We start from the raw sequence: 45,947 nt of genomic DNA, 5'->3' as shown, positions 1-45,947 counted from the left end.
GCGTTAGCTTCTATGTTTTACAACTTCGAATTTCCTTTAGCTCTATTATTTAAGGATTGACCTAATTTGTATTCGGCTTTTATTTCTTTCGTCTTATATTATAATTTCAAATGAACTTCTCATTAATATGCAAACAGCTTTCGTTGTTTGCGGTTGCAAAGGTAATTGCTTATTTTTAAACTACAAAATAAAATCTTAAAAAGTTTTTACTCCCGTTTAAATCGCTATTACTTCACTATTTTTTCAATTTACAATACTACTCGTCTTTCGTATTGAGAGTGCAAATATAGGGCAACATAATTCGTTTTTCCAAATGGTTTTGGGAATTATTTTCACTTTCACCCCTAACTCACTGAACTTCGGTGAAATATTTTTTGAAATAATTCTTGACGTAATAGTTTTAGGAAATATGGGCGGTTCTTTTAGGCTTGAAATGGGAAATTTTTATTATATATAGTAAAGATATATTCATCGAAATGTTCGTTACAAGATATATATTAATAGAAAGATGACTATTATTATATATAAAGAATCAAATTACTTGAAATAATTCCGGATTAATATGCTCTGATTATTACAAAAGGTCTGCTCATATGAGCAGACCTTTTGTAATACTTTGAATAATGATTCCAGACAACTTCATACAACGTATGAAGTTTTAAACCTCATCATGAATACAAATAAAAAAAGGAGAGCTAATGCTCTCCTTCATATCGAATGCTCAAAGTTATTTCTTTTCAGCTTGATCTAAATTAATTGTTGGGTTTACAAATCCATCTAAACAGTTTTTAAGATTAACTCGGATGTATTGTGGACCTCCGAATTCTTGACCATTTTGAATGGTTTGAACTTTCATCAATAAAATTTGATCTGGTTGTAAATCGTAAATACGGTTAATTTCATAATGAGCTTCAGAATCACTCTCGAAAATTCTAGTTAATAAACTTTCTGGTAAAATTTCATCTTCTAACTCATCATAGCTATCTACGACAGTAGATGTTCCATCAGAATTTAAAATTGTTGTTTGCACCACTTTTCCTAAAGCAAAACTTACTTTATATTCTGTACAAGCACTTGGTTTTTGAATTTTTATAAAATCAGCAGCACAAATTTCTAAAGTATCTGTAACATTAACTCCATCAAAAATTGATTGAGGAACTACTGATACATCATGTAAGTAAATTTGATTCCCTAAGTTGGCTTGAACAATACTTGTGTATTTGAAAACAACTCTATTGAATGGTTGATTAATTCCACCAATTCTGAATCGAGGTACTGGAGTTTTGAATAATAATAAATTTAAATTTAAAACTTTGAATTCATTACTTGCTACTTCAGGACCTACTTTTTGGTCATCTAAATAACGTTGTACTGTAAAATCAGCTCCCAAATCTAACGATAATACGTTAGTTCCTTCATTTGTCATGATGACTTCTAACTCATCTCCAGGTCTTGCTTCTCTTCTTAAACGAACATCTAATGTTTGTGCATTTAATGCTCCTACCGTTTTATTAAAGATTGCATAAGTATATGGATCGTCGTCTACTGCTAAATACGGATAGACAACAGATGCTAATGAAGTTGCAACTCCTAAACCTATATCTTGATTACCCCATGAAATATCACTTACGTAATCGTTTAATTTTAATTTTCTCGAAATAATATTATTTCCTGCATCAACTTCTATATTTTCTGGTTTAACCACAACAATATCCTCCGGAGATGTAGGAATAATGTATTTTAGTTTATTTGGTTGTGTGTTAGAAACCGGAATTTTAGCACCACTAATATATATTGGTTGTACAGCAGTAGGTTCTCCATCTTGAATCACACGGTCTTTTTCGTAATAAGCTCCATAAAGAACTGCATTATTACCAATCGCCAATAATGATCCTAAAATAACACGCACCCCTTTGTAAGGTTTAGCTACTCCGTTACCATCAGCAGGAACAAATACATATTCGAATACATTATCACCTGTTAATAAATCTAATAATGCACCTTCACCTACTGATTTGATAGGTCCAATTGCTTTATCATTAGCATCTAATGCAACTATTGTTAGACCTCCACCAACTTGAGCACCACTATATTCTTGTCCTAATTTTACATGTAATGGTGTACCAGCTTCTACTACTTCATCAAAATATATATTTTGCCAAGTTGTACCTAAACCTAATAAACCTACCATTACAGAAATTGTAGAGTGCGTTGATAAATCGTTATCGTAAGCATTCTCTTTATTAGCCACTAGACCAGCTAATGTTGTTCCCCATCCACTTCCTGAAGGAGCTGCAGTTGCAATTACTTTTTCTGTAACAACTTTACATTTATTTAAATCATATACCGTTAATGTTAACGACGCATAAGAAACACATCCGGCTGTAACACCATCAGCAGCAACAGTTGTCACTTTTACTGTAAATGTATAAGTTCCTTCTGCTGTATATTGAAAATAATCACCAACATTATAAGATCGTCCATTTTGATCAATTACCTCAACAGTACTATTAACATCAGATGTAATTACAGGAATCTTATATTTGTTTAATTCTTGGTTTAATCGACCTTCATCAGCATTCAAGAAATATAATGGTTGAGAATGGAAATTACCTCCAGTGATTTCAATGTTATTTTTTTGAACATTTAATTTCAGAATGTTTGAATACGAATAACGATTAGGACGAGTACCTTCTGGTCGCTCCTGCGCTTTTCTTCTAATCCAAACTTTACTTTTTACATTTTGTAATATAATTTCTTTACGACCATTTGAAGTTTCTCCTTCTTGATTACCGTCAGAGTCAGAGAATTCATTCCAAGTAATTCCATCATCGTAGCTTACTTCCCAAGAATACTTTACACCATAACGTGCTCCGTTTGTTGTAACATAAGTACCTTGCGCATCTTGTTTATTGAAAATCTTAATCGGATTTTCTCCAACAATCTGACCATTTTCATCAATGATGTCATTTGTAGGACAAATATTCAGTTCCTCTAAAGTCGAATCTGAAGCTAAAGAAATTTCACCAGGCTTAGGTAATTCAATGGCAGTTTTAGAAAGTGTAATAAAACCTTTTTCACTCTCACATCCTGATGCAGATAATCTTGAATATGAATATTCCAATTCACCCGTAAAATTCATATTAATAGGGGTATTATATGGAATTTCTATACCAGCAGCATCATAAAACTTAAAGTTAACAGCTGCATCTCTTAATCCTGACGCTTGATAAATAGTAAAAGCTCCCGTTTCATTTAAAACTCTGGTAATATTATTTGGTTTCTCTGGAATTCTTGAAATATTATTCGAAACGTTCAATGTGACATCAGGATTATTCATAGGACCAGATGCAGAAGCATTACCGTATCTTAATTCTAAACCACCTACAATTTCGTCTGATAAATTTGAATAAGTATAGTTCATTTCAAAAACAACCACTTCATCCTTCGCAAATGTTTTAGCTTTTGCGTAACCAATGGTTCCTGTCAATTCTAAATTTCCAGAAATAACCGTTAAAGAATTTACATCGATATTACTTCCGTTGAATTTTAATTTCTTTCCAGCAGTAGAAATTCTACTTTCACCAATAATTTCTATTGGTCCGTTCGAAACATTTTTTAAAGTATATCTTACTTTCTTATTATTAGAATTACCTGTAAAACATGTTTCTAATATTTCTGATTGCAGATTGAATATTGGACTTGTAGCAGTAGATATTGACCCATTTGTAAAAGTAATATTTGCTATACTACATACTCCTAATAGATTACATAATCTATATTGCAAAGGTCCAGTAATTCTTCCAGATCCTTCAGCAATTTTTAATTCTCCCGTTTCAGTATCAATAGTATACCCTAATGGCCAATTACCTACTTGAGAAATTGTTGCATTACGATTATCACCTTTTAATTTGATACCTCCAACAATTCCTTCAATAGAATCATCAGAAATTATAGATGACGATTTCGTATTATAATTAATAACATTATCATTCGCCTTAATTACTTCATCGATAGTTGAATTTGAACATTCAATTGGAGCAATATTTTGATCTTCTATTTTTTCTAAAGTAATATCATCTACGTAGAAATCATTTCCTCCATCCGATTCTATGTCATTTCTCAACGAGATAGCTATATCTGAACAATTTATATTATTAGGAATTTTAAAAACCCATGAAATTTCAATCCATTTATCTTTTTCAGTAGTACTAATACCTTCTGAGTTACCTAATACCTGTTCAGTAGAAATGTTTTGAGCTTCAAATTTTATCTTTACATTGTTTTGACCATTCGCATATACATAAGCATTTACTCTATAAGTTTTTCCTGCTTCTAAAGAAACTGCACGTCTATAAAATTGGTTTAAAATTTTACCTCCATTTACAACTAATACAGCACCATCATCAGATGAATCTGTATAATTTGGAACATCTTTCCACCATGTTGCCCAACTAGGTTTATCTGCAGGCAAATTCGAATAGATATATTTTGGAGAAATTACCGCATAATATCCATTATCTATAACGTTTATTTTCTCATTTTCTCCAGAATAATTAGGAGCTATTTCCGCTAACTTATAAAATTTAGATCCATGCGAAAATTGTGTAGCAATTAATGTTGCATCTTTACCCACTTGAGGTACAAAGACTGAAGGTAATCGTGTTTTCGATTTTCCAAAATCTTCTTTAAATACCACCTGTGCTGAAGCTATCTGAAAAAATCCAAAAAGCAAAAGCCATGTATATATTAATTTATTTATTTTCATTTTGTATTAATTTAAATTAAACAATCTTTTCGTTTATACTACGGATAAACGATTATTTAACTTTTAATACAACGTTCATAAAAGATCCTGTACGAATAACTTTTGTTGGATCTACTTTATAAAAAAGCTCACCGTTAGTCGTAACAATTACATCAGAAAATAAAGTTTGGTCAATAAATGTTACATAGTACTCGTATTTATCCTTTGATAATACAAAACCACATAACCCTTTTGTTGGATTTGCTGTACAGTCTAAATCTGCAATTTCTGTATCTGTTAAAGCTGAAGAAGCTACAGGTTTTTCAAATTGTTTTTTGAAAATATTATATAAATCAACTTTATAAATATTATTAGCTGTATTTAATGAAAAACTCGTATCGTTTAAAACATCACCAGCAATTAAACGAGGGTCCACTGCAGTAGTTGGCAATGCTACAGAGGGCATATAAAAGAATTTAGACGATGAATCCATACGTTCCCAAATTCCTTCAATATTATCTCCTTCTGGGTGAGAATAATAAAAATATCCTGGAGAAGTAACTTTAACAGTTTTTCCAGCAGGAGCAGAATCCGCTTCAGTAACATATACAATTGCACCATTTTGAGCAGTTGTATATAAGTCATTTTTTGCTCTTAATTGATTTCCAGTAATACGAGGCGCAATAACCCCATCAATAACATTGTTATCATCACCTTTTCCAATAATATCTAATGTAGCTTTAGGCTCAGCAGTTCCTATTCCTACCTGAGCAAATAAACTCACACTTGACATAGCAAATGCTATCCCTAGTAAATACTTTTTCATAAATTTTTAATTAATTAAACCATCACAAAGTTAAGTTAATTTATTAAATACAACTATGTATTGATAAATTTTAAAAATGTAATTAGTACATAATTAAATGTATTATAAATATTTATTTCGTTTTATCTCTAAGAAACATAGATATTACAATAATAATAAACAGATTAAATAATTACTGTGATATTTACCTATTGTTTTAACGAAGTTTTAAGTAAACTATCGAAATAAAGAATAGCCGTTAAATTTATATAACTTCAGCAACAACAAAGGTTGATCCGCCTATATAAATAAAATCATTTTCAGTAGCGGCTTCTTTAGCTGCTTTTAAGGCTTTATCTACCGAATCAAAATAATGAATATCTTTTAACTCTTTCGGAACCATATTTCTTAATTCATCTATTGGTAATTTGCGCGGAACATTAGGTTCACAAAAATAATAAGTAGCCATTTTCGGAAAAAATGAAAGACTTTCTTTCACATCTTTGTCATTTACAAATCCTAAAACTAAATGCAAATTTTTGTACGGTTGCTCATTAATTTGCTTAGCGATTTCTAATAAACCATGGGGATTATGCGCTGTATCAGCTACAATTAATGGATGCTGACCTAAAACATCCCAACGTCCTCTTAGATTTGTATTTTTTACAACATTTAAAAGTCCATTAGATATATTTTCTTCACTAATTGTCCAGTGTTGATTTTGAAGCTGTTCAATTGCAGTTAAAACTGTTCGTCTATTTTTTACTTGATAAGAACCAATAAGATCTGAAGGTAAATCCTGATAAAATTTTTCTTCTGCAAAAATAATTTCCGAATTTCTTTCTAAAGCTAAATCAGCAAAAACCTTTTTTGTTTCTTGAGTCGTTTCTCCAATGACTATAGGTGTATTTGGCTTAATAATGCCTCCTTTTTCAAAAGCAATTTTCTCTAACGTATCTCCTAAAAATTGTGTGTGTTCTAAAGCTATATTAGTAATAATTGAAAGTTCAGGTAAAATGATATTCGTTGAATCTAATCGACCTCCTAATCCAGTTTCTATTACTGCAATATCTACTTGTTGTTGGGCAAAATATTCAAAAGCCATCGCAATTGCAATCTCGAAGAAGGAAGCACCTTGTGCAATGATCTTTTCTTCGTGTTGGTGAACAAATTTTACTACAAATTCTTCTTCACACATCGCTCCGTTAATACGAATACGTTCTCTAAAATCTTTTAAATGAGGTGAAGTTGTTAACCCAACTTTATAACCAGCTTCGTGTAGAATAGAAGCTAACATATGAGATGTACTTCCTTTACCATTTGTTCCGGCGATATGAATTGTTTTAAATTTAGTTTGAGGATTTCCAAGATATTCACATAACTCAGTAATATTCGTTAAATCTGCCTTCATTGCAGATGCGCCTATACGCTGAAACATTGGTAAATTAGAAAATAACCAATCAATAGTTTCTTGATACGTTCTCATTTGTTCAAAATATTTATACGAAGATACGCAGGTATAAAATAAAAGTCGATTTCTTCCAAAGAAAAAATCGACTTAAGTATAGGATTTATTTTTATTAAATTAATCTGAGAAATCCTGACGCTTTGTTAATGTAGTTTTTAAATAAAAGAACCCTAATAAAGCTGCAGTTACAGAAGCTACCAAAATCATTAATTTTGCTTCGTTGATATAATCAGGGTCATTAAAGGCTAACATCGAAACAAATATCGACATTGTAAAACCAATTCCACCAAGCATTCCAACTCCAAAAACGCGTTTAAAGTTTACTGCCGTTGGCAATTCACATAAACCAAGTTTTACTGCAATCCATGTAAAAAATGTAATACCTACTGGTTTTCCTATTACTAATCCTAAAAAGATTCCGGCAGCCAATGGAAAACTAAAATGAGAAAATCCACCACCTTCTATCGTAATTGCAGTATTAGCTAATGCGAATAAAGGTAAAATTAGAAATGCAACTGGGATATGTAATGCTTCTTGTGTTTTATACGATAATGATTTTGAATCATCTTTATCAAAAGGAATTGTAAATGCTACTAAAACCCCTGCAATTGTTGCATGAATTCCTGAATGTAACATAAACCACCATACTGCTATTCCTCCAATAATATAAGGAATAATAGATTTTACTTTCATCTTATTCAAAGCAAAAAGACCTAATAATATTGCAATCGCAATTCCGAATTGTGTAAAATCTAAAGGTAATTCTGGATTAGGATAGAACAATGCAATTACGACAATTGCTCCTAAATCATCAATAACAGCCAATGCAGTTAAAAATACTTTTAAAGATAATGGCACCCTACTTCCTAGCATCGTAATAATAGCTACTGCAAAGGCAATATCCGTTGCCATTGGTATTCCAAAACCATGTAAAGTATCGGTATTAAAATTTAATATCGCAAATATCCCAGCCGGGATTAACATTCCTCCCAATGCAGCAAAAATGGGTAAAATTGCTTTTTTTATATTAGATAATTCACCAACAAAAATTTCTCGTTTTAATTCTAATCCAATTAAGAAAAAGAAAATAGCCATTAATCCATCATTGATCCAATGTGCAAAAGAATGCCCAAACATATCTAGATGCCATAAGCTTTGATATGAATCAGAAAATAAAGAATTTGCTACGACTAACGAGAAAATTGTACAGAAAATTAAGGTAATTCCACCAGAAGTTTGGCTATGAAAAAATTTTTGAAATAGTTTAGAAACCATCTTTAAGTATTTGTAATTTTCGTAAATGTAATGAACTTAAAATTTCTTTCCCAAAACTTTAAGGTTTAACTCTACGAAATTGACAATCTGAAAATTATTTTACAGCTTCATAGATTATTCCTGAACAATGGTCTTTGATAGCACCAGTTACAGATGACAAACAATTTACTTGATTTGTAAATTTCCTGTATCCTAAGAACGCAAATATCAAAGCTTCTTTAAAATCAATTAAATCATCCTTTGGAATGATTATTTCAGTTGAGGATTTCTGTTTTAATAAATTGATTAATAATAGATTTCGAGTTCCTCCTCCAGTTATTAACACCTTGTTGATATCGTGTTTTTCGAATATCGTATTGATCTGATAAACCATATGCTCTATACAGCTAATTAGCTTATCTTCAATGGATAAATCATAGTTTTCAACAATTGTTAAAAACTCCTTTTCTATCCATTCAAAGCCTAAAGATTTTGGATAAGATTGTTGATAGAAATCCAATTGATTTAATTCATCCACTAATTCTTGATAAACTTTTCCTCTGGATGCATTTTCTCCATTTTTATCATAATCCAATCCCAATTGATTGGCATAATTATTTAAGACAATATTAATCGGGCAAATATCAAAAGCTATACGCTTTCCATTTCGATTCATTGAAATATTCGAGAATCCACCCAAATTCAAACAAGCATCGTATTGATTAAATAATAATTCGTCACCAATAGGAACCAAAGGTGCACCTTGTCCTCCTAGAATCACATCTTGTGTCCGGAAATCACAAATCACACGTTGTTGACATTTGGAAGAAATTGCTGCTCCATTCCCAATTTGTAATGTAAAATTTTTATTAGGTTGATGAAATATTGTTTGTCCGTGCGATGCTATAAAATCTAAACGTTTGATTTTATATTTTTCCACAAATAGTTTCACTTGTTCACCTAAATAATAACCAAATTGTACATCTAGTTCACACAATTGCATAGCCGACATTTGATATGCATTTTTCAATTGATTTTTCATCTCAGAAGAATAATTGATTCCTTCGGTTTGTAGAATTTCAAACGATGTGTCCGAGTCAAATCGAACATAACAAATATCTAATCCGTCTAATGATGTTCCGGACATTAAACCAATGCAGTAAATGGGATTTTTCATAGGGCTAAATTAAGGAATTTGATGATTTAATAATTCGTTCATTCTATGTTTTAAAAAGTTTAAATTAGAAGAATAATTATAGAATGATATTCTCCATTTGTCTTGTTGAACTTGTTTCAACATCACATCATTATTGGATGAGATCCTAAAACGAGTTCGGAATGACTTAGAAATTAGACGTGTGATTGATTCCTTCTTACTTCTCGATACAAATTTTCTGCATTACATTTCGAAAATTCACTCGAAATGACGAAACTTAGAACTTAGAACTTAGAACTTAGAACTTAGAACTTAGAACTTAGAACTTAGAACTTAGAACTTAGAACTTAGAACTTAGAACTTAGAACTTAGAACTTAGAACTTAGAACTTAGAACTTAGAACTTAGAACAAAATTAAAAAACACAGCCGAAGAGAACACCCAAAAAATAATAATCCGCATATTTTTTTGAATTTAAAATAAAGGATAAAAATCTTATCTTTGGTTGCATAATTTACAAACAAACAGAAAATGGCACATGACATTATCTTCGATTTGATCGAAGACGAAAAAGAAAGACAATTAAACGGGATTGAATTAATCGCATCTGAAAACTTTGTTTCTGAAGACGTAATGCGTGCAATGGGTTCTGTTTTAACAAATAAATATGCTGAGGGTTACCCAGGAAAAAGATATTACGGAGGTTGTGAAGTAGTTGATCAAATCGAAACAATTGCTATAGAACGAATCAAGACATTATTTAATGCAGAATATGCAAACGTACAACCACACTCAGGTTCACAAGCAAATGCTGCAGTTTACTTAGCGTGTTTAAAACCTGGTGATAAAATCTTAGGATTTGATTTATCTCACGGTGGTCACTTAACGCATGGTTCTCCAGTTAACTTTTCTGGTATGACGTACAAAACTTCTTTCTACGGTGTAGATAAAGAAACTGGTCGTATCGATTACGAAGCAATGGCTGAAACAGCTCGTGCTGAAAAACCACAATTAATTATTTGTGGAGCTTCTGCTTACTCTCGTGATATTGACTATGCAAAATTCCGTAAAGTAGCGGACGAAGTTGGTGCATTATTATTAGCTGACGTTTCTCACCCAGCAGGGTTAATCGCTCGTGGAATATTAAATGATCCAATGCCTCATTGTCACATTGTAACGACAACTACGCATAAAACATTACGTGGACCTCGTGGTGGAGTGATTATGATGGGGAAAGATTTTGAAAATCCTTGGGGTTACAAAACGTCTAAAGGAGAAGTAAAAATGATGTCTCAATTATTAAACGCTGCAGTTTTCCCAGGAACGCAAGGTGGACCATTAGAGCACGTGATCGGAGCAAAAGCAGTTGCTTTCGAAGAAGCTTTATCTGATGGTTATATGGAGTACATTTTACAAGTGGTTAAAAATGCAAAAGCATTAGCAGATGCTTTAGTGGCTAAAGGATACGATATAGTTTCTGGAGGAACAGACAACCACTGTATGTTAATTGACTTACGTAATAAAGGAATTTCTGGTAAACAAGCTGAAAATGCTCTAGTAGAAGCAGAAATTACGTGTAATAAAAACATGGTCCCATTCGATGATAAATCACCATTTGTTACTTCGGGTATCCGTTTAGGAACTGCTGCTGTAACTACTCGTGGTTTAGTTGAAACAGATATGCAAACAGTTGCTGATTTTATTGACGAAGTTTTAATGAACATCGGAAATGAGGAAGTAATGGATTCAGTGGCTGATCGTGTAAATGAATTTATGGCTGATCGTCCATTATTTCAGATGAACTAATTAGATACTATCAAATAGTACATAAATATAAGAAAGTCCTGAACGCTGTTCAGGACTTTTTATTTTCACAAGTATTTACTAATTCCACATTGAATTCTTTGACCACTTGATTTCCCCAGTCCATCAAAATATTAAGAACTGGAATAAAACTTTTACCCATTTCTGTTAAGCCATAAATCACTTTTAATGGTGGTTTATTTCCATAGACTTCACGGTAGACTAAACCATCAGCTTCTAATTGTTTTAACTGAATGCTTAGAGTTCTTTCAGTAACATCAGGTAATTCTTTTCTTAATTCATTGTATCGCTTTGCTTCATCAATTAAATGTGCTAAAATTACGGTCTTCCATTTTCCACCTATCATATCCATTGCTAAACTAATGGCACATGGATACGTCTTCCCTATAATTCGAGATGTTGTATCTAACATTATTTATTTGACTATCCAATTGGATAGTTCTTGCGAAGGTAAACTTACGGTACTAAATTTGCAACTATAAAAAGTATAGTTTAATGCTGAAAATTAATTTAATCCTGACTATGTTTTTGACATGTATTACAGGATTTGGACAAACAATAAATAATAAAAATATGAACGAGAAGATTTTATTTGTGATTACAAGTCACGAGGAAAAAGGAAATACAGGGGAAAAAACTGGATATTTTTTAGGTGAAGTAGCTCATCCTTGGAAAGTATTAGTTAACGCAGGTTATGAAATTGATTTTGTAAGTCCAAAAGGTGGAGAATCTCCAATTGATGGTTTCGATTTAGATGATCCAATTAACAAAGAGTTTTATGAAAATGAATATTACCAAAATAAAATCAAAAACTCAATGACTCCAGATGAAGTAAAAGTAGAAGAATATAAATCTATTTATTATGCAGGTGGTCATGGAGCAGTTTGGGATTTTCCACAAAACGAAGAAATCGCTGCAATTGCTACAAAGATTTATGAAAATAATGGTATTGTAGCTGCTGTTTGTCATGGACCAGCTGGATTATTGAATATCAAATTATCTAATGGAAAATACTTAATTGATGGTAAGAAAGTAAATGGATTTACAAACGTTGAAGAGGAAGCGGTAGGATTGACTGACGTTGTTCCTTTCTTATTAGAAGATGAAATGAAAAAGCGTGGAGGAATATTTGAAGCTGTTGAGCCATGGCAACCATACGTTGTAGTAGATCAACGTGTAATTACAGGTCAAAACCCACAATCAGCTACTAAAGTTGGTGAAGCAATTGTAGAAGCTTTAAAATAATTTTTATAAATACTTATAATAAAAAAGCCCCAAAGTATGTTGGGGCTTTTTTTATTATAATATTATGAAATAATACATTTTAGATTTCAAACTAGTTTACCATTTTTTTAACTACTGCATGTTACTGCATAAAAAAAGCAACCTCTTTTAGAGATTGCTTGATTGTATGTTGAATATAATATTCTAATCTTATGCATTTAATGCCTCTGCACCACCTACGATCTCTAAGATTTCGTTTGTAATAGCAGCTTGACGAGCTTTATTGTATTGAATTTTCAATGCTTTTTGTAACTCGCTTGCATTATCAGTTGCTTTATGCATTGCAGTCATACGTGCACCGTGCTCAGAAGCATTAGCATCTAAAACAGCTTTGTATAATTGCGTTTTTAAAGTTTGAGGAATTAAATCATTTAAAATTTCTTCTTTCGAAGGAGTAAAAATGTAATCTAATTCAGCTGCATTTTCTTCATTCCCTTGTTCTAAAACAACAGGTAAGAATTGCTCGTCTTGAACGATTTGAACTGCTGCATTTCTAAATTGGTTGTATACGATACGAATTTGATCATATTTCCCTTCTTTGAATTCAGCAACTAAACCTTCAGCGATTTTAGCAACATCTGCAAAATTTAAGTTATCCCATAAAGCAGATTCATTAGCAGCAATAGTTTGAGTATTTTTGTACGCTTCGTAAGCTTTCTTACCAATTGTAACTAACTCTACATTTTTACCAGCTAATTCACCAGCTAATAAAGTATTAACTTTTTTAATAATACTAGAATTATATCCTCCACATAAACCACGGTTAGAGTTAATGGCTACAATAAGCACATTATTCACCTCACGTTGTTCTGTTAAAGCTCCTCCTACACCAGCATCTAAAGTAGAACTTACATTTTGTAATAAGTCACGTAATTTATTTGCATATGGACGTAGTTGAACAATAGATTCTTGTGCACGATTCAATTTTGCAGCCGATACCATTTTCATAGCACTCGTAATTTGCATTGTTGAACCTACAGAAGTAATTCTACTACGGATTTCTTTTAAATTTGCCATATAACTTTATAAGTTGAAGGATTATATAGTATAAACTGGGAACCGAGATTCCCAATTTATATTAGATATTATTAATATTTAGCTGTTGTATCTGCTACCACTTGGTTTAATGTAGCGATGATTGTATCATCCCATTTACCTTTACGGATAGTTTCTAAAGTATCAGCATATTTGTTTCTCAATAACTCTACGAAGTCAACTTGCCATTCTTTAACTTTGTTTGTAGGAACATTTTTCAATAATCCATTTGTACCTGCAAAGATAACAGCAACTTGCTCTTCTACTGGCATTGGAGAGTTAACTCCTTGCTTTAAAAGTTCTACGTTACGAATACCTTTTCCGATAACCGCCATTGTAGCAGCATCTAAATCAGAAGAGAATTTCGCGAACGCTTCTAACTCACGGTATTGAGCTTGGTCTAATTTTAAAGTACCAGAAACCTTTTTCATTGGTTTAGTTTGCGCAGAACCACCAACACGAGATACAGAAATACCTACGTTGATCGCTGGACGAACCCCTGAGTTGAATAAATCTGACTCTAAGAAGATCTGACCATCCGTAATCGAAATTACGTTAGTTGGGATATAAGCAGAAACGTCACCAGCTTGAGTTTCGATAATTGGTAATGCAGTTAATGAACCACCACCTTTTACGATACCTTTCATTGATTCTGGTAAATCATTCATTTGAGATGCAATTGTATTATCAGAGATAATTTTTGCAGCACGCTCTAATAAACGAGAATGTAAGTAGAAAACGTCACCAGGGTAAGCCTCACGTCCTGGAGGACGACGTAATAATAATGACACCTCACGGTAAGCTACCGCTTGTTTAGATAAATCATCATATACGATTAAAGCTGGACGACCTGAATCACGGAAATACTCACCAATAGCAGCACCTGACATAGGAGCATAAACTTGCATTGGAGCTGGATCTGATGCATTAGCAGCAACTACTACTGTATATTTATCAGCACCATGATCTTGTAATGTTTTCATAATTCCTGCAACTGTAGAACCTTTTTGTCCAACAGCAACATAAATACAGTAAACTGGTTCTCCTCTGTCATAGAATTCTTTTTGATTCAAAATAGCATCTAATGCAACAGAAGTTTTACCTGTTTGACGGTCACCAATGATTAACTCACGTTGACCACGACCAACTGGAATCATCGCATCAATAGAAACGATACCTGTTTGTAACGGCTCGCTTACTGGTTGACGATAGATAACCCCTGGAGCTTTACGCTCGATTGGCATTTCATATAATTGACCTTCGATTGGACCTTTACCATCGATAGGGTTTCCTAACATATCTACTACACGTCCTAACATTCCTTCACCAACATTGATCGAAGCAATTTTGTTAGTACGTTTTACAGTATCACCTTCTTTGATTCCTGTAGACGTTCCGAAAAGTACAATACCTACGTTATCTTCTTCTAAGTTTTGTACCATTCCCTCTAATCCATTAGAGAACTCTACTAACTCACCATATTGAGCATTATCTAACCCATAAACGCGAGCAATACCATCCCCAACACTTAGAACGGTTCCTACTTCTGCTAATTCAACTGCTGAATCGAAGCTAGAAAGTTGTTGTTTTAAAATAGCTGAAACTTCAGCTGGATTTATTTCTGGCATCTTTGAAATATTTAATATTTAGGAATGTAATCTTTGTTTAAAAATTGTTTTTTAAGTGAAGCTAATTTAGTTTTAATAGAAGAATCAATTTGAGTGTTTCCTACTTTTAAAACGAAACCTCCGATTAAAGAAGTATCAATTTTATTAATTACTTTCACTTGTGCATTTGCATCTAAACCTTCTTTAGCTTTAGCTACAATTTTATCGATTGTTGGTTGATCCAACTCTACTGCAGAAGAAATTTCTGCTGTAACGATATTATTCATGATATCATAAATTGTGATAAATTGCTCAGCAATTTTTGATAACATATTTTCTCTACCTTGTTTTACAACTAATGAAATGAATGTTTGAGAAGTTTTAGAAAAGCTTGCAAAAATTTGCATTAATGTAGCTTCTTTAATTTTAGCGTCTAAAATTGGAGAGTTTAAGAAAATTCTTAAATCATCACTATTTTTAATAACGTTTTTAACTTCATTCATCTCAGCATAGACAAGGTCAGTTTGATTTGCCTCTAAAGCAAATAACATCAAACCTTTTGCATATCTATTTGCTGCTCTGAATCCTGCCATTGTTAGTTGAATTTAACTTGATCAATAACTTGATTTACTAAAGTTTCTTGAGCCGATTTATCAGCTAATTCTTTAGTTAATATTTTCTCAGCAATTTCAATTGATAATTGACCTACTTGATTTTTGATATCAGCCATAGCAGACGCTTTCTCATTAGAGATAGCAATCTTAGCAGACTCAATTATACGATCAGCTTCAACTTGCGCAGAACCTTTTGCATCAGAAACGATTTTATCTTTCATCTCACGTGCTTCTTTTAAGATTGCATCACGCTCAATTTTAGCTTCTTTGATTAATCTTTCATTTTCAGCATTTAATGCTACTAATTTTTCTTCTGCTTTCTTTGCTGCATTTAGCGCATCTTCTATAGACTTCTCTCTTTCTTGTACTGCAGATAAGATTGGTTTCCATGCTACAGATCTTAAGATGACTAATAAGATGATAAAAACTACCGCTGTCCAAAAAATAAGACCAACCGAAGGAGTTATTAAATCCATTGTATGTTTTATTTGATATTTTTAATTTACGAGACTAATTTTTTAATAAGATTAGCTCCTATAACCAACCGTTATAGAAGCTAAACCTGTGTCAAATTCTTATCCGTTACCTAATAACGCAACTACGATACCGAATAAACCTGCACCCTCGATTAAGGCTGCAGCGATAATCATAGCTGTTTGAATTTTTGAAGCCGCTTCTGGCTGACGAGCGATACCTTCCATAGCTGAAGAACCGATTTTCCCGATTCCGAAACCTACTCCTAATACTGCTAATCCAGCTCCTAAAGCTGCAATACTTCCTGTAATTGCCATAATAATATGATTTAGATATATTAAAAAATTATTTTATTTATTGTTCTTTTTGTATTCTTTAATTAGTGTGCATCGTGATGCTCGTGTTCAGCTGTTGCTGTACCGATAAATAATGCTACTAACATTGTAAATACGAATGCTTGTAATACCGCTACTAATAACTCTAAACAGTAAATAAATAATGCTAATGGTAAAGACCCACCTGCCATAAATTCTGTTTGGAAGATAAAGATTAACGAAATTAACGATAAGATAATGATGTGACCTGCAGTAATGTTCGCAAATAAACGAATCATTAAGGCAAAGGGTTTAGTTATAACACCTATCAATTCAATTGGCGCTAATAATAACTTTACAGGAACTGGTACACCTGGCATCCATAACATATGTCCCCAGTATCCTTTATTTCCTGAAACATTAATCACTATTAATGCAATTACTGCTAAAACAAAAGTAACTGCAATATTACCTGTTACGTTTGCTGCCCCTGGTAATAATCCTAATAAGTTATTCACCCATATAAAGAAAAATAACGTTAATAAGTAGGGCATATATTTTGCATATTTTTTCTCCCCAATATTTGGAACCGCAACTTCGTCACGAATAAAAATAATGATTGGTTCAATAAATCCTGCAATACCTCTAGGTACTAAATTTCCTTTTTTGTAATTTGATGAAACTGCTGAGAAAACTAAGATTAAAATCACAAAAGACAGTAACATAGAAGCTACGTTTTTAGTAATTGAAAAATCTAATGGTTTTTCATTCTCTACGTGAGTAACACCTTTTTCATCTACGTGTAGTGTAACTAATTCTTGTGCATCAGTTTTGTAGATTTTCTCATGATAAAGTAAGTAATGATTACCATTACTTTCCACTACATGTTCACCATGGTGGAATTTAGATGACATGAAAACATTTAACCCGTTGTCATCCCATAAAATAATTGGTAAAGGAATAGAAACACTATTGTCCCCTTCTCCCCATAAGTGCCACTCATGTGCATCACCGATGTGGTGCATAATTGTTGGTACAGGATTAAAAGTAGACTCACCAGATTTAACCTTAGCTAATTCTTCTGCCTTAACTTGATTATCCTTTTGTACTAATTCACTGAACGTTGTTGTATTCTCATGATGTTGTGCCTTGGCAAAACCGAATGTGAATAACATTAGAAACGTTAATAACGCTGAAAATTTCATGTTTAATTCCTTTGTATCTAAATTGCGTGCAAAATTATAGTAAATTAACCACTTACCAAAGCGTAATGCTAAAAATCATTAAAACTTTTTTAAGTCAAGTTTTATTAGACGTAGAAACATTAAAACTTCAATGGACAAAATTACAAAATATGCTAATACCAAATGCAAAACATTCGATTTAATTTGTTCATTTACAATAATCAATGCTAATGTGATTGCCATTTTAGCAATCATTCCACCCATAAAAGTAAAACCAACAAAATCAGAGCTTTTCACTTTCACTAAAAACCCCGCTTGGAGAATCATAAAAGTAATTATACCTAAAATAATATAAATTTTGTACACTATTGGCGGATTTTCGCTAAGATTCATTGAAGATACTATCCAAAAATGCAATGCCCCAACTAACAAAACTAATATACTATATATTAATGTCAGTTTAATAAATTCTTTTCCCATAACTAATCTTTCGGTAATTGTCTAATTACAGAATAAATACCCCCAAATACCCCAAAAAGCGACAAGGCAGCTGTCCAATAAGGTTGTTTTGTTTGATATTTCTGATCTAACCAATAACCAATTCCGGCAAAGATAGCAATCGTAAGCGCCATTTGAATTCCCATTGCTGAAAATTTCAAATAATTATTAACGTTTTTTGTCTTAGGTTCTTGTTTCATAATTATTACGTAATTTTGCAAAAAATTATTTTCTGTGGTAAAGATAGGAAACATAGAGTTACCAGACTTCCCTTTATTACTTGCTCCGATGGAGGATGTGAGTGATCCACCTTTCCGTAGACTATGTAAACAACATGGTGCGGATTTGATGTATACTGAGTTTATTTCATCAGAAGGGTTAATTAGGGATGCGATGAAAAGTCGCATGAAATTAGATATTTTTGATTACGAAAGACCAATTGGTATTCAAATATTTGGTGGAGATGAGGAGGCAATGGCCATGTCTGCCAAGATTGTTGAAACTGTACAACCCGATTTGGTAGATATCAATTTCGGATGTCCTGTAAAGAAAGTTGTTTGTAAAGGCGCAGGCGCAGGTGTATTAAAGGATATTGATCTAATGGTCCGTTTAACAAAATCAGTTGTTGAAAGTACTCATTTACCTGTAACTGTAAAGACACGTTTAGGCTGGGATCATGATTCTATTAATATAGATGAAGTCGCTCAACGTTTGCAAGATACTGGGATTAAAGCTTTGGCGATACACGGTCGTACAAGAGCACAGATGTATAAAGGTCATTCAGATTGGTCGCATATCGCTCGAGTTAAAGCCAATCCAAATATTGAAATTCCAATTTTTGGAAATGGTGATATAGATTCTCCACAAAAAGCAGTTGAATATAAGGAGAAATATGGGGTAGATGGAATAATGATTGGTCGTGCGGCAATTGGTTATCCATGGATTTTTAACCATATTAAACATTACCGTGAAACAGGTGAACTGTTACCAGAACCGACAATCTATGAACGGATGGAAGCTGCAAAAAATCACCTGATGTGGGCAGTTGAATGGAAAGGAGAACGTACAGGAATTTTGGAAACACGTATGCATTATACAAACTATTTTAAAGGTATTCCTAATTTTAAACCTTATCGTACAAAACTAGTTACACAAGATAATTTAATTGATTTAGAAAATACTTTTAAAGAAATCGAAGAAGAATTTATTCCAAACCTAATATAATTTAATACAGCCCTAAATCCATTATTGATTTAGGGTTTATTTTTTAAAATTTTTAGATATTTATAAATCCTATAATTAATTATTGGCCAAACTATTAGTGGATTTAAAATTAGAAATATTCTAAAAGCAATATAACAATATATCTTATTCGAATCAATCTCAACTTTAATCATATTTTTATAATTCTAAAAATCATTAAATCCTTGGAATTTATAAGGAATTCTTCACCTTTAGTGCGAATATTATTTCCTTATAATAACTTTTTACAGAATTTTATTAATTTAATCCATTCATAGTGATTGTTTTATAATAAATGATTTCATTTGTTATACACCTCCCTACTGATACAAAATAAAAAAAAATAAAAAGGTTAACCGCTATTGTGAATAGTTAATTTGTATTAATTATTTATGAAAAAAATAGCTACCCTTGTACTTTTAATGTTCACAATTATATCTAATGCTCAGGATACGATTGTTGAACCAGAAGACACTACTCAAAACCCAACAATCTTGGGGGATTTAACTACTAAAAAAGGGCCGTGGGAAATAGGCTTATCCGGATTTATAGAAGCTGACGTTATTATTGATAATAAAAAAAATGCATTTGTAGATGGTTTTATGCCTTCATATATACAATCTAACAAAACTGATTATAGCTCACACGCTAGTATTCGACAATCTCAGGTTGGATTAAAATTTGGAAATACTGATTTAGATTTATCTGTATATTTTGAAATTGATTTCATTGGGGCAGATAATAAAACTGCTCCTAGATTTAGAAAAGGGTATATTACCTATAAAAATTGGAAAATCGGACAGGATTGGAGTACCAATGCAGATATGAATACATGGCCTAATATTTTCGATTTTAATGGACCTAATGGATCCATAGGAGTTCGTCGTATGCAAATCCGGTACACCAAAGAAGTCAATGCAAAACATCAGTACTCTTTTGCTTTAGAAGATCCTGATATTCCCAGTATAACAGTGCCAGATGATTCCTTAGGTTGGAAAATGAAACCAGTCTTACCAAATGTTATTGCAACTTATCGATACGGGGGAGAAACCTATATTCGAGGTGCGCTAACGCTTAATCCGATCAGTTATGATAAACGTTACACGACAAAAGAAGATTTTCATACAGAAACCATGTTAGGGTATGCCTTAAATTTAAGCTCTGTGATTAAAACTGGTAAAAAAAGTAAATTGATTCTACAAACTATGTATGGTAAAGGGGCGAATACCATTACACTAGCTTTTGGTGGAGAGGGATATGATGCTGTTCCTGATTTAAATGATCACAACAATTTAAAGATGTTGCCCTATCAAATGGGTATCGTAGCTTATGAACATTGGTGGAATGACAAATGGAGTTCAGTAGCCTATTACAACTATTCAAAAATCGGAAAAGAGAAATACATGACGGAAGGAATGACAAAATCCATTCAACATGCAGCTCTAAACCTTGTCTATAATCCCACATCTTATATACGAATGGGGATAGAAGGCAATTATGGATTCACCACCAGATATCAAGTTGAAAATAAATTAGAAGCTTTCCGCCTGCAAATTTCAACGGCAATATGTTTCTAATCAATCTATTTAAACACCTCCAATTTTTTGAGAGGTGTTTTTTATTCACCTGTATTCATTATTCACAATTATCTACCAATAATACATCTTCTGGTACCAATGAATCGTATTTTACTAAAACCACATCATCCACATCCAAACGTGTATTAAACAATACTTCATATACTTCACCATTCACTTCGTATTGTACCGTGGCATTCGGTCTACGAATCGAATTTTTGGCAGAAACTACGACTCCTTCTGTACATTTTCCTGTAACATCTAACTGTTTTTCTAACTGATTTGATGCATATAGATTATAACCTAAATATCCTAAACCGATAACACCAATGCCTGTGTATATAATTTTTTTTATTTCCATCTCTTAAGGTTTTTATCAAAATTAACGGATAATATTAGGCTATAGAATCCCTATTCTCAGCCATATTCACTTTATGGATGAAAAATCAATTGATCATTTGAGGAATTTTTGGATTGATGCATTGACGTGTTCTTGCAACTGCTTTGCAGATTCTATTTCTCTTTTTGTTTTCAACGCATATAAGGCAAAAGTTCCTAGCCAATGACTTCCCATATAATCGTCATTCGAAATGTTATTAAACGAATAATTTAAATGATGATCGGCCCAAGAAATTAAATAATTTAATTCAGGTAATTTATTCGCAATTTGATACAAAGTGGTTGCTCGACTAAAATTCAGCCCATCCAAATGCACCAATTGCCCATCCGTACGATCCGAAACAATTCCTGGTTTTAACTCGTGTTTTTGATCAAATAATTGCGGTAAAAAGGCTTTTAACCATTTTTTATATTCTTGATGCGAATGAATTTTCGACATCAATAGAGCTTCTTCTAAACAAGCCGACAAAAAATCAGAGCCACTTGGTTCAAAACCAATATTACATTCTTTATCTTTTAGGTATAATCGATTCGCATTTTCGATAATCGATTGTTCAAATGTTTGATCATTTACTGATCGTGCATAATCAATGGCTAAACTCAATCCAAAAGCGGTATTATCATGCGTACCTGTACGAATCGGATAAACCAATTTAGGAAGATAAGATTTGTACTTTTCGACAATCAAATCACTTAAGGGTTGAAGATTTTTTGCCCAACGTTGCGCATCAGCATCTTGCCAATTGTTCAATTCCATTTGCAATTGTAACAACCAAGCCCAACCGTAAGTACGTTCGAAATTTCGGTTATTCTTATCTTCGAAAAATGCTTTTTCGATAGCAACATTTTCAGCTGTGATTAATGCATTTAATTGTTGGCGCACTTCACCATTTTTATCCAATTCCGGAAAATCTTTCATCAACTTTACAATCGACCAAAATCCGTGTACCGAAGAATGCCAATCAAAACAGCCGTAAAAAATAGGACGCAATTGCTTTGGCGTTTTCAAATCCGCATCACTACCTAAAACATTTCCTAATTTGTTGGGATATTCTATCGTGATGCAATGCGTCGGTAAATCGAAAATCTTTTGTGCTTGTTCTATTTTCAATTCTTGTGCAAAAGCGGTCGAAGCACATAATGTAGTCACGAAAAGAAATTGTTTCATTGGGAATGTTTTTACTAAACTAAGCAAATTATTCTATCAAGCTAAATTTAAATAGCTTCTCAGCAACTATTCATATCGAGAACTTAGACCAATTTCCGTCTTATTTCTCGATACTAATTTTATTCATTTCATTCCTAAAATTCACTCGATATGACGGAAATATCAAGCTGAATTTAGTTCAACTTCTCATCACCTATTCAACTTATAAAAGATTCCTTGACAAGCTCGGAATGTTCTGTGTTTATAAACAAATATTTTCGTTATAATTTTGATTAGATTTTCCAATAGCAAAAATCTGTTTGATAAGTTTATTTGCTATTGCAACTTTTATTACTCGTTCAGGTTTACCTTTCGCTTTTAATCGATCGTACATTTCTTTGCAAGATTTATTACAGTATTTGGCTGACCAACTGCATAAATAAAGTAATTTTCTAAGTTGAGCTTTACCCATTTTACAAATATGTCCTTTCCCTCGAACGCTGCTCCCACTTTGATAGATCCGTGGACTAAATCCGATATAGGCGATGAGTTGTTTATAATTATCAAACTTTTTGAAATTATCTGTGATTAAAGCCATCATCATAGCTGTTTTGGGACCAACTCCTGGAATAGATTCTAAATGGGCTAATGTTTCGCCATATTCAGCTTTAGATAATAAATGCATTTGTTGCTCTATTTTTACTTTTGATTTTTCTAAATAACATATATCTTTTTTAAGTTCTTTTTCTAAAAATGAATCTAAACATCCACTGCTAACATAAGACTCCAACTGATGGCTATTCTGATGAATTTGCTTGTTTATAAGCTCTAATCGCGTATAAAGCTGTCGAAGTTTTATATTATTTTCACTTTCTAATTTCCATAATTTCAAATCGTTTTTCATTCCATATTCAGCGATCATTTTGGAATCTTTTTTGTCTGTTTTAGCTCGATAAAGCATCATCTGACTGAAACGTTTGATCACCAATGGATTTTCTACGCAAACTTGAATATGCTTTTGAAATAGATAACTTGCTAGCGCAAAATAATAGGTGCGAGAGGCTTCCATCACCACCCAATCATCTTGATTAATCAATCGGTTTAACGCTTTAAAACCTTTTGATTATTATCAAAAATTAGGTGTTGCCACTTCTCATTTTCAAGAAAACTTACATCAAATGTTTGTTTACTAATGTCAATTCCTATAATTTTACTCATAACAAATGTTTTAATCGAAAAGATCTCTACATTAATTTATCTATTCTAAATACAGGATTTATAACCTAATGTTCTGTTCAAATTTTTGTAGGAAGGGTAAAGGAACTAACATCCCGAACGGTCTACAACGACAAATGACAAGCTATAGTTTTTTTCTTTACCCTGGTCTTTTCTTCTATGTTTTATCTTCTAATTTAAACTTTTACAAACATAGAATGACATTTACCATTGATTAGTAATTCGTCAGTTCGAGTGAAAATCTTTGATTTTTATATCGAGAACGTAGACGAATTATCTTCTATATTAACTTAAAATGATTCTGAAACAAGATCAAAATAACTATTCTACTTTAAAATTTTTCAAAGCTTCTTTTGCTTGTTCACTTTGCGGAAAATGATTCACATTATATTCAAAATACTTTTTTGCTAAATCAAATTTCTTTTGTTTGACTAAATAAGTTGCCACCAAATGAATATATGTTTCTTGGGGTTGAAATGTAAAATTTCTTTTCGATGAAAATGCTTTAAACGAACCTTCTATTAAATTTGGTTGATTAGGAACATCTTTAATGTTGATGCGATAGCCGTCGAACATCCAACGCATAAAATCAATGTTTCCAATCATTGGTACCGATCCGTGTTCTTCGTCTGCGTATTGACGGTAAGTATAATTTAACGATTGATTTTTTGCTTCATTAATCAATGAATGAACCGCTTTTATTCCACCATAATGATCTTGCAAATGTCCAAAATTTTGACGTTCGCCCACTTGTGTAATCATTAATAATCGATTTTTAAAATCGTTCAATTTTACATTTTGATATAATTTTTTCAATTCAAAATCATTAAACCAAATACTTGGATCGTGCGCCACATAACCATTAAACATTTCTGGTTGATTGTATAATGTTTTTAAGGCAAAATATCCGCCCAATGAATGTCCAAGCAATAAGCGATAATTTTCAACACGATAATTTTTCTCCATAAACGGGAATAATTCGGTTTGGATAAATTGCAAAAACTTTGCATCATTTACGTGTGTAAAATCTTTTGTTCGGTCGCCATTTTTATTGGTAATCCCAACTATAATCGATTCTGGCATTTCTTGGTAATGTCCTTTTTGAAATTTATTCACAATTCCTGTTAAAAACGTAAAATTATCTTCAGCATCTAAAACATAAATGACTGGATATTTCGCAGGATCTAATTTAGAATTACGATAAGATACGGGCAGGTTAATCCAAATTTCCCTTTCAGTTCCCAAAACATTCGATTGAATCTTTTGTATTTCACCAATTGCTACTTTTTCTTGAGCAAATAGGTTTGCAGAAAAGAAGATTATGAATAAATATAGTAGTTTTTTCACAGCGTTGATTTTTCTTTAAATTTAATTATTTAGAACTAATCTAAAGAATGATTTTAGGCATAAAAAAACGACCTCATCAGAAGTCGTTTTTAATTATTATGAATACTCGGAGTACTTTTATTTTTTATGTGAAAATATTCCACTTTAAACCTAACTGAAATTTAAATCCTCTGTAAGGTACACCTGGTGCAGAAAAATAAGTTGGTTTTCCAAAGGCAGAATTTAGATGTTCTCCTCTAATGTAAAATCGCATATTCTGCACTTTAAAATTCAAGAAAGCATCAATAATAGGAAAGTCTCCAATTTCTTGTATTTGATCTCCATTTTGCATCATCATTTCTCCGTTGATTGGAAAATATTGAAACGCGTTATATTTAGAAAAATATGTTCCGTTTAAACCAATTTGAAGTTCTGCTTTTCCATCAAAAACTTTTCCTTGCCAATACAATGTTTCTCTTAATAACAAATCGGGTAAAGGCATATACTCCTCATTATTGGTTACATTTTGATATTGTAAAGTAGAAACTAAATTAAATTTATTCCAAAATCTTAAATGATTAATAAACTTAAATTTAAAGTAACTTATATTATCATTTAACTGTTCTGGTTTATAATCTGCATTTACAAAAACGTAATTATCTATATTATATACTGCTGCTTCAATAGATGTATTTATTTTTTCAAAATTTAAAATACCATATATTTTCTGCGTATTTTCTTTCGAGAAATTATTGTAATATGTAAAATCTGTATAAAAACTTTGATTGTAAAGTAAGTTAAGAGACGGAATATTAGATTGAGCTAAAACACCAGCCGTCAATGTATATCCCTTAACAGGCGTAATATCTACAACAGCGTCTAAATTATATAACCCACTATATTTTCCTCCTTGTAATAGTTCTCCATTTGCACGAAGTTTCACCTTTTCATTCCAATCAAAATCTAAATTGGCTACTGCTCCAACTAAATTTTCTGTCCATTTATCAGGAATTCCTACAAAATTTGTTACTAGTTTGTTATAAGAATCATCTACATATGTGCTTACATTCTGAAACTTAAAACCTGCCTCAAATTTTAGACGATCTGTCCATTGGAAACCAGCTGTAGTTATATTACTGAAATTTGTTGCATATTTTTTATCTTTCAAAATTCCTGGTATTACAGGAGAAGTATAAAATTCTGAAGATCCTTGCTCAAATCTCATCTTTTGTTTCTCGTACGATAAAGTATTTTTTAACTGAATTGGATGATAAACAGATGAATCTGCTTCGTTTATTCTTTTTAGAATACCATAAGTTCCTGTTAAATGGATTCGACGAGCATCAAACTCTGATCGCGCATTTTGTAGATTGACTTTTATGTTTCTTACGTTGGTAAGCCTGCGGTCATCTTTTTCAATGAAGTCATAAATATCTTGTACACCACCATTTTCTTGTGTTTGAAAATTTTGAGCAGCCCAATGTGCTTGAATTTTTAAACGTTCGTTCTTAGATTTATAATTGGATGAAATCACAAAACTATTGTTTTTATTTCCTTCGTTTTTAAATCTACCTTCTGAGTTTAAACCGCGGTAATGTAAGGTGTAATTAACTCTTGAGTTAAAATTATGAGAAAATGTAGTGGATAAGAAGTTTCCTTCTTTAACTCCTGCTTCGTAGACAAATTCTGTATAAGGTGTTTTTACATCAAAATAGCGTACATCATCTACTCCGTAATAATTATATTTTTTACCAAATGGCAACATAGAAATGGTAAATGGCTTGTCTTGCATTTCTAAATCCATCACCACAGAACCACTGTTCGGGAAAATCATTTTTCCGAATAAATCTTGTTTCGTAAAATTTTGGTTGTAATAATTTTTTATTGATAATGTTGTATCTACTACTGATACCTTGGAATTTTCAGTCCAAAATTTATAATCGTCAATTTTAGTTTTAAAAATTACGACAGAATCATTTGTAGAATTCCCACGCAATGGTTTCTTCGCTAAAGAATTATTTAGAGAATCTACTTGTGCGAAACATGCAGATCCGATCCCTAAAGCGGTGATGAAAAAAATTTTCTTCATAAAATTATTATAACAGCTACAAAAGTAAACTAAAATATTAGAGAACAAAAAACCCACTCGCTTGGAGTGGGTTAAAAATGTTATAAAATTTAGTAATTATTGATCCCAACCAGGATATTGTGTCATTAGCGTATTTCTACCTAACTCTACTCTATCTACTGGAAAAACAAATAAACGATCTGCTGGACTTACATCGCAAGTAGTACAGTTTGTTTCTTTATTAATTGGTAAGTTGTTTCTCTTTAAATCAAAGAAACGATGACCTTCTGTAAAGAATTCTTTACGTTTTTCTATTAATACATTTTGTAAAACATCTCCAGATGTATATGGCGTTGCATTTCTAGAAACAGCAAGTTCATTTAATAATGTTGTAGCTTCTGCACTTCTTCCAAGTTTAGCAAGCGCTTCCATTTTAACAAATAAAGCTTCTGTCATTCTAAATACTTTTACGTTACCTGTATAGTTTCCTTGAGAAGTATTTCTTGACCATTTTTTAGACCAAACACCTAATGGATTATCTGTAACTGGAGTACCTGCTGTAGACATTAACCCTGTTCGGATATCTGCAGTTTCAAACGTATCAAAGAATGTTCTTCTTAATAAAAGACTTCTATGAGCTCCTGTATTTGAGTAAAATGCACCTAAATGAGAATTAACTCCAAGTGTATTTTTTATTGTTTGATCAATTTCAAAGATAGTTTCGTTTTGATCTTCAGATTTAGTTATATCAGTACTTGAAAAGTATGTTACATAGTTTGCTTTATCAATCAATTTAAAGTTTGATGGTGAACTTGTTAAAACTTCATCTGCTAATTGAATAGCTTTCTCATAATCTCCTGCTTTACCACGTGTAAGATATACTTTAGATAAGATATGTCTTCCCGCTGTTGGTGATAAAAATGTTTTAGAAGTTCTTTGAGTAGGAGACATTTCTGAAATTCCTTGTTCTAAATCACTTATAATTTGTGCATAAACTTCATCAACAGTAGAGCGGGCAATATCCATTTTAGTCGTAAAATCTACTCCACCTGGAGATAATTCTAATACTAATGGTACACCATACTCTTGGTTTAACCCTGAAGTTGGATTAGCAGAAAACATTTGAACTAAGTAAAAATAGGCAAGACCTCTTGATATCTTTGCTTCTCCTTTTAAACTTTTTACCTTATCCGTGTTTTCTAACGAACGCTCATTGATTACCATATTAGATCGTTGAACAACAGTATATAAACTTCTCCATTCTCCACTAAAAGGATTACTTACACCAGACCATGCCATATTAGATTTCGTTAAATGGTATCCGTCATTTGTAGTACTTACAAATACATTGTCAGAAATTAAATCTCCATCTATCAGGATATCAGCTCCAAATCCTGAAGAACTACCCAATGAACTATAAATTGCGTTCACTGCGTAACCCATTTCCTCTTCACTCTTTAAATCTCCTGTAAAAACATCTCCAATTTCTGGAGTTAAATCTAAACGATCTTCATCACATGCTACAAATAATGGAAAAAGGGCGATTAATGCTATTTTTAATATATTTTTTTTCATATTAATTCTTCTTTTAAATAATTAAAAATCAAATGATATACCTAATGAAATGGATTTCATAATTGGTGAAGTATTATCATATAATCCTTTACCTTCCCATCCTCCATAAGCATTAGAGTTTGATTCTGGGTCGAATGTTAATTTATCATCAAATGCCCATAACCATAGATTAACTCCTTTTACATACATTGTTAGATTATCTATCCCTGTACTCTTTTTAAATAAGTCATTAAATGTATATGCTAATTTAACTTCTTTTAAACGTATGTGATCTCCTTTTCTCATCCATCTTGTAGAAGGTAAGATACTGTAATCATTTCCTCCTTGAATTGGTTTTGGATTAGACGCATTTGTATTAGAAGGCGACCAAACATCATACAACATATCTTTAGTCTGTGTATAATTAATAGAGTTACCATCAGAAGCTACATAGTTTTGCCATCTGTTATGAACTGCATAGTCAAACTGTCCTGTAAAGAAAATCGATAACTGAATTCCTTTATAAAAGAAATCATTCTTAAAACCAGCAGTATATTTAGCAAATGGTGACACTCCTTGGAAAGTTCTTTTAGCCTCTCTTCTATCAGTTGTAGTTGTAGTAAAAGTTTCATCTACATAGAATAACCCAGCACCAGTTTCTTTATCTACACCAGCCCAGTTATATGTATAATACTCTCCTACTTCATGTCCTACAGCTAATGCTCTCATAGAAGATGCATCATTAATATCTTCTGGATTTTCTAATTTTTCTACACGGTTTTTATTATAAGCAGCATTTGCATAAATACTCCATTTAAATTCCCCTGTAAGTGGACGAGCAGTTAATGTTAACTCAACCCCTTTATTAGATAATTCTCCAATATTTGTATAATTTGATGATGGTGATCCTAAAGAACCTGCAATATTAGCTTGCATAATAGCATCTACTGTACGTTTATTATACACATCGATACCAAAAGTTAAACGATCTTTAAAGAATCCGAAATCAGCTCCAACATTCCATTGTTTTGAAATTTCCCAACCTAAATCTGGGTCACCTGCTCCATCAATGTAATAGGTAGGAGAATCATCTCCATAAACACTTAGTCCATAAGTAGAAAATGCATTATACTGTGGTCCCCAGTTGTCTGCATAAGGAATATTTCCGATTTCACCATAGTTTGCACGTACATTTAAACTACTAAAGATATTATCTAAGAATCCTTCTTTGTAAACATTCCAGCTTCCTCCTACAGACCAAAATAATCCTGACTTATCATTCTTACCTAGCGTTGAATTAGAGTCATGACGTAATTGTCCTGAGAATGTATATTTAGTATCTAACACATAATTAAGACGTGCGAAATAAGAAATTTGTGCCCATTTTAAGAAATCTTCACCTGTATTTCTTGTTGTAGCATCAGTATAATTTAAATATGGTTTAGGCTCAGTTAACTGACTTCCTGTTCCATATAATAATTTATATTGATGTTCTTGGTATTCAACCCCCGCGAAGACTTGTAAATCATGTCTATCTGCGATTACATTTCTGTAACTTACAGAATTTTGCCAGTTCCAATCAAATGCAGATGTACTTGTAGTTTGTACTACCCCTCCATTGTTAAAACCATCCCCTCCTGAAGGATCCCAATATTCTTTTTCACTTATGTTTTGATATTGAACTCCAAATAATGAATATAGATAAAAGTTTTTAGCAAATTGTAATTCTCCATTTATCGATGATAAATAGGTTTGAATATTACCTGATAATTTATCTTTTTCTAAAATTGAAATTGGATTAAAGTTATCGTTACCAGGCCCTAAATTTGTTTGGTTATAACTTCCGTCCTCATTATAAACTTTATATACTGGTGGTGAAGTCCAACGCACGTTCCAAGGGTTACGATAAGCTCCACCATCACTTGTTGAAGTTCTCGCTACATTAGAAAAATTCCCGTTAAAACCTAATACAAACTTATCATTTACTTTATGATCAATTGCAGCGTTAACACTTAAACGATCAAACTTAGAATTTAAAATTAGTGGTAAGTTCTCATAGTAAGATCCTCCTACGCGGAATGATGTATTTTCACTACCTCCTGTTGCAGAGAAATTATATGTTTTAACTACAGATTGAGAACGTTGAATTTCTTTTTGCCAGTTTGTGTCAGTTCCATCCCACTTGATTGATTGTGCAAACCAATTAGAAGCAGCTTCTACTGAAGCATGTTGATTATCTGCTCTATTATAATAAGCTAATCCAACCCATTGCACATATTCGTTAGCATTCATCCAATTTTGCTCGTTAAAAGCAACGGATTGAACCGCCATATCTGTAGATAAGTTAAATCTTGTTTTCTGATTATATTTACCTTTTTTAGTTGTAATTACAATTACTCCATTGGCACCACGAGCACCATATAAAGCTGTTGCTGAGGCATCTTTTAAAACAGATACATTTTCAATCGCATTTGGATCAATTGCTGCTAGAGGATTCCAAGATTCCATTAACCCTGCATTATCAGAACCTTTACCTACAACAATACCATCAATAACATACAATGGGTTTGTAGTACCTACTAAAGATCCAACACCACGGATTGTAATAATGTTTGCAGAACCTGGATCTCCCGAGTTAGTAGAGAATACTAAACCAGCCACACGACCATTTAAAACCTCATCCACAGAAGCAGTCGGTGCTAATTCAAAATCTTCTTTCTTGATAATATCGTATGCTCCTACTTTTTGAGAAGCATCCATCTTAATACCTCCAATTAAGTTTACAGTTGCTAAACTAATCTCATCTGATTTTACTGGAGCTATCTTAATTTCTCCTAATTTTGTTGAAGTTACTTTGATAGTTCTGATTTCCCCTGAAGCATCAATGATTTTTAATGTATCACCCACCTGAGCATCTACATTAAATGTTCCATCTAAATCAGTCATTACTGAAGCGCCTGTTCTTTCAACAATTACTTCAGCTTCTTCAAGTGGGAATCCATTAGAGTCTTTTAATACTCCTGAAATTTGAGCGTAAGCCATTCCTCCCATTAGGAATAACGATAACACGCCTAAAGACGTAAATTTTTTCCTCATGTGTTAATTTTTTAGTGCTAATTGTAACAAATATGTAACAAAATGAGGATTTTAGCAAATGTTATCTTAAAATTTTCAATAACAGTTAAGCATTTTAACAAAAAAAGCGCCCAAATTGGGCGCTTTTTAGTTAAATATTTAAATTTTATTTAGTTAGAACGTATAAGTTGTTCCTTCTTTACCGTCTTTTAGCTGTATTCCTAACGCAGCTAACTGATCACGTATTTGGTCAGACAATGCCCAGTTTTTATCTGTACGTGCTTGCACACGCATATCAATTAACATTTTTACAACACCATCTAATTTTTCCGTACCTGCATTTCCTCCTTCTTCATTTTGGATACCTAATACATCTAATACAAATCCTTTGATTGTTGTTGCTAGTATTTCTAAATCTTCCTTGGTAATTGTTTCTGTACCATCTTTAATAGAGTTTATCATCTTAACACCATCAAATAAATGAGCAATTAAAACAGGCGTATTAAAATCATCATCCATCGCTGCAAATAATTTACCTGCCCATTCTTGGATATTAACAGTTGATTGTTCAGAAGTCGCTAAGTTATCTACTGTTTTTAATGCTTCCATTAAACGGCTGTAACCTTTCTCAGAAGCTAATAAAGCATCATTCGAAAAATCTAACATCGAACGATAATGTGCTTGCATCATAAAGAAACGAATGACCATCGGTGAGAAACCTTTCTCAAAAAATTCATTATCACCTGTGATTAACTCATTTGGTAAAATCGTATTTCCTGTAGATTTTGACATTTTCTGACCATTCAATGTTAACATATTAGCGTGTAACCAATATTTAACGGGGGAATGACCATATGCTCCTTTGGCTTGAGCAATCTCACATTCGTGGTGAGGAAATTTTAAATCCATTCCACCTCCATGAATATCAAATTGTTCTCCTAAATATTTTGTTGACATTACTGTACACTCTAAGTGCCAACCTGGGAAACCTTCTCCCCAAGGCGAAGGCCAACGCATGATGTGTTCAGGTAATGCTTTTTTCCATAAGGCAAAATCTTGTGGATTATGTTTTTCATCTTGCCCATCAAGAGTTCTTGTGTTAGCAAATAACTCGTCAATGTTACGGTTGGATAAAACACCATAATCACCACCTTCTTCGTTGTATTTTTTTACATCGAAATAAACAGATCCGTTTGATTCGTATGCAATTCCTTTCGCAATTAAATCTTGCGTAATTTCGATTTGCTCAACGATATGTCCGGTAGCTGTAGGTTCAACATTTGGCGGAAAATTATTGAACTTTCTTAAAACTTCGTGGAAATCAACTGTATATTTCTGTACAATTTCCATTGGTTCTAATTGCTCTAAACGTGCTTTTTTAGAGATTTTATCTTCATCAGTATCGTCTAATAAGTGACCTACATCCGTAATATTACGGACGTAACGTACTTTATATCCTAAAAATTTTAGATAACGATAAATCATATCGAAAGACATAAAAGTACGAACGTTTCCTAAGTGTACATTACTGTAAACTGTAGGTCCACAAACATACATCCCAACATAATCTTTGTTGATTGGCTCGAATGTTTCTTTTTGTCCGGATAAGGAGTTGTGTACTTTTAATTGATGTTCTTTTACCATCTATTTCGATTTTATTTAGCTAGTATTATACTTGGAAAGGAGTTTTCATCCCGATGTACGAAATAAACTCTTTTCTTAATTGCTCATTTTCTTTAAATTCTCCACCAAATTCAGCAGTTACTGTACTTGATTCGATATCTTTAATTCCACGAGAATTTACACATAAATGTTTTGCATCAATAATACATGCTACATCATCCGTCCCTAAAGCTTCTTGCATTGCTTTAACAATCTGCATTGTTAGGCGTTCTTGTACTTGTGGACGTTTTGCATAATATTCTACAATACGATTCATTTTAGATAATCCAATTACTCTACCTTTTGAGATGTAACCTACGTGAGCACGACCTACAATTGGTAAGAAATGATGTTCGCAAGTTGAATAAACTACGATATCCTTCTCAACCAACATTTGGTTATAGTTATATTTATTGTCGAAAGTTGACATACCTGGCTTACACTCTGGTAATAATCCTCCAAAGATTTCTTTCACGAACATTTTCGCTACACGCTTTGGTGTTCCTTTCAAACTATCATCTGTTAAATCTAAACCTAAAGTCTCCATGATATGACGGAAATCCGCTTCAATCATTTCCACTTTTTCTTCTACTGACAACTCAAATGCATCGTTTCTTAAAGGTGTCTCTAAGTTCGCTGACATGTGGTCGTCTCCTATTTCGTCATGAAGATGTTTATCACACATTACTTTAAAATTTTAGCAAATTTATAAAAGTTGGTGAGATAAAACCTTATCAATTATCAATTATTAACTCGAATTCAATAGTATATTTTCCTAAATCTGAGAAAAGTTTATCTTTGAGTTGAAGCAAACAACAAAAAAAATGAAAACGAAAACTTTAGGAGTAGATTATATTTCTTTCGAAGACTTTAAAGCTATTCAAGCTGGAAATAATCAAATTATACTAACAGCAGAAAGCAGAAATCAATTACTAAAATCAAAAGAAAATGTCCAAAAAATAGTTGCATCAGGCCAAACTGTTTATGGAATAAATACGGGATTTGGACCTTTATGTGATACTAAAATTTCTGAAGAACAAACACGTCAGTTACAACACAACCTTTTAATTAGCCACGCTGTTGGCGTAGGAAATCCAATCAAAAAAGAATTGGCCAAAACAATGCTAGTTGCGAAAGCACATGCATTAGCAAAAGGTTATTCCGGCGTAACATTAGAAGTGGTTGAACGCATCCTGTTGATGGTTGAAAAAAACATTATTCCAGTTGTTCCTGAGAAAGGATCGGTTGGTGCATCAGGTGATTTAGCTCCTTTATCTCATTTATTCTTACCTCTAATTGGGGAAGGTAAAGTTTGGGAAGGTGATCAGATTATTTCGACGAAAGATGCTTTAGCCAAACACAATTTACAACCGCTACATTTATCGGCAAAAGAAGGTTTAGGATTGATTAATGGGACGCAATTCATTTTATCACATGCTTTACACGGTTTAAAGAAATTTGAATATTTACTTAACTTAGCTGATATCGTAGGCGCATTATCATTAGAAGCTTACGAAGGTTCGCCAAGTCCATTCAGAGCAGAATTACATGAAATTAGACCATTCAAAGGAACAGTTTTAGTCGCAGAAAGAATGCGAAAATTATTAGAAGATTCAGGAATCGCTCATTCGCATATCGATTGTGGACGCGTACAAGATCCTTATTCCTTACGTTGCATTCCTCAAGTTCACGGAGCATCTCGCAATGCTTTCTTCCATTTACAAGAATTAGCCGAAATCGAATTAAATTCTGTTACCGATAATCCAATTGTTGTATCAGATGAAGAAGCCATTTCAGGTGGAAACTTTCATGGGCAACCTTTAGCCATGGCGTTAGATTACGCTACAGTTGCCGCTTCTGAATTAGGAAACATTTCAGATCGTCGTCAATATTTATTGATTGAAGGAAAATATGGATTACCAAAATTATTAACCGAAAGTTCAGGTTTAAATTCAGGATTTATGATTCCTCAATACACTTCAGCAGCGCTATGTACAGAAAATAAAACCTTATGTTTCCCTGCTTCTGCTGATAGTATTCCTACTTCGTTAGGACAGGAAGATCACGTTTCGATGGGAAGTATTTCGGGAAGAAAATTCAATCAAGTTTTAGATAATGTCGAACGTATTTTAGCCATTGAAATCATGTATGCTTGTCAAGGACTAGAATTTAGAAGACCAAAACAAACTAGTCCATATTTAGAGCAAGTGTTTGCAGCAGTGCGTGAAGTTTGTCCAAAACTGGAAGACGATCGTTTGATTGGAGATGATATCAATAATATTATTGACTTGTTACAAACGGAATCGTTTCAAGAATTAATTATGAAGTTTTAAAGTATACTTAAATAGGATGTGATCCTGAAACAAGTTCAGGATGACTTCTAAATCGTCAAGCTGAATTTATTTTAGTTTCTCATCATGATTAAATATTAGTTAATGCGATTCTAAAACCAGTTTAGCATGACATTTTATATTAAATAATATTTGTCAAGCTGAAGTAAATTCAGCTTCTCATCAACTGATTAGTATTCTTCAATAAAAAAATAAATACAAAACGCTTAAACTCATAAAACACACAAAAATGACATTTCAAGAACAAATAAAACAAGGTATTCCATCGGTTTTACCACCGAAAAAAATAGTTAATGAAAACGTAAGTCACGCACCTAAACGCAAAGAAATCTTATCAGATGATGAGAAAAAATTAGCGTTAAAAAATGCTTTACGTTATTTCGAACCTCAACATCATGCAACTTTAATTCCTGAATTTAAAGCAGAATTAGAACAATACGGACGCATTTACATGTACCGTTTCAAACCTGATTATGAGATTTATGCTCGTCCGATTACAGATTATCCTGGAAATTCTCAGCAAGCGAAAGCAATCATGTTGATGATTCAGAATAATTTAGACCCTGTGGTCGCTCAACATCCGGAGGAATTAATTACCTACGGAGGAAATGGAGCCGTTTTCCAAAACTGGGCACAATATTTATTAACGATGAAGTATTTGTCAGAAATGACTGATGAACAAACTTTAGTGATGTATTCGGGTCATCCGATGGGATTATTTCCATCCCACAAAAATGCACCTCGTGTAGTGGTTACAAATGGTATGGTGATTCCGAATTATTCAAAACCGGATGATTGGGAAAAAATGAATGCTTTAGGCGTTTCACAATACGGACAAATGACAGCCGGAAGTTACATGTACATCGGGCCTCAAGGAATTGTTCACGGAACAACTATTACAGTTCTGAACGGTTGTCGAAAAATTGATGATCAAGGAACGGCTGGAAAATTATTTGTAACGGCTGGATTAGGTGGAATGTCAGGTGCTCAACCAAAAGCAGGAAATATAGCAGGAGTTGTTTCAGTAACTGCTGAAGTTAATCCTGCTGCAACTTGGAAACGCCATGAACAAGGTTGGGTCGATGAAGTGATTTCTGATTTAGATGAATTGGTAAAACGTGTTCGCGAAGCTAAAGAAAATAAAGAAGTAGTTTCAATCGCTTATGACGGAAACGTGGTTGAGGTTTGGGAAAAATTCGATGAAGAAAATTTATACATCGATTTAGGATCCGATCAAACTTCTTTACATAATCCTTGGGCTGGTGGTTATTATCCTGCTGGACTATCGTTGGAAAAAGCAAACGAAATGATGGCGAATAATCCAGAATTGTTCAAAGAAAAAGTACAAGAATCATTACGTCGCCATGCTGAAGCAGTGAATAAGCATACCGCTAAAGGAACCTACTTCTTCGATTATGGAAACGCTTTCTTGTTGGAAGCTTCTCGCGCTGGAGCGGATGTAATCGCAGAAAACGGTATCGATTTTAAATATCCTTCCTATGTACAAGACATTATGGGACCAATGTGTTTCGATTATGGATTTGGACCTTTCCGTTGGGTTTGTGCTTCTGGAAAACCAGATGATTTACAGAAAACAGATGAAATCGCTTGTCAAGTTTTAGAAGAAATCATGCAGCATTCACCTGAAGAAATTCAACAACAGATGCAAGATAACATCACTTGGATTAAAGGCGCACAACAAAATAAATTAGTCGTAGGATCGCAAGCGCGTATATTATATGCCGATGCCGAAGGTCGAATGAAAATTGCAAAAGCGTTCAATGATGCGATTGCCAATGGTGAAATTGGACCTGTAGTTTTAGGACGCGATCATCACGATGTATCGGGAACAGATTCTCCTTTCCGTGAAACGTCTAACATTTACGATGGTTCGAAATTCACAGCAGATATGGCGATACATAATGTAATTGGGGATAGTTTTAGAGGAGCTACTTGGGTTTCTATCCACAACGGTGGTGGCGTTGGTTGGGGTGAAGTCATTAATGGTGGATTCGGAATGTTATTAGACGGATCTACTGAATCTGAAACGAAATTAAAATCCATGTTGCATTGGGATGTGAATAACGGAATCGCTCGTCGTTCATGGGCAAGAAACGAAGAAGCTATCTTTGCCATCAAACGTGCGATGGAAGACGAACCTTTATTAAAGGTTACTTTACCGAATATGGTAGATGAAGAATTATTGTAAATATGAAGAAATTAATTGTAATACCTTTTTTAGTTCAATTAATCTCTTGTAATCAAACACCTAATTGTAATGCTTTTGTCGATTTTTATAGAGAAAGTGAATGTTTTCTTTTAGTTGAAAAAAAATATTGGGGAACAAGAGGGAATTTAGCTATGGAAGGTATTGATCCTTTTACACAAAAAAAATGTGAATGTAATGAACAAAATCGTTGGTGGGCTAATTATCGAAAAGAAATAAATATTGGCGATACCATCATCAAAAGAAAAGGTGAATTAACATTTAATATTCATAAAAATGATACGATAATTTCTCATGAATGGGAATGTGATGGTAAAACATTTCATCCTGATGGAACAGTAAAATCTGAATTATAAAAATAAATCCACTACTCTAATGAGAAGTGGATTTATTATATAAAGGAATACTATTTTCATTTTTGTCTTGACACAAAAACGAAACAAAAAAGTCAAGGCTTTAAATCTATTAAACTAAAAATAAATTTCATTACGGGAATGAATTAAATGATTCGCATTCGCTCACTAATTCATTCTTTTCCTTTATTCAAATTATTTTCTTAACGTCATAGATTTAGAGGCCAATTCTTAACAATCAGAAATGTCAAGCTGACTTTATTTCTGCTTCTCATTATATAAATCTACCATTCCATTGATTTAGATCAATTAATTCAAGTACAACTTCTTATCTTACATCAATATAAAACATATAATGCGGTGCTAAATTTGTGTAACAAAAAGAAATAAAGTTTTAAACATAAAATATTAGACGATGAATACAAAAAATATAGAAGCAGTTATCGCACCAAGAGAGCCTCATTTTGTGGGAGATGGATTTAGAGTTCACAATTTTATACCAAGTTTCGCAAACCTTAGCATGAGAAGAATGGATCCATTTATTATGATGGATTATAATTCTAAATTTAACTTTCCTGCAACTGATGTTCCAAAAGGTGTTGGTGTACATCCACATCGTGGTTTTGAAACTGTAACTATCGCTTATCAAGGAAGTGTTTCTCATCACGATAGTGCAGGCGGTGGTGGAACAATTCATCAAGGTGATGTACAATGGATGACAGCTGCCTCTGGGGTATTACACAAAGAGTATCACGCAGAAGAATTCTACAAAAAAGGTGGAATCTTTCAAATGGTGCAATTATGGGTAAATCTTCCTGCTAAGGATAAAATGAGCGCACCAAAATACCAAGCCATCGAGCATCAAAATATACCAACTGTTGAGGTAGAAAATGGCTTTGTAGAAGTTATTGCAGGAGAATATAATGGTGTAAAAGGAAGTGCGAGCACATTTTCTCCGGTTCATATGTTGAATGCTAAATTAAATCTTGTTGGAAAAGCTGATTTCAAATTCCCAGCAAATTATAATACGATTGCTTTAGTTATCGAAGGTGAAATTAAAGTAAATGGAAATCAGATTGTAGAAACAGATCATTTTGTTTTATTTGAAAATAAAGGTGAAAACTTCTCTATCGAAGCCACTGAAGAAAATACTGTGGTATTAATTTTGAGTGGAGAACCATTAAATGAGCCAATTGCTTCTTATGGACCATTTGTAATGAATACGCAAGAAGAAATTCGAGAAGCTTTCGAGGATTATAATAAAGGTGAATTTGGTACATTAGAGGATTAATCAGAAAATTAATAATAATAAAATACTATGGAATTTATAAAAACAGATGATGGAAAGAAAGGAATGGTTCAGGCAATGGATGGTTCTACAGAAGCTGGCGCAATGACTTTTACTTGGGCTGGTAATGATAAAATTATCATTGATCATACTCACGTAGATGACGCTTATGGTGGACAAGGTATTGGAAAAAAAATTTTAGAAAACATCTTGGATTGGGTAAGAAAAGATAATGTAAAAATTATTCCTTTGTGCCCATTCGCTAAAGCGCAGTTTGATAAAAACGAAGATTTCAGAGACGTATTATCATAAATAAAAAAAGGTATAGAAATTTCTATACCTTTTATACTAATCAATCATTACTGCTAGAAAATTACTTTCTAATCTTTAATTATTTTTTGGGTAATTATCCCATCATAAGTTGTAATTTCTACTATATAAATTCCTTTATTTAAATTTGAAATATTAATTTGTGGATTAACCTTATTAATATTTAATTTAATTATTTCTTGTCCTGACAAATTGTAAATCTTAATCGCTTTTACTTCGTTATTTGTTTGTATATGTAATATATCTTTTACAGGATTAGGATAGATTTTATTTAATTTATTAGACCACTCATTCGTATTCAGATTCTCTTTTACGTTTATCATATAATCCTCACTTTGTCCATACGCATATATTAAAGAACATGGATTTTCAGGTACTAATCGATACGATTTCATTACACGCATTCTTGTTTTACCATCTAATGCATCTGTAGGAATTGCAATAGATTTAGTAATAGATTTTCCATCTACACCATTAGATCCTGTGATTGATCCGATATAGAATCCTTCCGTATCTGAATTAAAAATCCCGTCATGATTAAAGTCAAAGAAAACAGTAAATTCACTAGTTTCTGCTACCCCATTTGTATTTCCAGAAACAGTAATATTATAAGTTTTCCCTTTTTCTACATCTGTTGATTGATTTAAAAAGTATTCGTTTTCTAAAGACGTAACATACGAAGATGACTCGTTATTAATTGTTCCAAAAACAACTTTTGTAATAGGCTCCACAATTGCTGTAAATCGAGGTGTACAATATGAGTCCTTTACATTTACCTTAAATGAAGCAGATGCTACTACATTTCCTTCACTATCTATAGAATTGTAGGCTACAGTAGTAATTCCTAAAGGAAAATTTTCTCCTGATGCAATCCCACTTACCATTACTAGTTGATTTTCTGGACAATCTGAAGTAACCTCGTAAGTTACATTTGCAGAAGTATCACCCAAATTAGTTTGTATCTCCATATCCGAAGGAACTTTAATATGACATTCACGTTCATTAAAGTATCCATTTAATTTTAAGATCCAACCTGGAGCAATGTTTCCATTTCCTATTTCATTTCCACCAACAAAGTCTCCATTTTCAGAAATAGAATTTGCGCCTCCTAATTTTCCTCCCGGGATTGTAATTTCTATACCTTGTTCGATTAGTAAATCTTTAATTAACTTAGGCTGATCTCCAAATGACTCATGGTATATAATAGCATCACGATCCGTTACCATATTTTGAACATACCCTACAATTATTCCATTAGAAGAGGATTGAAAAGAACCTGTTCTATAACCTGCAGGTAAATCATAAATTTTAAATTCGTCTGTATTTAAATTATAACTAAAAGGTTTTAAATTTACTTCGCCCACTACCAATCCATTATCATCTATGTGCCAAATATGATTGTTAACTGGAATAGCATAATCTGTTAAAATTTTTCGGAATGGTAAATTTTTATTCATCACACCTAACTCGCGAAAAGTACCACTAACTGCAGCATCTACCCAACCAACGGATGTTCCTTCATTATTTACACTATACCCTGCTCCGTATACATAGTCTGAAGGAAGTAAGTTGGTTAATTCTTGGGGTTGTATATCATATACAAAAGGCTTTGCTTGCATTTGGCCTGTTATATAACGTCCATTTTGACTGATTGAATACATTGTAACTCCATCACTTGCAGTCATATTTGAAAAGACTGGTGCTATAGTCCATGCTGATTCGTTTACTAGTTTATACGCGGGGTGAACTATTCCGTCAACTATTATAGTTCCAACCATATCCCCGTTTGCATTTATATTTGAATAAGTAGCAATTCCTGTTTCTTTTGGAGTAAGGGTCGCAGTCTCATAATTGTATGTATATCCCGCTAATAACGCATCTCCATTATTTAGCAATCCTCTTACTCCTGTAGAAGCAATATCTAAAGGACGAAATTCCATAGTTTGGGCAAATAATCCAGACGATAGAAGTATACACACAAGAGAAGTTTTCAAAGTAGATTTCATTTTCATTTTTTCATGTTTAATTTTTTCAAAGAAAATGATAATAGCAATACTCCTATAAGATATGTATTATAAAATGCATGAAATTCAATAGTATTAATCTCATGAAATAATATTCTGAAATAATATTCTGAAAAACAAAAACATAATTAATTGTAATATAAATATTTAACCTTTTCAAAACTAACTATATATGATTTATTTTACAACGTATTAAAAGAATGAAATAGAACAATAATTAAAAACCGCTTGGTAATTATTGTTTAACAATAGAAAAAAACTTAATTAAGAATATTAACAGTACCTAATAACAGAGTTAGTGTATTTTTTCATAAAAAAGAATAATATTCTTTTAAATCAATTTAAACAGAAAATTATTATTTATAAAATATAATTATAGCTTCATAAGTTGATATTTTTTTGATAAATAAAATATAAGTCTATAAATTTGGTGGGAATTTAATGAGAAAAATATAAAAATAAACCAAGAAATTTTAGTGCCATCTCATCGCTTCATCAATTAACAAGATGGAAATATTTCTAAAATTATAGCCTATAATATAACCTTTCATTAACCAATATTTTGAGAGGTTTTCATAAAACAATAATGATTCTATTAAAAAATATATATAAAAAATTTAAAACATCGTCACAAGAAATTACTGCATTGGATGACGTTTCTTTAACAATTAATGAAGGAAAAATTTTTGGTGTCATTGGACAATCTGGTGCGGGTAAAAGTACTTTGATTCGTTGCATCAATCTTTTAGAAATGCCTGATTCGGGTGAAGTTTGGATCAATGGAGTTAATTTAACTTCTTTGCCTCAAGCCAAATTAACGTTAGAAAGAAGAAAGATCGGAATGATTTTTCAGCATTTCAATTTATTATCCTCTCGTACCATTTTTCAAAATGTGGCTTTTCCGTTGGAATTAACAGGTACTTCGAAAAGTGAAATTCAATCGAAAGTAAATGAGTTATTGGATTTGGTTGGAATTTTAGATAAAGCCAACGAATATCCTGCAAATTTATCTGGTGGCCAAAAACAACGCGTTGCAATTGCTAGAGCTTTAGCAAGCAATCCGACCGTTTTATTATGTGACGAAGCGACAAGTGCTTTAGATCCATCCACAACAAAATCGATTTTAAACTTATTGAAAGAAATCAATCAACGTTTAAATATTACGATTGTGTTAATTACCCACGAAATGGAGGTGATCAATGCCATTTGTGATGAGGTGGCGGTAATGAAGAATGGAAAAGTAGTTGAACATGGTTCAGTTGAAACAATTTTCACCAATCCAAAAGAACAAATCACCAACGATTTCATCAAAAAATCGTTGGATATAGAATTGCCTTCTGTTTTTAAATCAAAACTTGAAAGTGATACCACATCCGATTCAGCTGTGATTTATAAAATTAGTTTTAGCAATCAACCACATTATAACGCGGCTATTGCTGAAATTAAAAATCAGTTTGAGTTCACGCCAGAAGTGATCACTTCACGTATCGAATATGCCGGAAGTATCAATTATGGAACATTATTTATAAAAATTGATCAGCTCTTTAACCAAGAAACGAACATCGAAAATTATTTCATCTCCAATCAGTTTAACATCGAAAAAATAGGCTATGTCAGAATCAATCATTAATCTTTTAGTGAAAGGAACGTGGGAAACGATTGTAATGACGTTTGTCGCTGGATTTTTCGGTTTCGTAATCGGTTTACCTTTAGGAATTATTTTGTTTTTAACACGTAAAGGACAATTCTTAGAAAATAAAATCGTGAATCAAGCCTTATCATTTTTCGTGAATGTTTTCCGTTCGATTCCGTTTATTATCTTAATTGTTTGGATGATTCCATTTACACGCGCTATTGTCGGTTCATCCATCGGAATGGCAGCTGCGTTAGTGCCATTAAGTGTCGGAGCAGCTCCATTTATCGCTCGATTGGTAGAAAATAGTTTATTGGAAATTCCTGAAGGATTAATTGAAGCCGCTCGCGCAATGGGAGCAAAACCCATGCAAATTATTATGAAAGTATTATTACCTGAAGCTTTACCCTCTTTAATCAATGCCGCAACCATTACTTTAATTACTTTGGTGGGTTATTCAGCCATGGGCGGTGCAGTTGGTGCTGGAGGTTTAGGACAAATCGGTTATCAATACGGTTATGTGGGTTATGATACTTTAGTTATGAACGTTGTCTTAATCTTATTAATCATCATCGTTTTCATTATCCAATTTGCAGGTGATTTCTTATCAAAAAAATTCAATCATAAATAAAAATATATCGAATGAAAAAGTCAATCATAAAATCAGTTTTAGCAGGAATTTCGTTTTTAACGATTTTTGCTTGTGGTGAAAAAAAGAATGATGGAACAGGAGCGCTTAAAGTTGGTGTAATGTCTGGACCTGAATATGCCTTAGCGGAAACTGCACAAAAAGTAGCGAAAGAAAAGTATAATTTGGATGTTGAATTGGTTTCATTCAATGATTATATTGTACCAAACGAAGCGCTTAATAATGGAGATATTGATGCAAATGCATACCAAACGCAACCATTTATCGATTCACAATCTGAACAACGTGGTTATAAATTCGCAGCTATTGGAAATACTTTTGTTTATCCCATCGTAGGCTATTCAAAGAAAATTAAATCGTTAAATGAATTAAAGGATGGAAGTACGATTGCTATACCGAATGATGCGCCAAACGGTGGACGTTCATTAATTTTATTAAACAAATTAGGTTTAATTCAGTTAAAAGAAGGAGTTGGCTTATTCCCTAAATTAACGGATATCGTTGCCAATCCAAAGAAATTAGAAATTATTGAATTAGAGGCACCACAATTAACACGTGTTTTGGACGATGAAAAAGTTGTCATCGCTGTAATCAATAATAACTTTGCAGGTCAAGCTGGGTTAGATGCGACAAAAGATGGGATATTTACAGAAGATAAAGAATCGCCTTATATGAATTTAGTGGTTTCGAAAGAAGAAAATAAAAACGATCCTCGCATCAAACAATTCTTACAAGCGTACCAATCTGATGCAGTTGAACAAAAAGCAAAAGAAATTTTTAAAGATGGAGCCATCAAAGGATGGTAATTCATATACTATTGAAAGCAATACTAGGATTGCTTTTTTTATGTGCCTTATTTTTGTTTCTTAACGTATATCAATGCAATCCATCCCATGTTGTTGTACTTTTGAAATGTGGATAGAAAAAACTTTTTAAAATTGTTAGCAGTAGCCCCATTAGTAGGAAGTGCGATGAGCCTTCAAGAATTAGGAAAATTTACCGATACGTTAGGCGAATCGGAAGAAATGCCTGTGTTATTTTTAGGACACGGAAGTCCAATGATTGCGATTGAAGAAAATCAATTCGTAAAAGGTTTCCGTGATATTGTTCAAAAAATTCCTACACCAAAAGCCATTCTTTGTGTTTCGGCCCATTGGGAAACGAGAGGTACTTTTGTGACTGCAATGACAACTCCTCCAACCATTCACGATTTTGGAGGATTTCCACAAGCCTTATTTGATGTACAATACCCAGCAGCTGGAAATCCTGCTTTGGCACAAGAAATCAAAAATTTAGTTCAATCGACAGAAGTGGGATTGGATGTCGAATGGGGATTGGATCACGGTGCTTGGACGGTGATAAAACATATGTATCCTGATGCGAATATTCCGATTGTGGAATTTAGTTTGGATTACAGAAAAACTCCAGAACAGCATTATCAATTGGCAGAAGAATTAAAGACTTTACGTAAAAAAGGAGTTTTAATTATTGGAAGTGGAAATATTGTGCATAACCTACGTGCTGTCGCTTGGAATCGCATCAA

37 protein-coding genes (1 of these 37 running past the window's edge) are annotated in these 45,947 nt (G+C 32.6%); 13 read left to right on the top strand and 24 right to left on the bottom strand.

Annotated elements, in window-relative coordinates; translation table 11 throughout:
- Nucleotides 1-727: 727 nt before the first annotated feature.
- The 5 genes from IM532_RS06500 to IM532_RS06480 form a co-directional block, all read right to left on the bottom strand.
- Complete coding sequence (locus tag IM532_RS06500) at nt 728-4,768, bottom strand: carbohydrate binding domain-containing protein (RefSeq protein ID WP_194182642.1); 4,041 nt, start codon at nt 4,766-4,768, stop codon at nt 728-730.
- Between the two features lie 52 nt (nt 4,769-4,820).
- Nucleotides 4,821-5,573, bottom strand: coding sequence for a hypothetical protein (locus IM532_RS06495; protein ID WP_194182641.1), 753 nt, complete (start codon nt 5,571-5,573; stop codon nt 4,821-4,823).
- Nucleotides 5,574-5,817: 244 nt separating this feature from the next.
- The gene (locus IM532_RS06490) at nt 5,818-7,038 is read right to left on the bottom strand and encodes a bifunctional folylpolyglutamate synthase/dihydrofolate synthase (RefSeq protein ID WP_194182640.1); all 1,221 of its coding nucleotides are present in this window, start codon (nt 7,036-7,038) and stop codon (nt 5,818-5,820) included.
- 99 nt (nt 7,039-7,137) lie between these two features.
- Nucleotides 7,138-8,295, bottom strand: a complete 1,158-nt coding sequence (gene nhaA, locus IM532_RS06485; RefSeq protein ID WP_194182639.1) for a Na+/H+ antiporter NhaA — start codon at nt 8,293-8,295, stop codon at nt 7,138-7,140.
- A gap of 94 nt (nt 8,296-8,389) precedes the next feature.
- Nucleotides 8,390-9,451 carry an anhydro-N-acetylmuramic acid kinase gene (locus IM532_RS06480; RefSeq protein ID WP_194182638.1) on the bottom strand — a complete coding sequence of 354 codons (1,062 nt, stop codon included), beginning with the start codon at nt 9,449-9,451 and terminating at the stop codon, nt 8,390-8,392.
- A 509-nt stretch (nt 9,452-9,960) separates the two neighbouring features.
- Between IM532_RS06480 and glyA the strand changes: the two genes are divergently transcribed.
- Nucleotides 9,961-11,235, top strand: coding sequence for a serine hydroxymethyltransferase (gene glyA, locus IM532_RS06475; RefSeq protein WP_194182637.1), 1,275 nt, complete (start codon nt 9,961-9,963; stop codon nt 11,233-11,235).
- A gap of 49 nt (nt 11,236-11,284) precedes the next feature.
- Here glyA and IM532_RS06470 read toward each other — a convergent pair whose 3' ends face one another.
- The gene (locus IM532_RS06470) at nt 11,285-11,665 is read right to left on the bottom strand and encodes a winged helix-turn-helix transcriptional regulator (RefSeq protein ID WP_194182636.1); all 381 of its coding nucleotides are present in this window, start codon (nt 11,663-11,665) and stop codon (nt 11,285-11,287) included.
- Nucleotides 11,666-11,826: 161 nt separating this feature from the next.
- Between IM532_RS06470 and IM532_RS06465 the strand changes: the two genes are divergently transcribed.
- Nucleotides 11,827-12,498, top strand: a complete 672-nt coding sequence (locus IM532_RS06465) for a type 1 glutamine amidotransferase domain-containing protein (protein ID WP_194182635.1) — start codon at nt 11,827-11,829, stop codon at nt 12,496-12,498.
- A gap of 189 nt (nt 12,499-12,687) precedes the next feature.
- Here the strand turns inward: IM532_RS06465 and atpG are convergent, their stop codons facing one another.
- The 8 genes from atpG to IM532_RS06425 form a co-directional block, all read right to left on the bottom strand.
- Nucleotides 12,688-13,554 (bottom strand): ATP synthase F1 subunit gamma, encoded by an 867-nt coding sequence (gene atpG, locus IM532_RS06460; RefSeq protein WP_194182634.1) that lies wholly within the window; start codon nt 13,552-13,554, stop codon nt 12,688-12,690.
- 71 nt (nt 13,555-13,625) lie between these two features.
- Entirely contained in the window at nt 13,626-15,200 is a 1,575-nt protein-coding gene (gene atpA, locus IM532_RS06455; protein WP_194182633.1) for a F0F1 ATP synthase subunit alpha, read from the bottom strand.
- Between the two features lie 11 nt (nt 15,201-15,211).
- Nucleotides 15,212-15,772 carry an ATP synthase F1 subunit delta gene (atpH, locus tag IM532_RS06450; RefSeq protein ID WP_194182632.1) on the bottom strand — a complete coding sequence of 187 codons (561 nt, stop codon included), beginning with the start codon at nt 15,770-15,772 and terminating at the stop codon, nt 15,212-15,214.
- 2 nt (nt 15,773-15,774) lie between these two features.
- Nucleotides 15,775-16,269, bottom strand: a complete 495-nt coding sequence (locus IM532_RS06445) for a F0F1 ATP synthase subunit B (RefSeq protein ID WP_194182631.1) — start codon at nt 16,267-16,269, stop codon at nt 15,775-15,777.
- Between the two features lie 99 nt (nt 16,270-16,368).
- Nucleotides 16,369-16,578, bottom strand: coding sequence for an ATP synthase F0 subunit C (gene atpE, locus IM532_RS06440; protein ID WP_194182653.1), 210 nt, complete (start codon nt 16,576-16,578; stop codon nt 16,369-16,371).
- 68 nt (nt 16,579-16,646) lie between these two features.
- Entirely contained in the window at nt 16,647-17,786 is a 1,140-nt protein-coding gene (gene atpB / locus IM532_RS06435) for a F0F1 ATP synthase subunit A (RefSeq protein ID WP_194182630.1), read from the bottom strand.
- Between the two features lie 78 nt (nt 17,787-17,864).
- Complete coding sequence (locus IM532_RS06430) at nt 17,865-18,245, bottom strand: hypothetical protein (protein ID WP_194182629.1); 381 nt, start codon at nt 18,243-18,245, stop codon at nt 17,865-17,867.
- Between the two features lie 2 nt (nt 18,246-18,247).
- Complete coding sequence (locus IM532_RS06425) at nt 18,248-18,463, bottom strand: AtpZ/AtpI family protein (RefSeq protein ID WP_194182628.1); 216 nt, start codon at nt 18,461-18,463, stop codon at nt 18,248-18,250.
- A 34-nt stretch (nt 18,464-18,497) separates the two neighbouring features.
- Between IM532_RS06425 and dusB the strand changes: the two genes are divergently transcribed.
- Nucleotides 18,498-19,487 carry a tRNA dihydrouridine synthase DusB gene (gene dusB / locus IM532_RS06420; RefSeq protein WP_194182627.1) on the top strand — a complete coding sequence of 330 codons (990 nt, stop codon included), beginning with the start codon at nt 18,498-18,500 and terminating at the stop codon, nt 19,485-19,487.
- Nucleotides 19,488-19,897: 410 nt separating this feature from the next.
- Nucleotides 19,898-21,082 (top strand): DcaP family trimeric outer membrane transporter, encoded by a 1,185-nt coding sequence (locus IM532_RS06415; protein ID WP_194182626.1) that lies wholly within the window; start codon nt 19,898-19,900, stop codon nt 21,080-21,082.
- Between the two features lie 58 nt (nt 21,083-21,140).
- Here IM532_RS06415 and IM532_RS06410 read toward each other — a convergent pair whose 3' ends face one another.
- The 9 genes from IM532_RS06410 to folE all read right to left on the bottom strand — a co-directional run bounded on the left by IM532_RS06410 (nt 21,141) and on the right by folE (nt 34,234).
- Nucleotides 21,141-21,443: a hypothetical protein gene (locus IM532_RS06410; protein ID WP_194182625.1), complete on the bottom strand. Its 303-nt coding sequence runs from the start codon at nt 21,441-21,443 to the stop codon at nt 21,141-21,143.
- 93 nt (nt 21,444-21,536) lie between these two features.
- Nucleotides 21,537-22,649 (bottom strand): DUF2891 domain-containing protein, encoded by a 1,113-nt coding sequence (locus IM532_RS06405; RefSeq protein WP_194182624.1) that lies wholly within the window; start codon nt 22,647-22,649, stop codon nt 21,537-21,539.
- Nucleotides 22,650-22,890: 241 nt separating this feature from the next.
- On the bottom strand, nt 22,891-23,724 hold the full coding sequence (locus IM532_RS06400; RefSeq protein ID WP_194182623.1) for an IS110 family RNA-guided transposase: 834 nt from the start codon (nt 23,722-23,724) through the stop codon (nt 22,891-22,893).
- Nucleotides 23,725-24,185: 461 nt separating this feature from the next.
- On the bottom strand, nt 24,186-25,211 hold the full coding sequence (locus IM532_RS06395; RefSeq protein ID WP_194182622.1) for an alpha/beta hydrolase: 1,026 nt from the start codon (nt 25,209-25,211) through the stop codon (nt 24,186-24,188).
- A gap of 124 nt (nt 25,212-25,335) precedes the next feature.
- The gene (locus tag IM532_RS06390) at nt 25,336-27,279 is read right to left on the bottom strand and encodes a putative porin (protein WP_194182621.1); all 1,944 of its coding nucleotides are present in this window, start codon (nt 27,277-27,279) and stop codon (nt 25,336-25,338) included.
- A 96-nt stretch (nt 27,280-27,375) separates the two neighbouring features.
- Complete coding sequence (locus tag IM532_RS06385; protein ID WP_194182620.1) at nt 27,376-28,833, bottom strand: RagB/SusD family nutrient uptake outer membrane protein; 1,458 nt, start codon at nt 28,831-28,833, stop codon at nt 27,376-27,378.
- Nucleotides 28,834-28,854: 21 nt separating this feature from the next.
- The gene (locus tag IM532_RS06380) at nt 28,855-31,908 is read right to left on the bottom strand and encodes a SusC/RagA family TonB-linked outer membrane protein (protein ID WP_194182619.1); all 3,054 of its coding nucleotides are present in this window, start codon (nt 31,906-31,908) and stop codon (nt 28,855-28,857) included.
- A gap of 153 nt (nt 31,909-32,061) precedes the next feature.
- Nucleotides 32,062-33,531 carry a cysteine--tRNA ligase gene (gene cysS / locus IM532_RS06375; RefSeq protein ID WP_194182618.1) on the bottom strand — a complete coding sequence of 490 codons (1,470 nt, stop codon included), beginning with the start codon at nt 33,529-33,531 and terminating at the stop codon, nt 32,062-32,064.
- 25 nt (nt 33,532-33,556) lie between these two features.
- Nucleotides 33,557-34,234, bottom strand: a complete 678-nt coding sequence (gene folE, locus IM532_RS06370) for a GTP cyclohydrolase I FolE (protein ID WP_194182617.1) — start codon at nt 34,232-34,234, stop codon at nt 33,557-33,559.
- Nucleotides 34,235-34,373: 139 nt separating this feature from the next.
- On the opposite strand from folE, the gene hutH reads away from it, so the two are divergent.
- The 5 genes from hutH (at nt 34,374) to IM532_RS06345 (ending at nt 40,080) form a co-directional block, all read left to right on the top strand.
- Nucleotides 34,374-35,882 (top strand): histidine ammonia-lyase, encoded by a 1,509-nt coding sequence (gene hutH, locus IM532_RS06365; protein ID WP_194182616.1) that lies wholly within the window; start codon nt 34,374-34,376, stop codon nt 35,880-35,882.
- Nucleotides 35,883-36,129: 247 nt separating this feature from the next.
- Complete coding sequence (locus IM532_RS06360) at nt 36,130-38,109, top strand: urocanate hydratase (RefSeq protein WP_194182615.1); 1,980 nt, start codon at nt 36,130-36,132, stop codon at nt 38,107-38,109.
- Between the two features lie 2 nt (nt 38,110-38,111).
- Nucleotides 38,112-38,483: a hypothetical protein gene (locus tag IM532_RS06355; RefSeq protein WP_194182614.1), complete on the top strand. Its 372-nt coding sequence runs from the start codon at nt 38,112-38,114 to the stop codon at nt 38,481-38,483.
- A 412-nt stretch (nt 38,484-38,895) separates the two neighbouring features.
- Nucleotides 38,896-39,771 (top strand): pirin family protein, encoded by an 876-nt coding sequence (locus tag IM532_RS06350; protein WP_194182613.1) that lies wholly within the window; start codon nt 38,896-38,898, stop codon nt 39,769-39,771.
- A gap of 27 nt (nt 39,772-39,798) precedes the next feature.
- Nucleotides 39,799-40,080 carry a GNAT family N-acetyltransferase gene (locus tag IM532_RS06345; RefSeq protein ID WP_194182612.1) on the top strand — a complete coding sequence of 94 codons (282 nt, stop codon included), beginning with the start codon at nt 39,799-39,801 and terminating at the stop codon, nt 40,078-40,080.
- Between the two features lie 68 nt (nt 40,081-40,148).
- Here the strand turns inward: IM532_RS06345 and IM532_RS06340 are convergent, their stop codons facing one another.
- Nucleotides 40,149-42,110 (bottom strand): GEVED domain-containing protein, encoded by a 1,962-nt coding sequence (locus tag IM532_RS06340; protein WP_194182611.1) that lies wholly within the window; start codon nt 42,108-42,110, stop codon nt 40,149-40,151.
- 598 nt (nt 42,111-42,708) lie between these two features.
- On the opposite strand from IM532_RS06340, the gene IM532_RS06335 reads away from it, so the two are divergent.
- From IM532_RS06335 to ygiD, 4 genes are all read left to right on the top strand, one after another.
- Nucleotides 42,709-43,752, top strand: a complete 1,044-nt coding sequence (locus IM532_RS06335; RefSeq protein ID WP_194182610.1) for a methionine ABC transporter ATP-binding protein — start codon at nt 42,709-42,711, stop codon at nt 43,750-43,752.
- Nucleotides 43,733-44,386: a methionine ABC transporter permease MetI gene (gene metI / locus IM532_RS06330; RefSeq protein WP_194182609.1), complete on the top strand. Its 654-nt coding sequence runs from the start codon at nt 43,733-43,735 to the stop codon at nt 44,384-44,386. The genes IM532_RS06335 and metI overlap by 20 nt, the downstream gene beginning before the upstream one ends.
- 11 nt (nt 44,387-44,397) lie before the next feature.
- The gene (gene metQ / locus IM532_RS06325; RefSeq protein ID WP_194182608.1) at nt 44,398-45,210 is read left to right on the top strand and encodes a methionine ABC transporter substrate-binding lipoprotein MetQ; all 813 of its coding nucleotides are present in this window, start codon (nt 44,398-44,400) and stop codon (nt 45,208-45,210) included.
- A gap of 165 nt (nt 45,211-45,375) precedes the next feature.
- Nucleotides 45,376-45,947, top strand: partial view of a 4,5-DOPA-extradiol-dioxygenase gene (gene ygiD, locus IM532_RS06320; RefSeq protein ID WP_194182652.1) — the 5' portion only. It continues 262 nt past the right edge of the window; only the first 572 of its 834 coding nucleotides appear in the window; the start codon lies at nt 45,376-45,378; the stop codon falls past the right edge of the window.

The sequence above is a fragment of the Faecalibacter rhinopitheci genome (assembly GCF_015234135.1).
In the GTDB taxonomy this organism is placed as follows: Bacteria; Bacteroidota; Bacteroidia; order Flavobacteriales; family Weeksellaceae; genus Empedobacter; species Empedobacter rhinopitheci.
The sequence above is the reverse complement of the archived record's forward strand: the minus strand, read 5'-3'. Positions and strand labels throughout refer to the sequence as shown.

Bases quoted from the DNA above. Each gene is read 5' to 3' on its own strand.
- folE (WP_194182617.1), bottom strand. From the start codon at position 34,234: ATGTGTGATAAACATCTTCATGACGAAATAGGAGACGACCACATGTCA.
- IM532_RS06470 (WP_194182636.1), bottom strand. From the start codon at position 11,665: ATGTTAGATACAACATCTCGAATTATAGGGAAGACGTATCCATGTGCC.
- atpA (WP_194182633.1), bottom strand. From the start codon at position 15,200: ATGCCAGAAATAAATCCAGCTGAAGTTTCAGCTATTTTAAAACAACAA.
- IM532_RS06345 (WP_194182612.1), top strand. From the start codon at position 39,799: ATGGAATTTATAAAAACAGATGATGGAAAGAAAGGAATGGTTCAGGCA.
- atpH (WP_194182632.1), bottom strand. From the start codon at position 15,772: ATGGCAGGATTCAGAGCAGCAAATAGATATGCAAAAGGTTTGATGTTA.
- nhaA (WP_194182639.1), bottom strand. From the start codon at position 8,295: ATGGTTTCTAAACTATTTCAAAAATTTTTTCATAGCCAAACTTCTGGT.
- atpG (WP_194182634.1), bottom strand. From the start codon at position 13,554: ATGGCAAATTTAAAAGAAATCCGTAGTAGAATTACTTCTGTAGGTTCA.
- IM532_RS06490 (WP_194182640.1), bottom strand. From the start codon at position 7,038: ATGAGAACGTATCAAGAAACTATTGATTGGTTATTTTCTAATTTACCA.
- IM532_RS06335 (WP_194182610.1), top strand. From the start codon at position 42,709: ATGATTCTATTAAAAAATATATATAAAAAATTTAAAACATCGTCACAA.
- IM532_RS06465 (WP_194182635.1), top strand. From the start codon at position 11,827: ATGAACGAGAAGATTTTATTTGTGATTACAAGTCACGAGGAAAAAGGA.
- IM532_RS06360 (WP_194182615.1), top strand. From the start codon at position 36,130: ATGACATTTCAAGAACAAATAAAACAAGGTATTCCATCGGTTTTACCA.
- IM532_RS06390 (WP_194182621.1), bottom strand. From the start codon at position 27,279: ATGAAGAAAATTTTTTTCATCACCGCTTTAGGGATCGGATCTGCATGT.
- IM532_RS06355 (WP_194182614.1), top strand. From the start codon at position 38,112: ATGAAGAAATTAATTGTAATACCTTTTTTAGTTCAATTAATCTCTTGT.
- metI (WP_194182609.1), top strand. From the start codon at position 43,733: ATGTCAGAATCAATCATTAATCTTTTAGTGAAAGGAACGTGGGAAACG.
- IM532_RS06430 (WP_194182629.1), bottom strand. From the start codon at position 18,245: ATGGGAAAAGAATTTATTAAACTGACATTAATATATAGTATATTAGTT.
- IM532_RS06340 (WP_194182611.1), bottom strand. From the start codon at position 42,110: ATGAAAATGAAATCTACTTTGAAAACTTCTCTTGTGTGTATACTTCTA.
- metQ (WP_194182608.1), top strand. From the start codon at position 44,398: ATGAAAAAGTCAATCATAAAATCAGTTTTAGCAGGAATTTCGTTTTTA.
- IM532_RS06410 (WP_194182625.1), bottom strand. From the start codon at position 21,443: ATGGAAATAAAAAAAATTATATACACAGGCATTGGTGTTATCGGTTTA.
- atpB (WP_194182630.1), bottom strand. From the start codon at position 17,786: ATGAAATTTTCAGCGTTATTAACGTTTCTAATGTTATTCACATTCGGT.
- cysS (WP_194182618.1), bottom strand. From the start codon at position 33,531: ATGGTAAAAGAACATCAATTAAAAGTACACAACTCCTTATCCGGACAA.
- IM532_RS06445 (WP_194182631.1), bottom strand. From the start codon at position 16,269: ATGGATTTAATAACTCCTTCGGTTGGTCTTATTTTTTGGACAGCGGTA.
- IM532_RS06415 (WP_194182626.1), top strand. From the start codon at position 19,898: ATGAAAAAAATAGCTACCCTTGTACTTTTAATGTTCACAATTATATCT.
- IM532_RS06480 (WP_194182638.1), bottom strand. From the start codon at position 9,451: ATGAAAAATCCCATTTACTGCATTGGTTTAATGTCCGGAACATCATTA.
- IM532_RS06350 (WP_194182613.1), top strand. From the start codon at position 38,896: ATGAATACAAAAAATATAGAAGCAGTTATCGCACCAAGAGAGCCTCAT.
- IM532_RS06495 (WP_194182641.1), bottom strand. From the start codon at position 5,573: ATGAAAAAGTATTTACTAGGGATAGCATTTGCTATGTCAAGTGTGAGT.
- glyA (WP_194182637.1), top strand. From the start codon at position 9,961: ATGGCACATGACATTATCTTCGATTTGATCGAAGACGAAAAAGAAAGA.
- IM532_RS06380 (WP_194182619.1), bottom strand. From the start codon at position 31,908: ATGAGGAAAAAATTTACGTCTTTAGGCGTGTTATCGTTATTCCTAATG.
- IM532_RS06500 (WP_194182642.1), bottom strand. From the start codon at position 4,768: ATGAAAATAAATAAATTAATATATACATGGCTTTTGCTTTTTGGATTT.
- IM532_RS06405 (WP_194182624.1), bottom strand. From the start codon at position 22,649: ATGAAACAATTTCTTTTCGTGACTACATTATGTGCTTCGACCGCTTTT.
- IM532_RS06385 (WP_194182620.1), bottom strand. From the start codon at position 28,833: ATGAAAAAAAATATATTAAAAATAGCATTAATCGCCCTTTTTCCATTA.
- hutH (WP_194182616.1), top strand. From the start codon at position 34,374: ATGAAAACGAAAACTTTAGGAGTAGATTATATTTCTTTCGAAGACTTT.
- IM532_RS06425 (WP_194182628.1), bottom strand. From the start codon at position 18,463: ATGAAACAAGAACCTAAGACAAAAAACGTTAATAATTATTTGAAATTT.